This is a genomic window from Brevundimonas huaxiensis, assembly GCF_014218725.1.
GTDB classification, from domain to species: domain Bacteria; phylum Pseudomonadota; class Alphaproteobacteria; order Caulobacterales; family Caulobacteraceae; genus Brevundimonas; species Brevundimonas huaxiensis.
This window is the reverse complement of sequence record NZ_JABBJE010000003.1, coordinates 57,672-113,686: the sequence shown is the minus strand read 5'-3', so window position 1 is coordinate 113,686 and position 56,015 is coordinate 57,672. Positions and strand designations below refer to the sequence as shown.

General features: G+C 67.1%; 57 protein-coding genes and 1 tRNA gene (2 of these 58 cut by a window edge). 20 read left to right on the top strand and 38 right to left on the bottom strand.

The window, feature by feature from the left end; translation table 11 throughout:
- Positions 1-668, top strand: the 3' portion of a protein-coding gene (locus HF680_RS07850) for a CoA transferase subunit A (RefSeq protein ID WP_017504088.1). Its footprint begins 58 nt before the window's first position; 668 of the gene's 726 nt are visible here — the last part of the coding sequence; the start codon falls outside the window, past its left edge; it ends in the stop codon at positions 666-668.
- A 2-nt stretch (positions 669-670) separates the two neighbouring features.
- Positions 671-1,327 (top strand): 3-oxoacid CoA-transferase subunit B, encoded by a 657-nt coding sequence (locus HF680_RS07845; RefSeq protein ID WP_185224655.1) that lies wholly within the window; start codon positions 671-673, stop codon positions 1,325-1,327.
- A 20-nt stretch (positions 1,328-1,347) separates the two neighbouring features.
- Here HF680_RS07845 and HF680_RS07840 read toward each other — a convergent pair whose 3' ends face one another.
- Positions 1,348-2,127, bottom strand: coding sequence for a hypothetical protein (locus HF680_RS07840; protein WP_185224654.1), 780 nt, complete (start codon positions 2,125-2,127; stop codon positions 1,348-1,350).
- Positions 2,128-2,203: 76 nt separating this feature from the next.
- On the opposite strand from HF680_RS07840, the gene trmFO reads away from it, so the two are divergent.
- Positions 2,204-3,598, top strand: coding sequence for a methylenetetrahydrofolate--tRNA-(uracil(54)-C(5))-methyltransferase (FADH(2)-oxidizing) TrmFO (gene trmFO / locus HF680_RS07835; protein ID WP_185224653.1), 1,395 nt, complete (start codon positions 2,204-2,206; stop codon positions 3,596-3,598).
- 19 nt (positions 3,599-3,617) lie between these two features.
- Here trmFO and HF680_RS07830 read toward each other — a convergent pair whose 3' ends face one another.
- Positions 3,618-4,823: an MFS transporter gene (locus tag HF680_RS07830; protein ID WP_185224652.1), complete on the bottom strand. Its 1,206-nt coding sequence runs from the start codon at positions 4,821-4,823 to the stop codon at positions 3,618-3,620.
- Positions 4,824-4,889: 66 nt separating this feature from the next.
- Here HF680_RS07830 and HF680_RS07825 point away from each other — a divergent pair, with 66 nt between their 5' ends.
- Positions 4,890-5,381: a MarR family winged helix-turn-helix transcriptional regulator gene (locus tag HF680_RS07825; protein WP_039245510.1), complete on the top strand. Its 492-nt coding sequence runs from the start codon at positions 4,890-4,892 to the stop codon at positions 5,379-5,381.
- A gap of 1 nt (position 5,382) precedes the next feature.
- Here HF680_RS07825 and HF680_RS07820 read toward each other — a convergent pair whose 3' ends face one another.
- Together HF680_RS07820 and HF680_RS07815 are read right to left on the bottom strand one after the other, a co-directional pair.
- Positions 5,383-6,018: a squalene/phytoene synthase family protein gene (locus HF680_RS07820; RefSeq protein ID WP_185224651.1), complete on the bottom strand. Its 636-nt coding sequence runs from the start codon at positions 6,016-6,018 to the stop codon at positions 5,383-5,385.
- Entirely contained in the window at positions 6,015-6,956 is a 942-nt protein-coding gene (locus HF680_RS07815) for a polyprenyl synthetase family protein (RefSeq protein WP_235968906.1), read from the bottom strand. Before HF680_RS07815 ends, HF680_RS07820 begins: the two co-directional genes overlap by 4 nt.
- Before the next feature lie 198 nt (positions 6,957-7,154).
- Here HF680_RS07815 and HF680_RS07810 point away from each other — a divergent pair, with 198 nt between their 5' ends.
- The 3 genes from HF680_RS07810 (at position 7,155) to tgt (ending at position 9,563) form a co-directional block, all read left to right on the top strand.
- The gene (locus HF680_RS07810) at positions 7,155-7,913 is read left to right on the top strand and encodes a tRNA1(Val) (adenine(37)-N6)-methyltransferase (RefSeq protein WP_185224649.1); all 759 of its coding nucleotides are present in this window, start codon (positions 7,155-7,157) and stop codon (positions 7,911-7,913) included.
- Between the two features lie 63 nt (positions 7,914-7,976).
- Positions 7,977-8,450, top strand: coding sequence for a hypothetical protein (locus HF680_RS07805; RefSeq protein WP_185224648.1), 474 nt, complete (start codon positions 7,977-7,979; stop codon positions 8,448-8,450).
- Entirely contained in the window at positions 8,451-9,563 is a 1,113-nt protein-coding gene (gene tgt, locus HF680_RS07800) for a tRNA guanosine(34) transglycosylase Tgt (protein ID WP_045810185.1), read from the top strand.
- Positions 9,564-9,566: 3 nt separating this feature from the next.
- On the opposite strand, the gene HF680_RS07795 is transcribed toward tgt, so the two are convergent.
- Positions 9,567-10,106, bottom strand: coding sequence for a hypothetical protein (locus HF680_RS07795; protein ID WP_091745976.1), 540 nt, complete (start codon positions 10,104-10,106; stop codon positions 9,567-9,569).
- A gap of 112 nt (positions 10,107-10,218) precedes the next feature.
- Between HF680_RS07795 and HF680_RS07790 the strand changes: the two genes are divergently transcribed.
- Positions 10,219-12,645, top strand: a complete 2,427-nt coding sequence (locus HF680_RS07790; protein WP_185224647.1) for a PAS domain-containing protein — start codon at positions 10,219-10,221, stop codon at positions 12,643-12,645.
- Positions 12,646-12,690: 45 nt separating this feature from the next.
- Here the strand turns inward: HF680_RS07790 and HF680_RS07785 are convergent.
- Positions 12,691-12,767, bottom strand: a tRNA-Lys gene (locus HF680_RS07785).
- 88 nt (positions 12,768-12,855) lie between these two features.
- Between HF680_RS07785 and HF680_RS07780 the strand changes: the two genes are divergently transcribed.
- The 4 genes from HF680_RS07780 (at position 12,856) to HF680_RS07765 (ending at position 20,351) form a co-directional block, all read left to right on the top strand.
- Entirely contained in the window at positions 12,856-13,944 is a 1,089-nt protein-coding gene (locus HF680_RS07780) for a CaiB/BaiF CoA transferase family protein (RefSeq protein ID WP_205196142.1), read from the top strand.
- A gap of 73 nt (positions 13,945-14,017) precedes the next feature.
- Entirely contained in the window at positions 14,018-14,281 is a 264-nt protein-coding gene (locus tag HF680_RS07775) for a hypothetical protein (RefSeq protein ID WP_066626126.1), read from the top strand.
- A 44-nt stretch (positions 14,282-14,325) separates the two neighbouring features.
- Positions 14,326-16,116 (top strand): autotransporter assembly complex protein TamA, encoded by a 1,791-nt coding sequence (locus HF680_RS07770; RefSeq protein ID WP_185224645.1) that lies wholly within the window; start codon positions 14,326-14,328, stop codon positions 16,114-16,116.
- Positions 16,113-20,351, top strand: coding sequence for a translocation/assembly module TamB domain-containing protein (locus HF680_RS07765; protein ID WP_185224644.1), 4,239 nt, complete (start codon positions 16,113-16,115; stop codon positions 20,349-20,351). The genes HF680_RS07770 and HF680_RS07765 overlap by 4 nt, the downstream gene beginning before the upstream one ends.
- Before the next feature lie 346 nt (positions 20,352-20,697).
- Here HF680_RS07765 and arsC read toward each other — a convergent pair whose 3' ends face one another.
- Positions 20,698-21,039: an arsenate reductase (glutaredoxin) gene (gene arsC / locus HF680_RS07760; protein ID WP_045810191.1), complete on the bottom strand. Its 342-nt coding sequence runs from the start codon at positions 21,037-21,039 to the stop codon at positions 20,698-20,700.
- On the bottom strand, positions 21,039-21,581 hold the full coding sequence (locus HF680_RS07755; RefSeq protein WP_045810192.1) for a hypothetical protein: 543 nt from the start codon (positions 21,579-21,581) through the stop codon (positions 21,039-21,041). The genes arsC and HF680_RS07755 overlap by 1 nt, the downstream gene beginning before the upstream one ends.
- Before the next feature lie 97 nt (positions 21,582-21,678).
- Between HF680_RS07755 and HF680_RS07750 the strand changes: the two genes are divergently transcribed.
- The 5 genes from HF680_RS07750 to HF680_RS07730 are packed head-to-tail and all read left to right on the top strand — an operon-like array spanning position 21,679 to position 27,978.
- Positions 21,679-22,929, top strand: coding sequence for a hydrolase (locus HF680_RS07750; protein ID WP_045810487.1), 1,251 nt, complete (start codon positions 21,679-21,681; stop codon positions 22,927-22,929).
- A 1-nt stretch (position 22,930) separates the two neighbouring features.
- Complete coding sequence (locus HF680_RS07745; protein WP_045810193.1) at positions 22,931-23,938, top strand: arginine N-succinyltransferase; 1,008 nt, start codon at positions 22,931-22,933, stop codon at positions 23,936-23,938.
- Positions 23,935-25,350, top strand: a complete 1,416-nt coding sequence (astD, locus tag HF680_RS07740) for a succinylglutamate-semialdehyde dehydrogenase (protein WP_045810194.1) — start codon at positions 23,935-23,937, stop codon at positions 25,348-25,350. Before HF680_RS07745 ends, astD begins: the two co-directional genes overlap by 4 nt.
- Positions 25,347-26,684, top strand: coding sequence for an N-succinylarginine dihydrolase (gene astB, locus HF680_RS07735; RefSeq protein ID WP_045810195.1), 1,338 nt, complete (start codon positions 25,347-25,349; stop codon positions 26,682-26,684). The genes astD and astB overlap by 4 nt, the downstream gene beginning before the upstream one ends.
- A gap of 7 nt (positions 26,685-26,691) precedes the next feature.
- Positions 26,692-27,978, top strand: coding sequence for an MFS transporter (locus HF680_RS07730; RefSeq protein ID WP_185224643.1), 1,287 nt, complete (start codon positions 26,692-26,694; stop codon positions 27,976-27,978).
- Between the two features lie 6 nt (positions 27,979-27,984).
- Here HF680_RS07730 and phhA read toward each other — a convergent pair whose 3' ends face one another.
- Together phhA and hspQ are read right to left on the bottom strand one after the other, a co-directional pair.
- Complete coding sequence (gene phhA, locus HF680_RS07725) at positions 27,985-28,860, bottom strand: phenylalanine 4-monooxygenase (RefSeq protein WP_185224642.1); 876 nt, start codon at positions 28,858-28,860, stop codon at positions 27,985-27,987.
- Positions 28,861-28,915: 55 nt separating this feature from the next.
- Positions 28,916-29,224, bottom strand: a complete 309-nt coding sequence (gene hspQ, locus HF680_RS07720) for a heat shock protein HspQ (RefSeq protein WP_185224641.1) — start codon at positions 29,222-29,224, stop codon at positions 28,916-28,918.
- 145 nt (positions 29,225-29,369) lie between these two features.
- On the opposite strand from hspQ, the gene HF680_RS07715 reads away from it, so the two are divergent.
- A complete protein-coding gene (locus HF680_RS07715; protein WP_185224640.1) occupies positions 29,370-30,470 on the top strand; it encodes a Ppx/GppA phosphatase family protein in 1,101 nt (366 codons plus the stop codon).
- Here the strand turns inward: HF680_RS07715 and HF680_RS07710 are convergent, their stop codons facing one another.
- From HF680_RS07710 to gyrA, 5 genes are read right to left on the bottom strand one after another with little or no spacing between them, the layout of a single operon-like run.
- Positions 30,471-31,349, bottom strand: a complete 879-nt coding sequence (locus tag HF680_RS07710; RefSeq protein ID WP_205196140.1) for a peptidylprolyl isomerase — start codon at positions 31,347-31,349, stop codon at positions 30,471-30,473.
- Positions 31,350-31,374: 25 nt separating this feature from the next.
- Positions 31,375-32,238 carry a peptidylprolyl isomerase gene (locus tag HF680_RS07705; protein ID WP_185224639.1) on the bottom strand — a complete coding sequence of 288 codons (864 nt, stop codon included), beginning with the start codon at positions 32,236-32,238 and terminating at the stop codon, positions 31,375-31,377.
- Positions 32,239-32,251: 13 nt separating this feature from the next.
- Positions 32,252-32,737 carry a pantetheine-phosphate adenylyltransferase gene (gene coaD / locus HF680_RS07700; RefSeq protein WP_185224638.1) on the bottom strand — a complete coding sequence of 162 codons (486 nt, stop codon included), beginning with the start codon at positions 32,735-32,737 and terminating at the stop codon, positions 32,252-32,254.
- A 53-nt stretch (positions 32,738-32,790) separates the two neighbouring features.
- Positions 32,791-33,630 carry an aminotransferase class IV gene (locus HF680_RS07695; RefSeq protein WP_185224637.1) on the bottom strand — a complete coding sequence of 280 codons (840 nt, stop codon included), beginning with the start codon at positions 33,628-33,630 and terminating at the stop codon, positions 32,791-32,793.
- Between the two features lie 34 nt (positions 33,631-33,664).
- Positions 33,665-36,442 carry a DNA gyrase subunit A gene (gene gyrA / locus HF680_RS07690; protein ID WP_185224636.1) on the bottom strand — a complete coding sequence of 926 codons (2,778 nt, stop codon included), beginning with the start codon at positions 36,440-36,442 and terminating at the stop codon, positions 33,665-33,667.
- Positions 36,443-36,564: 122 nt separating this feature from the next.
- On the opposite strand from gyrA, the gene HF680_RS07685 reads away from it, so the two are divergent.
- On the top strand, positions 36,565-37,140 hold the full coding sequence (locus HF680_RS07685) for a superoxide dismutase family protein (protein WP_045810201.1): 576 nt from the start codon (positions 36,565-36,567) through the stop codon (positions 37,138-37,140).
- Positions 37,141-37,225: 85 nt separating this feature from the next.
- Here the strand turns inward: HF680_RS07685 and HF680_RS07680 are convergent, their stop codons facing one another.
- From HF680_RS07680 to HF680_RS07600, 17 genes are all read right to left on the bottom strand, one after another.
- Positions 37,226-38,164 carry a DMT family transporter gene (locus HF680_RS07680; protein WP_045810202.1) on the bottom strand — a complete coding sequence of 313 codons (939 nt, stop codon included), beginning with the start codon at positions 38,162-38,164 and terminating at the stop codon, positions 37,226-37,228.
- Between the two features lie 114 nt (positions 38,165-38,278).
- The gene (gene ssb, locus HF680_RS07675) at positions 38,279-38,791 is read right to left on the bottom strand and encodes a single-stranded DNA-binding protein (RefSeq protein WP_185224635.1); all 513 of its coding nucleotides are present in this window, start codon (positions 38,789-38,791) and stop codon (positions 38,279-38,281) included.
- Between the two features lie 168 nt (positions 38,792-38,959).
- Complete coding sequence (locus HF680_RS07670) at positions 38,960-39,382, bottom strand: hypothetical protein (protein WP_185224634.1); 423 nt, start codon at positions 39,380-39,382, stop codon at positions 38,960-38,962.
- Positions 39,382-40,053, bottom strand: a complete 672-nt coding sequence (locus tag HF680_RS07665; protein WP_185224633.1) for a hypothetical protein — start codon at positions 40,051-40,053, stop codon at positions 39,382-39,384. The genes HF680_RS07670 and HF680_RS07665 overlap by 1 nt, the downstream gene beginning before the upstream one ends.
- 81 nt (positions 40,054-40,134) lie before the next feature.
- On the bottom strand, positions 40,135-42,843 hold the full coding sequence (locus tag HF680_RS07660) for a glycoside hydrolase family protein (protein WP_185224632.1): 2,709 nt from the start codon (positions 42,841-42,843) through the stop codon (positions 40,135-40,137).
- Between the two features lie 60 nt (positions 42,844-42,903).
- Positions 42,904-43,770 carry a flagellin gene (locus tag HF680_RS07655; RefSeq protein WP_185224631.1) on the bottom strand — a complete coding sequence of 289 codons (867 nt, stop codon included), beginning with the start codon at positions 43,768-43,770 and terminating at the stop codon, positions 42,904-42,906.
- 135 nt (positions 43,771-43,905) lie between these two features.
- A complete protein-coding gene (locus HF680_RS07650; RefSeq protein WP_205196138.1) occupies positions 43,906-44,187 on the bottom strand; it encodes a hypothetical protein in 282 nt (93 codons plus the stop codon).
- Between the two features lie 84 nt (positions 44,188-44,271).
- Positions 44,272-45,174, bottom strand: coding sequence for a flagellin N-terminal helical domain-containing protein (locus tag HF680_RS07645; RefSeq protein ID WP_185224630.1), 903 nt, complete (start codon positions 45,172-45,174; stop codon positions 44,272-44,274).
- A gap of 106 nt (positions 45,175-45,280) precedes the next feature.
- A complete protein-coding gene (locus HF680_RS07640; RefSeq protein WP_185224629.1) occupies positions 45,281-46,180 on the bottom strand; it encodes a flagellin in 900 nt (299 codons plus the stop codon).
- A 236-nt stretch (positions 46,181-46,416) separates the two neighbouring features.
- Entirely contained in the window at positions 46,417-47,352 is a 936-nt protein-coding gene (locus tag HF680_RS07635; protein ID WP_185224628.1) for a flagellin, read from the bottom strand.
- Positions 47,353-47,570: 218 nt separating this feature from the next.
- Positions 47,571-47,762 (bottom strand): hypothetical protein, encoded by a 192-nt coding sequence (locus tag HF680_RS07630; protein WP_185224627.1) that lies wholly within the window; start codon positions 47,760-47,762, stop codon positions 47,571-47,573.
- Complete coding sequence (locus HF680_RS07625; protein WP_185224626.1) at positions 47,713-48,192, bottom strand: hypothetical protein; 480 nt, start codon at positions 48,190-48,192, stop codon at positions 47,713-47,715. Before HF680_RS07625 ends, HF680_RS07630 begins: the two co-directional genes overlap by 50 nt.
- Entirely contained in the window at positions 48,162-48,467 is a 306-nt protein-coding gene (locus HF680_RS07620; RefSeq protein WP_235968892.1) for a M15 family metallopeptidase, read from the bottom strand. Before HF680_RS07620 ends, HF680_RS07625 begins: the two co-directional genes overlap by 31 nt.
- Before the next feature lie 100 nt (positions 48,468-48,567).
- On the bottom strand, positions 48,568-48,837 hold the full coding sequence (locus tag HF680_RS07615) for a hypothetical protein (RefSeq protein ID WP_185224625.1): 270 nt from the start codon (positions 48,835-48,837) through the stop codon (positions 48,568-48,570).
- Complete coding sequence (locus HF680_RS07610; RefSeq protein WP_185224624.1) at positions 48,834-48,989, bottom strand: hypothetical protein; 156 nt, start codon at positions 48,987-48,989, stop codon at positions 48,834-48,836. Before HF680_RS07610 ends, HF680_RS07615 begins: the two co-directional genes overlap by 4 nt.
- Positions 48,986-50,422 carry a DUF2793 domain-containing protein gene (locus tag HF680_RS16160; protein WP_185224623.1) on the bottom strand — a complete coding sequence of 479 codons (1,437 nt, stop codon included), beginning with the start codon at positions 50,420-50,422 and terminating at the stop codon, positions 48,986-48,988. Before HF680_RS16160 ends, HF680_RS07610 begins: the two co-directional genes overlap by 4 nt.
- Positions 50,423-50,565: 143 nt before the next feature.
- A complete protein-coding gene (locus tag HF680_RS07600) occupies positions 50,566-51,027 on the bottom strand; it encodes a DUF4112 domain-containing protein (RefSeq protein ID WP_045810151.1) in 462 nt (153 codons plus the stop codon).
- A 68-nt stretch (positions 51,028-51,095) separates the two neighbouring features.
- On the opposite strand from HF680_RS07600, the gene HF680_RS07595 reads away from it, so the two are divergent.
- The gene (locus HF680_RS07595) at positions 51,096-52,052 is read left to right on the top strand and encodes an endonuclease/exonuclease/phosphatase family protein (RefSeq protein WP_185224622.1); all 957 of its coding nucleotides are present in this window, start codon (positions 51,096-51,098) and stop codon (positions 52,050-52,052) included.
- Here the strand turns inward: HF680_RS07595 and HF680_RS07590 are convergent.
- The 6 genes in view from HF680_RS07590 to HF680_RS07565 are tightly spaced (at most 60 nt apart) and all read right to left on the bottom strand, a layout consistent with a single transcriptional unit that may run on beyond the window.
- A complete protein-coding gene (locus HF680_RS07590) occupies positions 52,027-53,241 on the bottom strand; it encodes a CCA tRNA nucleotidyltransferase (protein WP_185224621.1) in 1,215 nt (404 codons plus the stop codon). The genes HF680_RS07595 and HF680_RS07590 overlap by 26 nt on opposite strands.
- A complete protein-coding gene (locus HF680_RS07585; protein ID WP_185224620.1) occupies positions 53,238-53,900 on the bottom strand; it encodes a CoA pyrophosphatase in 663 nt (220 codons plus the stop codon). Before HF680_RS07585 ends, HF680_RS07590 begins: the two co-directional genes overlap by 4 nt.
- Positions 53,897-54,442 carry a DUF1285 domain-containing protein gene (locus HF680_RS07580; RefSeq protein WP_185224619.1) on the bottom strand — a complete coding sequence of 182 codons (546 nt, stop codon included), beginning with the start codon at positions 54,440-54,442 and terminating at the stop codon, positions 53,897-53,899. Before HF680_RS07580 ends, HF680_RS07585 begins: the two co-directional genes overlap by 4 nt.
- A 38-nt stretch (positions 54,443-54,480) precedes the next feature.
- Positions 54,481-54,975, bottom strand: a complete 495-nt coding sequence (locus HF680_RS07575; protein WP_185224618.1) for a GNAT family N-acetyltransferase — start codon at positions 54,973-54,975, stop codon at positions 54,481-54,483.
- Positions 54,976-55,035: 60 nt separating this feature from the next.
- A complete protein-coding gene (locus HF680_RS07570) occupies positions 55,036-55,809 on the bottom strand; it encodes an enoyl-CoA hydratase (RefSeq protein WP_185224617.1) in 774 nt (257 codons plus the stop codon).
- A protein-coding gene (locus HF680_RS07565; protein WP_185224616.1) for an MBL fold metallo-hydrolase crosses the window boundary here: on the bottom strand, positions 55,806-56,015 show its 3' portion. 876 nt of this gene lie beyond the right edge of the window; only the last 210 of its 1,086 coding nucleotides appear in the window; its start codon lies beyond the right edge, outside the window; it ends in the stop codon at positions 55,806-55,808. Before HF680_RS07565 ends, HF680_RS07570 begins: the two co-directional genes overlap by 4 nt.

The window sequence follows — 56,015 nt, the reverse complement described above, 5'->3', positions numbered from 1 at the left end:
TGACGGTCATGTCCGGCGGCTTCGGCCTGTGCGGCATCCCCGAGAACCTGATCGCCGCCCTGCGCGACAGCGGCGTCAAGGGCCTGACGGTCATCTCCAACAACGCCGGCGTCGACGGCTTCGGCCTGGGCCAGCTGCTGGGCACCCGCCAGATCGCCAAGATGATCAGTTCCTACGTCGGTGAGAACAAGGAGTTCGAGCGCCAGTATCTGGCCGGCGAGCTGGAGCTGGAGTTCAACCCGCAAGGGACCCTGGCCGAGCGCATCCGCGCTGGCGGCGCGGGCATCCCCGCCTTCTTCACCGCCACCGGCGTCGGCACCCTGGTCGCCGAGGGCAAGGAGGTTCGCAACTTCAACGGCCGCGACTATGTCATGGAAACGGGCCTCGTGGCCGACCTGTCCATCGTCAAGGCCTGGAAGGCCGACGAGCGCGGCAACCTGGTGTTCCGCAAGACCGCCCGCAACTTCAACCCGATGATGGCCACCGCCGGCAAGGTCACGGTCGTCGAGGTCGAAGAGATCGTCCCCGTCGGTTCGCTGGATCCCGACCACATCCACACGCCGGGCGTCTACGTCGACCGCCTGGTCCAGACCGTGTCCGAAAAGCGCATCGAACAGCGCACCGTCCGTCAACGTGCCGCCGGCGCCGCCGCCGGATCGGAGGTCTGATCATGCCCCGCACCCGCGAACAACTCGCCGAACGCGCCGCCCAGGAACTGCAGGACGGCTTCTATGTGAACCTGGGCATCGGCATCCCGACCCTGGTCGCCAACTACATCCCCGCCGGCATGACCGTGACCCTGCAATCCGAGAACGGCATGCTGGGCATGGGCCCCTTCCCCTATGAGGGCGATGAGGACCCCGACCTGATCAACGCCGGCAAGCAGACGATCACCGAGATCCCGGAGTCGTCCTACTTCTCCAGCGCCGACAGCTTCGCCATGATCCGTGGCGGCCATATCAACCTGTCGATCTTGGGTGCGATGGAAGTGGCCCAGGACGGCGACATCGCCAACTGGATGATCCCTGGTAAGCTGGTGAAGGGCATGGGCGGCGCCATGGACCTGGTCGCGGGCGTCAAGCGCGTGGTCGTGGTCATGGAACACGCCAACAAGCACGGCCAGTCCAAGGTCCTGAAGGCCTGCACCCTGCCCCTGACCGGAACCGGCGTCGTCAGCCGCATCATCACCGACCTCGCCACCTTCGACCTCAAGCCGGACGGCGCAGGCCTCGAGCTGATCGAACTGGCCGACGGCGTCACCCTCGACGAAGTCGCCGCCAAGACCGAGGCGGCCTACACCGTCGCACCGGGCATGCAGGCCGCCTGATAGACCTGCGTCGCCTCGGCTTACCGGGGCGGCGCGGGCTCCAGCCGGCGATAGGCCGCGCCGACAAAAGCCATCGTCAGCGGAGCCTGCAAGGCCGTCAGCACGACGGCGAAGACGATCCAGCCCGCCGTGCCAGACATCAGGCCCGCGCCCCACAGCAACACCAGCGCGATCTTCAGCGCCGCCGTAACGACAAGCCCGACCAGCAGGGACCAGAAGCCGCCGCGCGCGATGCTCATGCTCTGCAGCGACACCATCTGCCCGCGCCCGATTGTCGCCGGCGCGAACAGGGACAGGCGCACCGCGAAGGCGATGACGGCGAACAGGGCGAAGGCCGTGACGACCGCCAGCAGGGTCAACTTCCATGCCGGCCCCACCGCGCTCCACTGGCGCATCTCGATGGCCTGGGCGTTCAACTCGGCCATGCCGAACACGGCCAGCAAGACCAGGGCCACGACCGACAAGATCATGGCGAGAAAGATCGCGCACAGCAGACCGGCGCCCAGCAGCCGCACCTCTGGCCGTCCGCACTGCAACCCGACCGGCCCCAGGCCCAGGCGTCGCGCGGCGGCCAGATCGTCAGTGATGGCGATCCGCCCCAGCGCGCCCGCCAGCACCAGGGTCGAGGCCAGAGCGCACGCCGCCCAGATCAGGCCCGCTGGGCCCGCCGCCAGCGGCTTGAGGCTCCAGACCACGGCCGCCAGCACAATCGCGCCGCAAGCCCCGCGCCACAGGCGAGGCAGGGCGCGGGCCGCCGCCGACAGCGTCTCGCCCAACCGCAAAATCCGATGCTTGCTCAAGCCACGCCCCCGATGACCGGCGGCGGATATAGCAGGGGGCCATGACACCGCGCCACCCGCCCGCTAGAAGGCCGCGATGAGCGCTTCCCCCTCTCCTTCCCCCATCCACGTCATCGGCGGCGGCCTGGCCGGCTCCGAGGCCGCCTGGCAGATCGCCCAGGCCGGCGTGCCCGTCATCCTGCACGAGATGCGCGGCGTGCCCGGCGTCAAGACCGACGCCCACCACACCGATGGCCTGGCCGAGCTGGTCTGCTCCAACTCCTTCCGCTCGGACGACTGGCAGTTCAATGCGGTCGGCCTGCTGCACGCCGAGATGCGGGCGCTGGATTCGGTCATCATGGCCTGCGGCGACATCAACCAGGTGCCAGCCGGCGGCGCCCTGGCCGTGGACCGGGACGCCTTTTCCCAGGCGGTGACCGCCAGACTGACCGCCCACCCCCTGGTCACGATCGTGCGCGAAGAGATCGCCGGCCTGCCGCCGCAGGAGTGGGACAATGTTATCGTCGCCACCGGCCCCCTGACCTCCCCTGCATTGGCCGACGCCATCCTGAAGGCGACGGGCGAGGAGTCCTTGAGCTTCTTCGACGCCATCGCCCCCATCGTTCACGCCGATTCGATCGACTTCGACATCGCCTGGCGCCAGTCGCGTTACGACAAGGAAGGTCCGGGCGGCGACGCCGCCGCCTACGTCAACTGCCCGATGGACAAGGCCCAGTACGAGGCCTTTATCGACGCCCTGCTGAGCGGCCCGAAAGCTGAGTTCAAGGATTGGGAACACGTCCCCTATTTCGACGGCTGCTTGCCCATCGAGGTCATGGCCGAGCGGGGGCGCGAGACCCTGCGGCACGGCCCGATGAAGCCGGTCGGCCTGACCAATCCGCGCGACCCGCTGGTCAAGGCCTATGCCATCGTCCAGCTGCGCCAGGACAATGCGCTGGGAACCCTGTTCAACATGGTCGGCTTCCAGACCAAGCTGAAGCACGGGGCGCAGGCCGAGATCTTCCGCATGATACCGGGGCTTCAGAACGCCCAGTTCGCGCGCCTGGGCGGTCTGCACCGCAACACCTATTTGAATAGTCCCCAGCTGCTGGACAAGCAGTTGCGCCTGAAGGCCCTGCCGCGCCTGCGTTTCGCCGGTCAGGTGACGGGGGTCGAAGGCTATGTCGAGAGCGCAGCCATGGGCCTGCTGACCGGCCGTCTGGCCGCTGCGCAAGCGCTGGGCCGCGACCTGGCCCCGCCGCCGCCCGAGACCGCCATGGGCGCTTTGGTCGAGCACATCACCGGCGGACACCTGGCAGGGTCGAAGTTCCAGCCGATGAACATCAACTATGGCCTGTTGCCGCCGCTCGAGGCGCCCAAGGTCGACGAGGCCGGCGTCAAGATCCCGCTGAAGGAACGCGGCCGGGCGAAAAAGCGCCTGATGAGCCTCCGGGCGATGGAGAGCCTGAAAGCCTGGCGCGACGCGGGCTGATTTCCCGAGGCCGAGCCGCTCAGCGCAGCTTGGGCAGGCCCGGCCGGAACTCCAGCGTCATTGCGCCCAGCAGGATGACGCCGATGCCCATCAGCACCCAGGCCTGGGTCAGGTCGGCCATGTGGTCGCGCAGCAGGCCGGCGCCCAGCGGTGACAGGCTGGCGATGATGTAGCCGCCGCCCTGCACGAAGGCGAGCAGATCGCCCGAGCGCGCGGGGTCGTCGATCTGGTCCATCGCCAGGATCAGGCTGAGCGGGAAGATCGCGCCGATGCCGAGGCCCAGGAGGATCACGATCGGCACCGCCATGCCGAGGGGCGCGACTACGAGACCGGCCAGACCCGCCAAGGCCAGAATCAAGGCCGTCAGGATCGGTCCGCGCCGATCCGGGAAGCGCCCGATGGTCAGCGACACCAGCAGGCCGGCCGTCACCTCCGCCGCCGTCATGCCGCTGAGCAGATAGCCGGCCGTGGCCCTCGGCTCGCCCAGGTCGATGTAGAAGGGCGGCAGCCAGGCCAGCATCAATGTATAGGCCGAGGTCCCCAGGCCCATGATCAGGATCAGTCGCCACGCCCGCCCCTGACGCCAGAACGGCAGCTCGGGGTCCGTCGCCTCGATGACCGCGGCACTATCCGGCTCTTCGGATGCGGGGTCGCGCGACGCCGCCAGCCAGACCGATGCAGCGGCAAAGGCCGGCGCGCTCCATAAGGCCAGCGTCCCGGCCCAGCCGATCGTCGCGGCCAGACCGGCCGCCGTGGCCGCCGCGACAGCGGCGCCGCCCATGATGCCGGTGGTGTAGAGCGCCATGACCGTGCCGAACTGCGCCGGAAAGGCCCGTTTGATGACGACCGGCGCCAAGGCCTGGATCAAGGCGACGCCCACGCCGACGACTACGGCGCTGGCGATCAGGCCGGTCGCGCCCTTCAGCACCACCCGCACCAGGCAGGCCCCGCCGATCAGAAGCGCGCCCAACAAGATGCCGCGCCGCTCGCCCAACCGCCGGCGCAGCGGGCGGATCGACAGGGCGCCCAGACCGATCATCAACACGGGCAGAGTGGTCAGCAGGCTGGCGGCGGTCGAACCCATGCCTGTCGCGCCCTCGATCAGATCCAGCAGCGGCCCCACCGCCGCCATCGCTGGCCGCAGATTCAGCGCCAAGGCGACGATGGCCGCCAGCAACAGCAGCGAAGCGCCGAGCGCGGGCGTGGCGTCAGATCGTGCGCTCATGGTGGGGACTCCGACTGAAAATCGCGCTAGTCTCTCGACCTCAAGTATCTCGATGTCAAGATAACCATGCCCGATAGAGCTTCTCGCGCCGCCGCCCAATGGGCCGTGCAACGCCCCGACCTGGACATGCTGCCGATGGAAGTGCTGGGACGCCTGAACGAGGCGTCGCAACTGGTGATCCGCGAGCGCCAGACGCCGCTGTTCGCGCGCTATGGTTTGCAGCACGGCGAGTTCGACGTGCTGGCGACGCTGCGCCGATCGGGCGAACGCGAGGGCCTGACGCCGACCGCGCTGTTCGAGGCGGCCATGATGTCGTCCGGCGGCATGACCGCGCGGATCGACCGGCTGGAAAAGGCGGGCTGGGTCGAGCGGCGCCCGCATCCCAGCGACCGACGGGCGACCCTGGTCCGCTTGACGGACAAGGGTTTCGACCTGATCGAGACGATCATGCCCAGCCATCAGGAGACGGCCAAAGAGGCTTTGAGCGGCCTGTCGCGAGAGGATCAGAAAACGCTGAACGCCCTGCTGACCCGCTTGATCGCCGGCCTGAACGGCTAGGTCAGATCCGGCCGCGCAGCACGGCCCAGAGCAGGCGCAGCCGCTTCAGCGGCTCCGGCTGGTCCGGATCGGTAAGGGTCGCGTGAGCCACGGCCGCGAATCCTTCGGGCGGAAGGCGTTTCAGCGCCCCATTGGCGGCGGATTTCAGGGACGCCGCCTCCTGGCGCCGGCCGGTTTGCGTCAGCCCCCAGACGCGGGCCGCGTCGGCCACGGCGGCGTCATGCCCCTGCCCTGCCAGCACGCGCGTCGCGACCTGCATCGGGCCGACGTAGAAGGCGTCGAGATCGTGCGGCTGTTCGCGCACCCGGCCGATGTGGGCGTCGATCAAGGCGTCGAACGGCGCACGGTCCAGGCCGTGGCGCGCGACAAGATCGGTCAGCGCCTCCAGCACCGGATGGCCCTTGCGCGGCACGCCGGCGAAGACGCCGTCCATCTGTTCCGCCCACCAGGTGTAGCGCATCTCGGCCAGCAGCGGCTGGGTCACGCGCGTGGGGATGGTCATCAGCTCGGCTTCGAAGGCGTAGAGCTTAATCAGGTCGGCGCGGGCGCGGTCATCCGCGACTAGGCGGCTGGACAGCCAGCGGTCGAGGTCGGCGGTGCGGACCTGTTGGTCGAGCGTATCCGCAGCCTCGGTCAAGCGGCGCGCGACACCGCGAAATCGGCGAGGTCTTCCAGCGCGGCGCGCCAGTCGCTGGACGGCAGGATCGACAGGGCCGCCTTGGCCTGATCGGCATAGTCGCCGGCGAGGTCCAGGGTCGCGCCGATGGCACCCGAGCCGATGATCAGTTCGCGCGCGCGGGTGAAGTCTTCGGGCGTCCGCTCGCCCTTGGTCACGGTGCGCTCCCAGAAGGCTTCCTCGCGGCCGCGCGTGCGGGCGACCGCCAGAAGCAGCGGCAGTGTCGCCTTGCCCTCGTTGAAATCGTCGCCGGCGTTCTTGCCCAGAGCCTCGGCCGTCGCACCGTAGTCCAGCGCGTCGTCGGCCAGTTGGAAGGCGATGCCCAACGCCATACCGTAATCGCGCAGAGCCTTAATCGCAGAAGGATCGGCGCCGGCGCCCACCGCGCCCGCCTCGGCGGCGGCGGCAAACAGTTCGGCGGTCTTGGCCGAGATGATCTGCAGATAGGTGGCCTGGTCCAGATTCAGGTCGTGGGCACGCGTCAGCTGCAGCACCTCGCCCTCGGAGATCACCCGCGAGGCCTCCGCCAGAATGCCCAGGGCGCGCATCGAATCCGTCTCGACCATCAGTTCGAAGGCGCGGGCGAACAGGAAGTCGCCGACCAGGACGCTGGTCGGAGCCCCCCAGATCAGGTGGGCCGCGACCTTGCCCCGACGCAGTTCGGACGCATCGACGATGTCGTCGTGCAACAGGGTGGCGGTGTGGATGAACTCAACCGCAGCGGCCAGCTTGCGCGGCGCGACGATGTCGTCCGTCGCGCCCACGGCGCGCGCGGCAGCGACGGTCATCAGGGGGCGCAGACGCTTTCCGCCCGCCGACACCAGATGCTCGGCCAGTTTCGGGATGATCGGCACGTCCGACTGCATCCGATCCAGGATCAGGGCGTCCACGGCCGCCATATCGATCTCAGCCAGCCGGACAAGGGCGTTGACATCCCCCTTCGGGCGGTGAGCGGCGGCGATGGCGACGTCCAAACGAATACTCTTTCACTGGCGCGGCGGGCCGCGGGAATGGCTTATTGCGGCCGGGCCGGCTTGCCCCCGCGAGTTGCGGCGCACAATGATGTTCGACCCCTTGAGGGTCAAGGAGATTGAGGCTTGGAGCCGGTCGAAACCCTGCCGACGACGATCGTCGAGAACGGCCTGTTGAACGGCCGGGTGCGCTTGCGTCAACCCGCGCGCGGCTATCGCGCCGGGATGGATGCGGCTTTGCTGGCGGCGGCGGTCCCGGCCGAGGCAGGCCAGAGCGTGATCGAGGCGGGCTGCGGGGCGGGCGCGGTCCTGATGCAGATCGCGGCGCGACGACCGGGCGTGACCCTGACGGGCGTGGAGCGCGATCCGGCGATGGCGGCGCTGGCGACTGAGAATGCGGCGCTGAACAACGCAACCGGATCCGCCGTGATTCGTCTGGGCGACGTGGCGGCGGGGTTCCGGGCCCTGGGCGTAGCGCCGGCCGACTGGGCCATATCCAATCCGCCCTTCTTCGATGACGCCACGGCGTTGCGCGCGCCTGCCGAAGGCAAGCGGGGCGCCTGGATGGCCGACGACGGGCTGAAGGCGTGGACCGATTTCCTGTTGAAGGCGGTGAAGGAAGGCGGGCGCATCGTGGTCGTTCACCGCGCCGACCGACTGGCCGATCTGCTGGCTCTGTTGGGCGAAAAGGCGGGGTCGTTCGCTGTGCGGCCCATCCATCCCTTCGCGGACGAGCCGGCCAAGCGGGTGCTGGTGCACGCCATAAAGACCGGGCGCGCGCCGCTGCGTCTGCTGCCTCCGCTGATCCTGCACGACCGCGAGGGCGGCAAATACACCCCCCAGGCCGAGGCGATCCTGCGCGGCGAGGCGTCGCTGGGATGGTGATCGGGTGGTCAATCGCGACCGGAACGCCTAAATGCCGCCTCCTGACGAAATCGAGCCCGCCCCGTGTCACCCGACGACCTTCCGCATGATCTTCAAGACGGCCTGATCGCCGTTGGCGAGGCCGCGCGCGACCTGCGCGAGCCGTGGTGGATCTTCGGCGGGGCGGCCATGGCGCTCTATGGCCTGACCGACATCCATGTGCCCGACATCGACGTCCTGTGCGCGCCGCGTGATGCGCGCAGCCTGCTGGGCACGCTGGGCGGCGTGGTGATACCCGATCCGGGCGAAGGTCTGTTCCGCTCCGCCGTCTTCGGGCGCGCGCCGGATCAGCCGATCCTGGTCGAGGTCATGGCCGATCTGGAGACCCGCGACGGCGGCGACTGGACCCCGGTCGCCTTCGGCTCGCGCCGCCGTGTCTTCGTCGAGGACACGCCCCTGTTCGTCCCGGACATCCGGGACCACATCGCCCTGTATCGCCTGTTCGGCCGCCCCAAGGATCTGGCGCGCGTCGAACAGCTTGAACGACTGATCGCCTGAATGCCTTTCCCCTTCCAGATTTCCGCCACCGAGGGCCGCGCCCGCACCGGGGTGCTGAAGACCGCGCGCGGCGACATCCGCACCCCTGCCTTCATGCCGGTCGGCACTGCCGCCACGGTTAAGGCGATGACGGTGGATCAGGTCAAGGCGACCGGCGCCGACATCTTGCTGGGCAACACCTATCACCTGATGCTGCGCCCCGGCCCCGAGCGGATGGAGCGTCTGGGCGGCCTTCACAAGTTCATGGGCTGGGACAAGCCGATCCTGACCGACAGCGGCGGGTTCCAGGTCATGTCCCTGGCCGGCATCTCCAAGGTGAAGGAGGAGGCCGTGACCTTCTCCAGCCACATCGACGGCTCCAAACACGTTCTGACGCCCGAGCGGTCGATCGAAATCCAGGCCGACCGGATCGGCGCCGACATCTCGATGCAGTTGGACCAGTGCGTCGCCTATCCGGCCGAGAAGGATGCAGCCAGAAAGGCGATGGAGCTGTCGATCCGCTGGGGCGCGCGGTCCAAGGCCCGTTTCGGCGAGCGTGAGAACCAAGCCCTGTTCGGCATCCAGCAGGGATCCACCTTCGAGGACCTGCGCCGCCAGTCGTCGGAACAGCTTCAAGAGATCGGCTTCGACGGCTACGCCATCGGCGGTCTGGCGGTCGGCGAGGGCCATAAGGCGATGTGCGAGGTGCTGGACTACGCGCCCGAAATGCTGCCCGCCGACCGTCCGCGCTATCTGATGGGGGTGGGCAAGCCGGCGGATCTGGTCGAGGCGGTGTATCGCGGTGTGGACATGTTCGACTGCGTCCTGCCGACCCGCGCCGGCCGTCACGGTCAGGCCTGGACCTGGGACGGGCCGCTGAACCTGAAGAACGCCCGCTTCGCCGAGGACCAGGACCCGCTGGACCCGACAATCGACGGCCCATCATCGTCGTATTCGAAGGCTTATCTACACCACCTGATCCGCGCCGATGAAATCCTCGGCAAGGTGCTGCTGAGTTGGCACAACATCGCCTTCTATCAGGCGCTGACGGCGGCCATGCGCGCGGCGATTTCCGAGGGTCGTTTCGAGCAGTTCAGGCGCGACTTCCACGCCCGCCACACTGCGAACGGCTGACGCCTAAGGGTGCGGTCTGAACCAGCTGGGCGCCGCCGGCGGCGCGCAGTTCCGCTGCATGCCCATCCCCTTCAGGAAGGCGCGGCGCATCCGGCCGGACTGGATGGCCGATTGAACGTGCTTTGAGTGCTGTTCGGCGCCGCTCAGTCGACGAATCCAGTTTCGGCCAGGAATAAAGTCGGTCGTCGTGTCGCGTATGGCGTTCAACGCCGCCTTGGCCGCCGCGTCCGCCGCCCGCTCGCTGAGATAGGAGCCGTCCTGACGCGGCGGTTCGTCCGTGTCGGGTCCCAGCGCTTCGTCCAACCGTGCGACCTCTGCGCCGATGGTCGTGCACTGATTCAGATTGCGCAGATCGTAGGGATTGGCTTCGGCCTGAAGCAGCACCGTCGGAATCATCTGACGACGCAGGTTGAAGTCCTCCAGCGGCGCCGTCGCCGCCGCCGCGAAGCCCGCCCCGACCTGTTCGGCGCCGCCCATCGCCGACCGACCGGCATTGCAACCGGAAAGCGCAACAAGACTGACTGCGAGAAGAAGGCGTTTCATGGGTTGGCTTAGACCACGCGTGGGCTGGCGATTAAAGCTTGGCGGCGGAAGCGGTCGGTAACGAAGAATTCTCTGATTTCAGGTCACTTTGACCTGTCGTTGGAGTTCGGTCGTGCCTTACATCGCCAAGAGCCTGGAAGCCCTGGACGCCCCTGCCGGTCCGTTCCAACGTCTTACGGAACTGGCCTGCACGATTTTCGATGCGCCCGCCGCCGTCGTCACCCTGGTCAGCGGCGACAACGCCGTCCTCTGGTGCAGCGATCGTGAACTGGTTCGAAGCCTACCGCGCGAACGCACCCTCGGCGACCGTCTGCTGCGCCAGGGCAAAGGGGCCGTCCTGGTGGTCGAAGACGGTCTGGCGGACCCCGCAGCGCGCAATCATTTCCTGGTGGCGCCCCCCTATAATCTGCGTTTCTACGCCGGCGTAACGATCTGCGGCCCGGACGGTCAGCCGCTGGGCGCGTTCGGCGTCATGGATCGCAAAGCCCGCTTTCACCCCTCCGACGCCCAGATCGCGACGCTGCGCACGCTTGGCGCCATGGCCGAAGACATCATCGCGTCGCTGGAAGTCGGTCGCGTCAGCGATGAGCGCCACGGCACGCTGGAGCTGATCGAAAACATGGCCGGGGTCGGTCATTGGCGGTTGGAACTGGCCAGCGGCAAGGTCCACTGGTCCGACGAGGTGTTCCGCATCCACGGTCTGGATCGCAAGACCTTCGATCCGCAGGTCGATTCGGCGATCGACCGCTATCATCCCGACGACAGGCCCGGATTATTGGCGGCGATCGCACACTCGGCCAAAACCGGCGATGGCTACAAAATGCGTCTTCGGCTGATCCGCGCCGATGGCGAGGAGCGTGCGGTTCTGACCCAGGCGCGCGCCGAACGTGACGACGCTGGGATCGTGAAGGTCCTTTACGGCGTGTTTCAGGACATCACGGACCAGCAGGCCCAGATCGCCCGCGCTCAGCGTGACGAGGCGCGCTATCGGCTGCTGGCCGAAAACGTGGGCGATGTGATCACCCGCGTTCGTCCAGACGGCACCAGCAAATATATCTCGCCGGCGATCGAAAGCCTGCTTGGCTGGACCACCGAAGAGATGAACGGCCGGCCCATGGACTATGTCCATCCTGATGATCGGGAGATGGTGACCCGGGCCGTGCTGGGCACCATCCACACCAAGGAGCCCTGCCGCCTGGAGCACCGCGCCCTTCATCGCGACGGTTCGATCGTCTGGGTCGAATGCACCTTCCGCGCGCTGGCCGCCGAGGTGGGCAAGCCGTCGGAGGTGGTTGTGGTCATCCGCGACATGACGGATCGCAAGATTCTAGCCGACGAACTGGTCACCGCACGCGACCGGGCCGAGGCGGCGGCGGCGGCCAAGAGCGAGTTCCTGGCGAACATGAGCCATGAACTGCGTACGCCTCTGACCAGCGTCATCGGCTTTTCCAACCTGCTTAAGGCCAGCGAGGCCTTGCCCGAGGCCGAAAAGGGCTATGTCGCGCGCATCGCCACGGCAAGCGAGGCCCTGCTGTCGGTCATCAACGACGTGCTGGACTATTCCAAACTTGAAGCCGGCATGATCGAGCTGGAGCCCCAGCGTTTCGACCCGGCTGCCCTAGCGCACGAGACGGTCCAGATGATGGAGGCCCAGTGTCTGGCCAAAGGTCTGGCGCTGCACGTCGATCTGGCGCCGGACTTGCCGGATCGCCTGATGGGCGACCAGGCCCGTCTTCGGCAGATTCTGCTGAACCTGCTGGGCAATGCGGTGAAGTTCACCAGCCAGGGCTCGGTCAGTCTTTCGGTCGGCGGAGCCTTGGAGGCAGACGGCGCATGGCGGCTGACGGCGGAGGTGACCGATACCGGCATCGGCATGAGCCCTCAGACCCAGGCCCATCTGTTCGAACGTTTCTCGCAGGCGGATCGGTCGACGACCCGGCTTTACGGCGGCACCGGCCTGGGGCTGGCGATCTCGCGGCGGCTGGCACGGGCGATGGACGGCGATATCGTCGTCACGAGCCAGCCCGGCCTGGGATCGACGTTCACGGTGACCGTCCCGCTGCACGTCGCCGAGGGCGGATCGGAAGACGAAGGGCCGCGCCTCAGCGTCATGCCCGAGGGACGTGTGTTGATCGCCGACGACGCGCCGGCGAACCGCGAGCTGATCAGCGTCATCCTGGTCGGCATGGGACTGGAGGTCGCCACGGCCAGCGATGGGGCCGAGGCGGTGCATGCGGTGCAGTCCGAAGTCTACGACCTCGTCCTGATGGATATGCAGATGCCGGTCATGGACGGCCTGACAGCCACGCGCGAGATTCGCCGGATTGAGCAGGGCAGCGGACGCCGACTGCCGATCATCGCCCTGTCCGCCAATGTTCAGCCGGACCAGATCCAGCTGTGTCGCGACGCCAGCATGGACGATCACCTGGCCAAGCCGCTGCAACTGCCCGCCCTGGTCGCCACCCTATCGAAATATCTCGACAAATCGAACGCCCCGATCGCGGATGCGACTGCACCGGGCCGCTTCGCGACCCACTGAAGGCAAGGCCCGGACAGCAAAAAGCCCGCCGAAGCGGGCTTTAAATGGTACGTCCTCTCGGGCTCGAACCGAGGACCCTCTGATTAAAAGTCAGATGCTCTAACCAACTGAGCTAAGGACGCACCGCGCGACGTCCGGGCTGGCCCGAACCGTCGAAGGGCGCCTTCTGTTGTAATCCGGCCTTCCGGTCAAGACCCGGTCTGCTACTCATTGGGCATGAAACCGTTAAATGGCGTCCGCATCATCGAATTCGACGGCTTGGGGCCGGTGACCTTCGCCGGAATGATGCTGGCGGACCTGGGGGCGGAGGTGGTGCGGCTGACGCGCAAAGCCTCGGCCGAACCGGCGGTCTTCGACGAGGTCGGAGGCGAGGTCCTGCATCGGGGACGAGCGGCCGTTCCGGTCGATCTGAAATCACCGGCGGATCGCGAGCGCATCCTGCAACTGATCGATGGGGCCGACGCGGTGATCGAAGGCTTTCGGCCCGGCGTCATGGAGAGGTTGGGCTATGGTCCCGACGTCCTCCAGGCGCGAAAGCCCGCGCTGGTGTTCGGACGTGTGACGGGATGGGGCCAGACGGGGCCGCTGGCGAATGCGGTCGGACATGACCTGAACTACATCGGCCTGTCCGGCGTGCTGCACGCCATGGGCGAGGCGGATCGTCCGCCCTCCCCGCCGTTGAACCTGGTCGGAGATTACGGCGGCGGGGCCATGTTGCTGGTGGTCGGGGTGCTGGCCGCGCTGGTGGAGGCCAGGACGACGGGCCAGGGACGCGTGGTGGACGCCGCCATGACGGACGGGGCGGCCCTGCTGGGCGGCCTGTTCCAAGCCTTGAGGGGTCGGGGACTGTGGAGCGACCGGCGCGGATCCAACCTGCTGGACGGGGGCGCGCCCTTCTATCGGTGCTACGCCTGTCGCGACGGCGGGTTCGTGGCGGTGGCGGCGCTGGAGCCGCGCTTCTACGCCGCGCTGCTGGCCGGCCTGGAGATTGATCCGGCCGAAGCGGTTCAATACGACATCGCCGCCTGGCCGACTCTGCAGGCGCGGCTTGCGGCCTTGTTCGCGAGCAGGGACCGTGACGACTGGAGCGCCTATTTCGCCGGGACGGAAGCCTGTGTCACGCCCGTGCTGAGCCTGGCCGAGGCGCAGGATAATCCGCACAATAAGGCGCGCGGAACATTCCAAAGCGGCCTGCCGCAACCCGCGCCCCGTTTCGACGGCATGGTTGCTGCGCCCGCCCCCAAGTTCGAACTGACCCTGGATCAAATGGTCACAAAATGGTCCGATCCCGCAGGATGACCGACGCAGATTTCGGCGCTAAGGGAACAGCTTAGCGCGACAGGCGTTTGGTCGGCGGAGACCGGGGACTTTCATGACACGCTCGATTTTTGTCTTGGCCGCCGCCGCTAGCGTGCTTGCGCTGTCGGCCTGCGACGACCGTCCTTCGCGCTCGGACGACGACTATCGCGAGATGTCGGTCGAACCGGCGCCCCCGCCGGTCAAGGAAGAGACGCCCCCGCCCGCGCCAGAGGTTCAGGACCCGACGCCCACACCCCCGCCGTCGACGACGCTTCCGCCTGAGGAACGCACGTCGGAACAGTCGGTCCAGCCCGAGAGCGAGACGCTGTTCTACTGACGAACAGGTTTGCCGGGGGGCGTCCTTTTGACGAAAGATCGAGTTTGACGTTCAGGCCTACCCTGCTGGTCGCCCTCGCGGCGTTTTCGGCCTGCGCCCATGCAGCGGCGGCGGAACCCCGCGCGCAGATTCGGGGCGACATGGATGGCGATCTGCGTCGGGCGCTGGAGCGCGCCGTGGGCGAGGTGGACGGCGCGCCGGCCAGCCGCTTCGAGGCCCGCCGTCGCGCCGAGAGCGCCGTGACCTCGGCGACCGCCCTGCTGCGGTCCGAAGGCTACTATCAGTCGGTCGTCGAAGACATCGTCGAGGGCGAGGAGACGCCGATCGCGGTGGTCTCGGTCGAACCGGGGCGCCGTTTCCTGCTGACCGATCCGACGATCCAGTGGGCCGATCCCGCGCCGGAAGCCGAGGCGGCGGACAAGGCCAAAGACGCCATTGCCCTGAAGGCCGGCGATCCGGGGCGAGCGGCGGACGTCATATCCGGCGAAGGTCGGGCCGTGGCGGCGCTGGTGCGCGACGGCTATGCCGACGCCAAGGCCAATCCGCGCCGTGTCGTGGTGGATCACGCGGCCTTCACCGTCGCGCCCGAATATCGCATCGCCTCCGGCGCCCTGGTGCGTCTGGACGGCGTGCGCCTGACCAGCCAGGGCCGCACCAATCCCGCCTGGGTCGCGGGCCTGGCGCCGTGGAACGAGGGCGATCGCTACGATCCCGAACTGGTCGCGGAGCTGGAACGCCGGCTGCTGGACACCGGCGTCTATGACGGCGTCAGCGTCGCGCTGTCGCCGCTGGATCAGATCACCGCCGATGGTCATCGCCCGGTCGTGGTCAGCCTGCAAGACCGGCCTCGTCGCGTTCTGGAGGCCGGCGCCACCTGGTCGACAGCCGAGGGCGCGGGCGTGGACGTGATCCAGACCCGCTACAATCGCTTCGGCCGCGCGGACACCCTGAGGCTGGAAGCACGACTGGCCGACATTGACAGCCGGATAGGCGCCGACCTGTCCCTGCCCCACTGGCGACGACCCGGCCGGACGCTGAAGCTGGGCGCGGCGGTCGTCAACGAAGACACCGACGCCTATCTGCGCACCGCTGTGGTTCTGTACGCCGACCTGCAACAGCGGATCGGCAAGACCTCCTATTTCAACTATGGAATTGGGCTGGACGCCGGGCGCTACAGCGAGACCCGCTACGACTTCACCACCCTGCCCCCGCAGCGCGTGACCTTTGACCGTGATCTGGCGATCATCACCGCGCGGACCAGCGCCTACATCGACCATTCCAATGATCCGCTGAACCCGACCAAGGGCTGGCGGGTCAATCTGGCGGTGCAGCCGACGGCGGTGACCGGCGAGAGCAACATCCTGTTCCTGCGCACTGAAACGCAGGGCACCGCCTACTTCCCCGTGGCGGGTGATCGCACCATCCTGGCCGGACGGATGAAGATCGGCTCCATCGTCGGCGGCAGCGAGCTGAACGTGCCGGCCGACCGTCTGTTCTATTCCGGCGGCGGGGGTTCGGTACGGGGCTATTCGTACCAGAACGTCAATCCGCAGCTGCCGGACGGCACGCCACGGGGCGGTCTGTCGCTGTTTGAAACCTCGTTCGAGGTGCGCCAGTCGATCGGTCAAAGCTTCCAGGCCGTCGCCTTCGTCGATGCCGGGTCCGTGGGCTTCCAGGAGACGCCGAACCTGACCAACATGCGCTATGGCGCGGGCGTGGGCGTGCGCTACATGCTGCCGTTCGGGCCGATCCGGGCGGATGTCGCCATGCCGCTGAACAAGCGTGAGGGCGACTCGGCCTTCCAGATCTACATCAGCATCGGGCAGGCGTTTTGACCGATACACCGCCCGAAGCCACGCCTGAAGACGCGACAACGCCGGCCAAAGCCACGCGGCCCGCAAAGCCGCGTCGCGGGCTGGTCAGACGCATCACCCTGGGCGTGGGCGTGGTGCTGGCCGGACTGCTGGTGCTGATCGCCGCCGCCCTGGTCGGAGGGCGTTACTACATCGCCTCGGACAGCGGTCGCGACATGGTGCTGCAACGGCTTCAGGACCTGAAGATCAGCCGCTACGGCCGGCTGAAGGTCTATGGGCTGAAGGGCGATCTGCTCAGCGATTTCACCATCGACCGCATCACATTGGCCGACAGTCAGGGCATCTGGCTGGAGGCGAACAACCTCAGCATGGACTGGTCGTATCTGGCCCTGCTTGGCCGCAGCTTCCATGCGAACGACATCAAGGCCGAGACCATTCGCGTCCTGCGTCGGCCCGTGGTCGAGCCGCCCACCGGCGAACCGCCCAGTCCCCAGCCGATCTCGGTCCGGATCGACAAGTTCGCGGCCAACATCGAACTGATGGAAGGGTTCTCCAAGGAATACGGCCGTTGGAGCCTGTCGGGGAACGCCAGTCTGCCGCGCACGGGCGCCAAGAGCGCGACGGTCAACGCCGACAGTCTGAACCGACCGGGCGATTTCCTGCGTCTGGCGGCGACCTTCGGCGGCAGGCTGGAAGACACGCGCCTGAACCTTCGCGCCAATGAGGCCCAGGGCGGACCGCTGGCCGGGGCCTTGGGCTATTCGCCGGATCAGCCCTTCTCGGCGGTCGCGGTTCTGAACGCCGACGTCGTCAATGCGCGGGTTCAGACAGGACAGTTCGTTCCCCTGATCGTCCAGGGCCATTTCGGCGACAAGGGCTCGCGCGTCTCGGGTTTCGCCGACTTCAGCAACTCGGACCTGCTGGCGCCCTTCGTCACCAAGATCGGCCGAACCGCGCGGTTCGGCTTCGCCATGGTCCCGACGCCGGACAAGGCCGGCCAGGGCGTGGCCTGGAAGCTGATTTCCGACAACGTCCAGTCCGAGGCGCGCGGCCTGATTCGCAACTCCGATCGCAGTTCGCCAGACGGGATCACCCTCAACATTCAGACGGCCTCGCTGAGCCGACTGGTCGGGTCCGATGTGGCGGGACCGGCGGCCTATTCCGGCCTGTTCAAGGGTGACGCCCAGACCTGGACGCTGGACGGCCAAGTCACCCTGTTGAACGCCAATGTCGCCAGCTATCGCGCCACGCGCATCGCCGGGCCGCTGAACGTCGCGGTCAAGAACGGGCGCATCGATCTGGACGGCGACATTCGCGCCAACGGTGGATCAGGCGAAGGCATCATCGGCGGCCTCTTGGGTCCCGCCCCGCGCGTGCAGATGAAGGCGGCGCGGATGAAGGACGGCGCCATCCTGCTGACCAAGGTCGATCTGCAGGGCCAGGGCCTGACGCTGAACGGCTCGGGCTCGCGCAATCTGCTGGGCGGGATGAACTTCCGCGGCGAGGCGCAACTGACCGACGCCAGGCGCGTGCTGCCCGACGCGCGCGGCGCCTTCGGCGGTCCGATCCGGGCCTCGTCGGCGCGGGCCGGCGCGCCATGGGTGCTGAACTTCGACGGACGGGGCCGCAACCTGACAGTGGGTCTGGACGAGCTGGATCGCCTGCTCGGCAAGACGCCGCGCCTGCAACTGGCCGGCGAGCTGAACGGCGGACGCATCGAGGTCGAGCGCGGTGAACTGACCGGCGCGGCCGGGCGGGCGGGGGCCAAGGGCATCATTGAAACCGCCGGCAAGCTGAGGCTGGCGCTGGACTGGAACGCGCGCGGTCCGTTCGCGGCCGGGCCGGTCGAGATCGGCGGCGACATGAACGGACGCGGCGCCCTGACCGGCACCCTGGCCCAGCCGCGCGTCGATCTGACCGCCGGCTTCCAGCAGGTGACGGCCGGCGCGCTGACGCTGAACAACGCCGACCTGACGCTGAGCTTCCGCAAGGGCGCGGATGCGTCGGACGGCCGGATTTCGGTGGTCAGCGGCTCGAACTATGGTCCGGCGCGTGCGTCGGGCAACTTCTTCCTGGGCGGCAAACGCATACGGTTGAGCGATCTGGACGTGGACGCCGGCGGCGTGACGGCCAGGGGCGCCATCGCCCTGTCCGACAGCATTCCTTCCAGCGCGGACCTGACCTTCTCGGCGCGGGCCGGGGCCTTCCTGGCTTCGGGCGAAGCCAACGGACGGGTGCGGCTGACCGACGGCGGCGGATCGGACAGCGCCATTCTGGACGTCAGCGGTCGCAATGTCCGGCTGGCGGGCCAGAGCTGGATTATTCGCAAGCTGGATCTGGACGGGCGTGGCACGCTGAACAACCTGCCCTTCACCCTGGCGCTGGACGTGGGCGGCCCCAACCCGGCCCAGTTCAACGGCACCGGCGTCTATTCGCGTCAGAACACGACCCACGGTCTGACGCTGCGCGGCGGCGGACGGGTGCGCGAGGTGGCGTTCACCACCCGCAGCCCGGCCTCGATCACCTTGAACGGCGCCACGCGCACGGCGCATCTGGATCTGGGCGTGGGCGGCGGCGTGCTGCTGGCCGACCTGCGTCAGGATGCGCGCGGCGCCGCCATCCAGGCCGACCTGACGCGGGTCGATCTAGGCTCTATCTCGCCTGAACTGCGCGGCAGCGTGACGGGCCAGGTCGCCCTGCGCGGCGCCGGCAGCGACCTGTCGGGCACGGCCAATATCGCCCTTCAGAACGTGCGCAGCATCGACGCGCCGCGCGGCCTGGCCGTCGACGGACGCGTGGACGCGACCCTGACGGGCGACCGGCTGAGCATCAAGGCGACGGCGGTCGATGAAGGCGCGGTTCAGGCCTCGGCTGACGTCGTCCTGCCGGTCGAGGCCTCGGCCGCGCCGCTGCGGCTGGCCATCGCCCGCACGCGCGAAATGTCGGGCCGGGTGTCGATCAATGGGCAGATCCAGCCGATCTGGGACCTGTTCCTGGGCGGCGACCGCAGCCTGGCGGGTCAGGTGGCGGGTCAGGCGACGATCGGCGGGACGCTGAACGCGCCGCGTCTGAACGGCCGGTTCGATCTGAGCCAAGGCTCCTATCGCGAGAACGCGGTCGGTCTGGTGCTCAGCGACCTGACGCTGCGGACGCGCTTCGACGACACCGCCGCCCAGATCGAGACCTTCACGGCCAACGACGGCAAGGGCGGCACGGTGTCTGGCCAGGGCCGCATCGGCCTGCGCCAAGGCTCGGGATCGAACGCGCAGCTGATGCTGAACCGCTTCCGGGTCATCGATAACGATATCGCCGAGGCGCGCGCCTCGGGCCCGATCACCATCGTGCGCGGCGCCGACGGCAATATCCAGCTGGGCGGCCGCATCGACATCGACGAGGCCAAGATCGAACCGGAGCTGCCCGGCGCGACCGGCATCGTCTCGATGGATGTGGTCGAGATCAATCGTCCCGGCGGCGATCCGGAGGAGACCGAGCAGAAGGCGCGCGGTCCGCAGATCGGCATGGACATCGTCCTGCGTTCCAGCGGCGGCAAGGTGCGGGTCAACGGGCGCGGCCTGAACGTGATCCTGGACGTGAACGCCCGGGTGCGCGGCACCATCGCCCAGCCGCAACTGACCGGCACGGCCAATGTGGTGCGGGGGGATTATGAGTTCGCGGGCAAGCGGTTCGTATTCGACGACACGGGTCGCGTCACCCTGTCGACCGATCCCAAGCAGATCCGTCTGAACCTGGCGGCGACACGTGAGGACGCGGCCCTGACCGCTTCGATCAACGTCACCGGAACGGCCGCCGAACCCAAGATCGCCCTGACCTCCACCCCGTCCCTTCCCCAGGACGAAATCCTGTCGCAGGTGCTGTTCGGACGCTCGGCGTCGCAGTTGTCGGCCTTTGAGGCGGCTCAGCTGGCGGCCGGGGTCGCGGCCCTGGCGGGCGGCGGCGGGTTCGACGTGATCGGCAACCTGCGCGAATTGGCGGGGCTGGACCGGCTGTCGTTCGGCGGCGATGCGTCTGCGGTGACGGTCGCGGGCGGTCGCTACATCACCGACGATGTTTATCTGGAGGTCATCGGCGGCGGGCAGAACGGTGCGGCGGTCAAGGTCGAGTGGCAGCCTCGACGCAACGTCGCCATCGCCTCGCAGTTCGGCGGCCAGGGCCAGACCAGCCTGTCGATCCGCTGGCGTCACGAAAGCCGCGAGGCGGGCGACCGTCGTCCGAACCGGGGCGGCCGCAACCGCTAGGCGCGGCGGCTGCCGCTATCAGGCTTTCCTCAGGCGCAACGGATTAGGCGGCCCAATTGCACGCGGCGAAAATGGTGCAACGGCGTGCAATTCTCCCAGCGCGCCGTTGTTTTTCATAACGAAAAAGACGGGACCGAATTGCACTGTGCGACGAAGTGCAATTTTGAAGGCCCAAAACACACGGCATCTGGTCAAGCATTGGCGACATCAAAGACCGGGCGCCGAATATAAGCCCGTTCGACATCGCGCTTAGATGAAAGCCGATACTAGCCTTCAAGCCACGGAAAAGGCGTAGGTTTGCTTCTGCATATGCGCTGGCTGCGAGGCGCAACCCGTCAGCGGGCGGCTAAAGAATCTTCAGCACCCGCTCGACCGGGCGACCGATCACGGCGCCCTTGTCGGTTTCGACGATCGGACGTTCGATCAGGATCGGCTGGTCGATCGCTGCGGCCAGGATGGCTTCGTCGTCTGCGCCGGCGTCCAGCAGCGCCTTGGCGTCGGCCTCCTTTTTACGCAGCAGGCCGGACAAACCGAAGCCGGTTCTGGACGCCAATCGCTGCAGCGTCTCGCGGTCCCATCCGGTCTTCAGATATTGGACCACCGTCGGCTCGACGCCCTGTTCGCGCAACAGGGCGAGGGCGTTGCGCGACGTGCTGCATTTCGGATTGTGGTAGAGGACGACCGACATCACGCCTCCTGCTTCAGACGATGCAGCAGCATGGCGCCCTGCAGCGACGCGACATAGATCACGCCCGACACGATCATGGCCGGCCAGGTCGTCAGGTTGATCCACAGCGGAAGATCCGGCGACGGCAGGGTCCCCAGCAGCCGCATCCCCAGATTGGCCACTACGCTGTAAGCGATCACCGCCAGCATGATGATCGGTATGGCGCGCGTCGTCGTGCGCCACTGCACCACCGCCAAGACGCTGTAGAGCAGGACGGAGAAGATGGCGCTCGAGGCGATCAAGTATGGCCACATGACCTTCATGAACTCGCGTTGAATCGCAGCCTGATCCGCCGACAGACCCATCTTGGCGTATTCCGCGCTCATCGCCGTCTCGAACCAGCCCGAGGTGAGCATCCACCAGGTCGGGATCAGGCCGACGATCAGGGCGATGACCAGCCCGATCACCATGGCGCGCGCCGAACGCTGAGCCTCGGCCATGCCGCGCGGCAGCTTCAGCGGGTTCATGGCGCGGAGCCAGAGGTCGATCGTCTTGCGTGTCATTTTGCGGCCCTGTTCGCGCCGGAACCTAGCGGTGATCGGCGATGACTTACAGGCCCCGACCTTCACCTTTGAGGTCGAGGCGTCTAGGGTCCGGCCGATGCGGATTCTGACCTCGGACCAGGCCGTCCTCGACCACGTCGCCGCGCGACGCGAGACGATCATCGGCCGCACCATCGATTGGGCGAACATCAACTCCGGCAGCCGCAACGCCGCCGGGCTGAAGGCTGTGCTGGATGTTCTGCAAGCAGCGGCGAGCGCCCTGCCCGCCCGTGTCGAACGCCTCCCGACGCAGGGCTCGACCACCGTCGCCGACGACGGGTCGGTGCGGACAGAGGCCCATGCCGACGCGCTGAAGATCACCGCCCGGCCGGATGCGCCGATCCAGGTCGTTCTGACCGGCCACTATGACACCGTCTTCCCCGCCGACAGCCGGTTCCAGACCGTGACCACGCGGGCTGACGGCGCCCTGAACGGGCCGGGCGTCGCCGACATGAAGGGCGGGATCAGCGTGCTGCTGGCCGCACTGGAGGCGTTCGAAACCCATCCAGACAGACACGGCGTCGGCTGGACGGTGCTGCTGAGCCCCGATGAGGAAATCGGCTCGCCGGCGTCCGCACCGCTGCTGGCCGAACTGGGCGCGCGCGGCCATGTCGGCCTGACCTACGAGCCGGCGCTGGCGGACGGCACGCTGGCCGGCGCCCGCAAGGGCAGCGGCAACTATCATCTGATCGTGACGGGTCGCGCCGCTCACGCCGGCCGCGCCTTCGACGAAGGCCGCAATGCGGTAGCCGGCGCCGCCATCATCGCCGCCGCCCTTCACGGACTGAACGGTCAGCACGAGGGCGTCACCGTCAATGTCGCCAAGATTTCGGGCGGGGGCGCGCTGAACGTCGTCGCCGACAACGCCGTGGTGCGCTTCAACGTCCGGGTGCCGGACAAGGCGGCGGCCGACTGGATCGACGCGTCGGTGCGGGCCATCGCCGCGACGCCGCCGTTCGAGGGTCTGACGCTGGATCTGCACGGCGGCTTCACCCGTGCGCCCAAGCCGATGGACGCCGCCCAGACCGCCCTGTTCGAGGCAGTTGCGGAGGCGGGCGCCCTGCTGGGCCAGCCCATCGCCTGGAAACCGTCGGGCGGAGTGTGCGAGGGCAACAATCTGCACGCCGCCGGCCTGCCGAACATCGACACGCTTGGGGTGCGGGGCGGCGACATCCATTCGGATCAGGAGTTCGCCTGGCCCGACAGCTTCGTCGAGCGCGCCCAGCTGAGCGCCCTGATCCTGTGCAAGATCGCATCGGGCGAAATCGATGCGGCCAAACTGAAATCCCTGCGGATGGAAACTCTGTAGAATGCTCGTCGTCCGTCCCGCCGGCCCAGCCGATCTCGATCATCTCCTGGAACTGGCCATCCTGTCCGGCCCCGGCTTCACCAGCCTGCCTGAAGACCCTGATGCGCTGGCCGATCGTCTGGAGCTAAGCCAGGCGAGCTTCGAAGGTCGCGTGCCGTGGCAAGAGGCCTGGTACACCCTGATGCTGGAAGACGGCGACACGGGCGACATCGACGGCGTCGGCTCGGTCAAGGCGACGGTGGGACTCAAACGACCCTTCTTCTCGTTCCGCGTCGTCAACAACACCGTCCAGTCGCCCTCGCTGGGGGTGAAGCTGGACCACCAGACGTTGGTTCTGGTCAACGAATGCACGGGCTGGACCGAGGTCGGTTCGCTGTTCCTGAAGGCGGATCGGCGAAAGGGCGGCGCGGGCCGTCTGCTCAGCCAGTCGCGATACATGCTGATCGGCGCCCAGCCCGAGCTGTTCGCCGACAATGTGCTGGCCGAGTTGCGTGGCGTCTTCACGCCCGACGGCGCCTGCCCGTTCTGGGACCATGTGGCGCACAAATTCTTTCCGATGGAGTTCGACCACGCCGACCGGATGACCGGCTCGACGGACAAGCAGTTCATCCTGGACCTGGCGCCGCGGCACCCGATCTATGTCGAACTGCTGCCTGAACCGGCGCGCGCGGTGATCGGCAAGGTCCATCCGCAAGGCGTGCCGGCCATGGCCCTGCTGGAAAGCGAAGGCTTTAGGCCCAATGGTCTGGTCGACATCTTCGACGCCGGTCCGACCGTCGCCTGCGGCCGCGACAATATCCGGACCGTGCGCGACGCCCGGCGCCTGACGGTTCAGATCGTCGAGGGCGTCGAGGCCGAACTACCGGCCCTTATCTCGACCGACAGCGTCGCCGCCTTCCGCGCCGTTCGCGCCAAGGCCGACATCGATGGCGACGTCGTTCGCCTGACCGCCGAAACCGCCGCCGCGCTCAAGGTGCGCAGCGGAGACTCTGTGCGAGTAAAATCATGACCCGTTTCACCTCCACCGATCCCGCCACCGAAGCGACCAACTGGGAGGGCGATGCCGCCAGCCCGGCCCAGGTTCAGGCCGCCGTCGACGCCGCCCGCACCGCCTTCCCCGCCTGGGCCGATGCGCCGCGCGCCGAACGGATTGAGGGCGTCAAACGCTATCAGGCCGTCCTGAAAGACCGCGCGCCCCAGATCGCCGAGGCCATCGCGCGCGAAACCGGCAAGCCGCTGTGGGAGACCAAGACCGAGGCCGCCGCCATGATCGGCAAGGTGGACATCTCGATCCGCGCCTATGACGAGCGCACCGGCGAACGGACCAGCGACACGGCGTTTGGCCGCGCGACCCTGCGGCACCGTCCGCACGGCGTCGCGGCGGTGCTTGGCCCGTTCAACTTCCCCGGCCATCTGCCGAACGGCCATATCGTCCCGGCCCTGCTGGCCGGCGATACCGTCGTCTTCAAGCCGTCGGAAGAAACGCCCCTGGTCGGTCAGGTGATGACCGAAGCCTTCGCCGCCGCCGACCTGCCGACCGGCGTGGTCAATGTGGTCCAAGGCGGGCGCGAGACGGGCGCGGCCCTGCTGGACGCCGGCATCGACGCCCTGATGTTCACCGGCTCGGGCGCGGCGGGCGCGCATTTCCGCAGGAAGTTCGCCGACGATCCGCATGTCATCCTGGCGCTGGAGCTGGGCGGCAATAACCCGCTGGTCGTGTGGGACGCGGCCGACGCCGAAGCCGTCGCGGGCATCGCGGTTCAATCCGCCTTCATCACCACCGGCCAGCGCTGCTCGTGCGCGCGTCGCCTGATCGTGCCGGAAGGCCCGCAGGGGGATGCGATCATCGAAGCCATCGCCGCCCTGTCCGACAGGCTGATCTTCGCCCCGTGGGACAGCGATCCCGAACCCTATGCCGGCCCGCTGATCTCGGCGCATGCGGCCGAAGCGGCGCTGAAGGCGTTGCAGGAACGGATCGACATGGGGGCCAAGGTCATCCGCGCCTCGGGGCCGGTCGCCAACCTTCCGGGCGCCTTCGTCAAGCCGGCCATCATCGACGTGACCGGGATCGACGTGCCGGACGAAGAGATGTTCGCCCCCTTCCTGTCGGTGACCCGCGTCGGGTCGTTCGACGCGGCGATCCAGGCGGCGAATGCGACCCGCTACGGCCTGTCCGCCGGTCTGGTCAGCGATGATCCGAAAAACTGGGACCACTTCATCCGCCGCATCCGCGCCGGCGTGGTCAACTTCAACCGGCCGACGACGGGCGCCGCCGGCGACATGCCGTTCGGCGGCCTGGGGGCCAGCGGCAACCACCGGCCCAGCGCCTATTACGCCGCCGACTATTGCGCCTATCCGGTCGCCAGTTTCGAGGCGGATGCGGTCGCCAACATCGAAGGCGAGATCAAGGGATTGCGATGATCAGCGCTGTCGAGGCCAACGCCGACGGTCTGATCGGACCGACCCATTCCTACGCGGGCCTATCGCCGGGCAATCTGGCGTCCAGCCTGAACAAGGGCGAGGCGTCCAACCCGCGCGCGGCCGTGCTTCAGGGCCTCGACAAGATGAAGACCCTGGCGGACCTAGGCCTGCCCCAGTTCGTCCTGCCGCCGCATGAGCGGCCGAACATTCCCTTCCTGCGGACCCTGGGCTTTGCTGGATCGGACGCCCAGGTGCTGGAGCGGGCCTGGCGGAGCGCGCCCTCGTTCGCCGCCGCCGCCTGTTCGGCCTCGCCCATGTGGGCCGCCAACGCCGCGACCGTGACGCCCAGCGCCGACGCCGCCGACGGCCGGGTGCATTTCACGCCGGCCAATCTGCACACCAATCTGCACCGCAGCCTGGAGCACCGGCAAACGAAGCGCGCGCTGGACGCCCTGTTTCCTGACGCCAGCCGGTTCGCCGTCCATGATGCCCTGCCCGCGGTCGCGCATCTGGCCGACGAAGGCGCCGCAAACCACGTTCGCCTGTGCGCCGAACATGGCGGCCGCGGCGTCAATCTGCTGGTCTGGGGTCGCGAGGCGTTCGAGCCTTGGGACGGCCCCTTCCCCGCCCGCCAGACACGCGAAGCGTCGGAAGCCATCGTGCGCCGCCACGAAGCCGGACGGCCGGTGCTGGCCCAGCAATCCCGCGCCGCCATCGCCGGCGGCACCTTCCATAACGACGTGGTCTGCGTCGGGGCGCTGGACACCCTGTTCTTCCACGATCTGGCGTTCGAGGACACGGCCGCAACCCAGGCCGCCATTCGCCGCGCGGCCGATGGTCTGTTCGAGCCGATCTTCGTCGAGGTCTCGTCCGCCGACCTGCCGCTGGCCGATGCGATTTCGAGCTATCTGTTCAACTCCATGCTGATCCAGGCGCCGGGCGAGGATCGCCTGACCCTGATCTGTCCGACCGAGACCCGCGACAACCCGCGCAGCCATGCAGTGGCGCAAGCGCTGGCCGCCTCCAACGGTCCGATCGGCCGGGTGCAGTATGTCGATGTGCGCCAATCGATGCGCAACGGCGGCGGACCGGCCTGCCTGCGGCTGCGTGTCGTGCTGACCGAGGCCGAGTTGGCGGCGACCAACCCGGCCATGCGCCTGACGGACGACCTGCATGCGCGTCTGTCGGATTGGGCCGGGCGCTGGTACCGGGACGAACTGCGCCCCGGCGATCTGGCCGACCCTGACCTGCTCACGGAAAGCCGCAGCGCGCTGGACGAACTGACGACGATCCTGAACCTCGGAACCGACTTCTACCCCTTCCAGAGAGGCTGATCCGGCCATGACGACCGCAGCACCCATGAGCCCCGCCCGCCGATTGAGAAATATCGTCGGCGGATCGGCCGGCAATCTGGTGGAGTGGTTCGACTGGTACGCCTATGCGGCTTTCACCCTGTATTTCGCGCCCGTCTTCTTTCCCAGCGAAGACCCGACGGCGCAACTGCTGAGCGCCGCCGCCGTGTTTGCGGTGGGCTTCTTGATGCGGCCCATCGGGGCATGGGTCATGGGCGTCTATGCCGACCGCAAAGGTCGTAAGGCGGGGTTGACCCTCTCGGTGACCCTGATGTGCACGGGTTCGCTGATCATCGGCGTGACACCCGGCTATGCCACCATCGGACTGGCGGCGCCGGCGCTGCTGCTGTTCGCGCGGCTGTTGCAGGGCCTCAGCGTCGGCGGAGAATACGGATCCAGCGCCACCTATCTGTCCGAAATGGCCGAGCCGCATCGCCGAGGCTTCTGGTCCAGCTTCCAGTACGTCACCCTGATCTCGGGTCAGTTGATCGCCCTGCTGCTGTTGATCGTGTTGCAAAATACGTTGAGTGAGACGGCGCTGGCCTCGTGGGGCTGGCGCATTCCCTTCTTCGTCGGCGCGGGCCTGGCGGTCGTCGTCTTCTGGCTGCGTCGCCGTCTGGACGAGACCCATAAGGCGACCGAGGCCAAGGACGCCCCGAAATCCAGCGCCGTGCAGCTGATCCTGAAACACCCGAAAGAGGCGTTCATGGTGCTGGGCCTGACGGCCGGCGGCACCTTGGCCTTCTACACCTACACGACCTATCTGCAGAAGTTCCTGGTCAATACGAGCGGGTTTTCCAAGAACACGGCGACCGAAATCAGCGCGGCGGCCCTGTTCGTCTTCATGCTGCTTCAGCCGGCGGTCGGCGCGCTTTCGGACAGGGTGGGACGGCGTCCCGTGATGATCGCTTTCGGCGTACTGGGGGTGTTGTGCACCGTGCCGATCATGACGACCCTATCGACGGTCGAGAGCCCTTTCGTCGCCTTCCTTTTGGCGCTGGCCGGTCTGGTGATCGTGTCGGGCTACACCGCGATCAATGCGGTGGTGAAGGCGGAGCTGTTCCCCGCCCACATCCGCGCCCTCGGCGTCGCTCTGCCTTACGCCATCGCCAATGCGGTGTTCGGAGGCACGGCGGAATACGTGGCGCTCTGGCTTAAGGGCGCGGGCGTCGAGAGCGTCTTCTTCTGGTACGTGACCGGCATGATCGGACTGTCGCTGCTGACCTTCATCCGTATGCGCGACACCAAGCACAACAGCCTGATCACGCACACCTGACGCCGATCAGGCCGCGAACCGCCCGCCGCGCTGGGCGTAGGCCTGGGTGCCGCGGGTGAACACCTGGTCGGTCGGCAGGACGGTTTCGATGGCGAGGTCGTCCTTGCCTTTCAGCGCCGCATAGACCGGCCCGAAGTCCTTGAGCGTCTCGTCCTTCAGGGCTTCCAGGCTGTCGATGACGAAATAGACCTGCTGGAAATCGTCGATCCGGTACAGGGTGCGCATCACCCGCTCCAGGTCGAACCCCAGGCGGTTGGGCGACGGATCGTCCAGAGCAAAGACGCTCTCGGTCGCCGAGGAGACGATGCCGGCGCCGTAGATGCGAAGGCCGTCCACCTCCGTCATCAGGCCGAACTCCACCGTATACCAGTACAGGCGCGCCAGGTTCGGCAGCATGCCCAGGCTGGCCGCCCGCTGCCCGCCCTTGCCATAGGCCTCCATATAGGCGGCGAAATCGGGGTCGGTGAGCATCGGCACGTGACCGAAGACGTCGTGGAAGATGTCGGGTTCCTGCAGGTAATCCAGTTGGTCCGGCTTGCGGATAAACTGGCCCGAGACGAAGCGGCGATTGGCCAGATGGTCGAAGAAGACCTCGTCCGGAACCAGACCCGGCACGCAGACGACTGTCCAGCCTGTCAGGGCCTGAAGCTTGGGATTGATCACGTCGAAGTCGGGAATGCCGCCGGCGTTCAGATCCAGTGCGTCCAGTCCCCGCATAAAGGCGTCGCAGGCGCGACCGGGCAGGATCTTCATCTGCCGGGCGTAAAGCGTGTCCCAGGTCTGGTGCTCGACCTCGGTGTAGGCGGCCCAGTTCTGCAGAATGGTCCAGTCGGCGGCCGCGCCCTCGGGCGGCTTTTCGAAGACGTGTTCGAAGTCGGACATGGCGTATTCCTCTTTTGCCGCCATCCTAGCCCGGAGCCGCCACGGCTTCCAATCGTCAGTGCAGACGTTCGTCCAGCGGGGCGTGGTGGCCCATGCCGTCGGTGGTGAACCACCGCTCGGCGTCGTCGGGCAGCAGGACAGTATCGCCGTCTTCAAGAGCGCCCTCGGCGGCGTAGGCGACGAAGCCGCCATCCTCGCCCAAGGCGAAGACGCGGTAGAAGGGCTGGTCCGGTCTGACCAGGCCGCATTCACCGGCCGGTCCCTCATAGGCGTGATCGACATCCATCACGACGCCACGAAAGGCGTCGTCGCGGTGGCGGACAATCTGGCCGATAGCGAAACGTGCGGTCTGAATGCGGGTCATCGCACTTCATACGATTCAGCGCATGACCCCAATGCCGACAGGGCTGTTCATCTTCCTGACAGAATGGCTTGGCGCGGACGATCTTGACGGGTTAGGCTGATCAGGACGGGCGCCGCTTTGGACCGCCCACAACGGATGACGGCCCATGCCGGAGACCCACGGCGCGCCTCGACGGCGCGACGAGCGGTCCCAGCCTTCCCGTTCGAGGGATGCGTCGGGTCGAGATGCGCCGCTGTATGGCGCGCTCGATCTGGGGACCAACAATTGCCGGCTGCTGATCGCGCGGCCGTCACGCGAAGGCTTTCGCGTGGTCGACAGCTTCAGCCGCATCGTGCGGCTGGGCGAAGGGCTGTCTCGGACGGGCCTTCTGGACCCGCGCGCCATGGACCGGGCCTATGACGCCCTGGCCCTGTGCGCCGAGCGGATCGTGCGCAAGGGCGTCGATTCTGCGCGATTGAGCGCCGTCGCCACCCAAGCCTGCCGGGCGGCCGAGAACGGCGCCGACTTCATCGACCGTGTGCGCAAGGGCACGGGGGTGCGCTTGCGGATCATTGATCCCGCCGAAGAAGCGCGTCTGGCGGTCGAGGGATGCCTGAATCTGATCGACCCGAAGGCCGAGGCCGTGCTGGTCATCGATGTCGGCGGCGGCTCAACCGAGATGTCGTGGCTGAAGCGCAGCGGCACCGACTGGACGACCACCGCCTGGATGTCGGCGCCAGTGGGGGTCGTGACCCTGGCCGAGCGGCATCCCGAGCCGTCGAACTCCGGCGAGGCCTGGTACGAGGCCATGGTCGCCGACATGGGCGCGGCCATCGCAGCGGGCGGGATCGTCGACGAACCGATGCTGGACCTGTTCCGGCAGAACCGGGCGCATCTGGTCGGCACCTCGGGCGCGATCACCAGCCTGGCGGGCATTCACCTGAATCTGCCACGCTACAATCGCGACCGCGTCGATGGCTTGTGGATGACGCGCGCCGACTGCGAGGCGGCGGCGGATCGGCTGAAGGCGCTGGGGCCGGACGGCCGGGCGCGCGAGGCCTGCATCGGTCCCGATCGGGCGGACTTGGTGCTTGCGGGCGCTGCGATCCTGGAAGCTGTCCAACGGGCCTGGCCGTCGGAACGCGTGCGGGTCGCGGATCGCGGCCTGCGCGAAGGCCTGCTGCTGCAAAGGATGCGCGAAGACAAGAAGCCGCCGAGGGGACGGCGTCGGCGGCGCGGACGATGGCGGCCGGCCTCCGCCGCCTGATCAGGCGGCGGGCGTGACGCGCACCGGCAGTTCGATATCGCACACCGAGAAATCCGCGCCACGCGCCTGACGCGCCTGCTGCGCCAGGGTCTGGAATGTGGCGGAGTTGGTGTTCAGGACGGCCGCCGTCGGACGCTCGGCTGTGGGCAGATCCGATGCCACGCGAACGCAAGTCATCTGATCCGGTCCCTGGACCAGACCGTCCGGCGTGTCGCTAGCCTTCAGCGATCGCACGACATCCAGACCGGACACGACCCGACCCCAGACGGTGTAGCGCTTGTCCAGCGCCGGATAGGCCTGACGCATCAGGAAGAACTGGCTGTTGGCGGTGTCGTTACCTTCGTCACGCGCCATACCCGCGACGCCCGGGCAATATAGCGCCCAACCGTGGACCTTCTTGTCGCTGGTGCCGGACATCAGGGCGTCGGGCTGGGTCTGGACCGGGATGGAATCGACGAAGCCGACCAGGGCGCCGACCGGGGCCGCGACCGGGGTGAAGGCCATGTCCGCGCCACGGCGGAAGGTGAACTCGGCCTTCAGGTCGGGGTACCAGCTCTGGCCCTCGCCCGTGCCCAGCGGATCGCCGGTCTGGGCCATGAACCAGTCGATCACCCGGTGCCAGACCAGGTTGTCGAAGAAGCCGCGCGACGCCAGCAGCTTGATGCGTTCGACATGGGCGGGCGCGATCTGGGGCGCCAGTTCGACCAGAACCCGCCCCTTGTTGGTGTCGATGACCAGCAGGTTGTCAGGCGCGATCGTGCGCCATTCGCCGGGCGGCGGCGGGGGCGCGGGAACGGCGGTCGCGTCCTGCGCCAGGGCGGCGCCCGCCGTCGCGGCCAGCACGGCCGCCGCCATCGCCATCGTTCGTATTATCGTCATCGTCCCCTCCCCCTTTGCAAATGCGTCAGCCGCCCGTCACTTCGGCGACCGGCTGAATGTCACAGACGCTGAAGGCCGCGCCGCGCGCGGCGCGCGCCGTGGCGATCCGTTCGGCGAAGGCGGCGCTGCCGGCGTTCAGCACGCGCACCGTCGGACGTTCGGCTTCGGGCAGGGCCGAGGCCATGCGGACACGGGTCATGACGTCGGGATCGGTCACCTTGCCGTCCTCGGCGTCCGAACCCTTCTTCAGCTTGCCGACCACGTCCAGGCCGGACACCACGCGTCCGAAGGCGGTGTAGATGCCGTCCAGCTGTTCGCGCGCGCCCATCATCAGGAAGAACTGGCTGTTGGCGCTGTCGGGCGAACCCGAACGGGCCATGCCCAGCACGCCGGGACAGAACAGGCCGTGGGCGTCGACCTTGAAGTCGGCGGTGACCATCATTTGGGCGTCGGGTTGGGTCTGGACCGGCAGATCGCCGACCAGGCCGCGCACGCCCGCGCCGACGCTGGGCACGGCGACAAAGCCGGCGTCGCGTCCACGACGGAAGCTGAACTCGGCCTTCAGGTCCGGCAGCTCGCTGCCGCCCTCGCCCGTGCCCTTTGGGTCGCCGGTTTGCGCCATGAAATCAGGGATGACGCGGTGGAACTTCAGACCGTCGTAGAAGCCCTGGTTAGCCAAGGTGCGGATGCGTTCCGCATGATTGGGCGCGGCGACGGGGATCAGTTCGACCAGCACCCGGCCCTTCGACGTATCGATAACCAACAGGTTTTCCGGCGCGATGGCGCGCCAGTCGGACGCCGCCGGCGCCGTTTGCGCCACAGCCGGCGCCTGGGCCGCGCCAGCCGCGAGAAGAGCGGCGACGGTCGCTGCGATGATGGCCTTACGCATGGTCTTGTCTACCCTAACCGTTCTTGACCTTGGCCCGCACGCGCTCGGCGATGGCGGGGCTGACGAAACTGTCGATCGCGCCGTCCAGTCGGGCGATCTCCTTGACGAGCCGCGAGGCGATCGCCTGATGGCGCGGATCGGCCATCAGGAATACGGTCTCGATGTCCTGATTGAGGCGCTGGTTCATGGCCGTCATCTGGAACTCGTATTCAAAGTCGGCGACGGCGCGCAGACCCCGGATGATGACGCTGGCGTCCAGCTCTTCGGCGAAATGCATCAGCAGGGTCGAAAACGGCTGGACCACGATGTCGCCGACGAGGGGCGCCATCTCGGCCTTCAGCATCTCGACCCGTTCGGCGGTGGAGAACAGCGGCCCCTTGTCGTCGTTCTGGGCGACGCCGATGACCAGCCGGTCCACCAGCTTCAGCGCACGCTTGATGATGTCGGTATGCCCGTTCGTCACCGGGTCGAAGGTGCCCGGATAAAGTCCGATGCGCATGCGTGTCTCCCCGGCCTGTCGCGTGGCGTCAGCGTCGTTTAGCAGGTGCGAAATCAGCGGCCTAGCCGGCTGACGCCTTCGTCATCGTCATGATCCGCGATGCGTTGGGGCGCCTGGGCGGTCCAGGCCGCTTCGACCTTGGCGAGCAGGGCCGGGTCATTGGCGAACGAGACGTCATCGATGGCGATGATCGGACAGACGGGCGTGGCGCTGTTGCACAGAAACGCGGCGTCAAAGGCGTTGATCGCGTCGAGACGGATCGGCCGCGTTTCACTGGTCAGCCCGACCTGGGGCAACCCGCGCTTTATCAAGGTCTGAGTCACGCCGGCCAGCATTGGGGCCTGGGGCCAGACGATCCGGTCGCCCTGGACAAAGCCGATGTTCCACAGCGTGCCCTCGGCGACCCGCCCCGCCCCATCGACAAACAGGGCGTCGTCAAACCCGGCGGCGCGCGCGGCGCGGCGGGCGCGTATCAAGCCGAAGGTGGCGAGATGCTTCAGATGCGGCGCCTCGCGCTCATAGGGCATGGCGGTAACCCGCACTTGGGTCGCCAGCGGCGGCGGCGCAGGGGAGACGCTGGTCATCACCTTCGGTCGGCCGACGTAGGTCGGGTTGCGATGGCCGATCTCGGGCGAGAACAGGCTGACGCGCAGCCAGCAGGCCTCACGGCCGGCGACGGCCAGCGCCATCAGACGCCGAAACTCAACCTCGCCCGGGCTTTCGCCGAACAGTTCGACGGCGGCCTGCTCCAGACGGGCCAGGTGGAGATCGAGGCCGCGCGCGGCGCCGTTCTCGACGCGGAAGGAGGTGTAGGCGCCGTAGTTGACCAAGGCTTGGTGGGCCAGATCATCAGGCGTGGCGGGAAGGCCGTCGATCAGAATCGTCGCGCTCAAACGACCCTCCCCATGCCCGCTTGGCGGAGGCGGATCAGGCCTCGCCGCCCTCGTCGCCGGCGACATCGGCGTCATCCGCGCCGCCGCTTTCCGGCAGGCGTTCGACCGAGACGACCTTCTCGTCCTTGCCGGTGCGGAAGATAGTGACGCCCTGGCTGGAGCGGCCGACGATGCGGACCTGGTCGATGCGCGTGCGGATCATCTGACCGCCCGAGGTGACCAGCAACAGATCGTCCGTCTCCTCGACCGGGAAGGCCGCCGCCAGACGCGTGCCGGCGCGACCGCCCAGGCCGTGGGCCGTCAGACCCTGGCCGCCGCGCCCCGTACGACGATACTCATAGGCCGAGGACCGCTTGCCGAAGCCGGTTTCAGTGACCGTCAGGATGAACTGTTCGGCGGCGCCCAGTTCGGCGATCCGCTCGACCGAGAGAACGGCGTCGCCGGCGGCCTCGTCATCGGCCTCGACAACAGGCGCATCCTCTTCCGCATCCGCGCCAGCCAGGGCCTTGCGCATGGCGTTGGCGTGTTTGACGTAGGCGGCGCGTTCTTCCGGCGTGGCGTCGACGCGGCCCAGGATGGCCATGGAGATGACTTCGTCGCCGTCCTGCAGGCGCACGCCCCGGACGCCGGTCGAATCCCGGCCTTTGAAGACGCGCACATCGTCGGCCTTGAACCGGATCGCGCGGCCCAGCGCCGTCGTCAGCAGCACATCGTCGTCCGCCGTGCACAGGCCGACGCCGACCATACGGTCAGAGCCTTCCAACTTCATGGCGATCTTGCCGGCGCGGTTCACGGTGGCGAAGTCCGACAGCTTGTTGCGCCGCACGTCGCCGCTCGAGGTGGCGAACATGATGTCGTAGTCGCCCCAGGTCGTCTCGTCCTCGGGCAGAGGCAGGACGTTCATGATGCTGTCGCCCGGCTCGATGGGCAGCAGATTGACGAAGGCCTTGCCCCGCGACTGCGGATTGCCCAGCGGCAGGCGCCAGGTCTTCAGCTTGTAGGCCTTGCCGTTGGTGGCGAAGAACAGGACCGGCGTGTGGGTCGAGGCGCTGAAGACGCCGGTGATGGCGTCCTCGTCCTTCATCGCCATGCCCGAACGACCCTTGCCGCCGCGATGCTGGGTCCGATAGGCGTTCAAGGCCACACGCTTGACGTAGCCGCCGTGGGTGACGGTGACGACCATGTCCTCGCGCGGGATCAGGTCCTCGTCCTCCATCTCGCCATCGCCTTCCCCGATCAGGGTGCGGCGCGGCACGGCGAACCGATCCTTAACGTCGATCAGGTCGTCGCGGATGATGGCCAGGACGTTCTTGCGGTCCGACAGGATGGTCAGGTGGCCCTGGATGGTGTCGGCCAGGCCATGCGCCTCGCCAAAAATGTCGTCGCGGCCCAGGCCGGTCAGACGCGACAGGGTAAGGGCCAGGATGGCGCGGGCCTGTTCGTCGGTCAGGCGTATCTTGTCGCCCTCGACGATGACGGTGCGCGGATCGGCGATCAGCTCGACCAGGGCCATCATGTCGCCGACGGGCCAGGCCTTGGCCTGCAGACGCTCGCGCGCCTCGGTCGGATCGGCCGAGGAGCGGATGATGTGGATCACCTCGTCGATATTGGCGACGGCGACGGCCAGACCGACCAGGACGTGGCCGCGGTCGCGGGCCTTGTTCAGCTCGAACTTGACGCGCCGGACGACGACCTCCTCGCGGAAGTCGAGGAAGATCTGCAGCAGTTGGCGCAGACCCATCTGCTCGGGCCGGCCGTGGTTCAGCGCCAGCATGTTGACGCCAAACGAGCTCTGCATGGCGGTATAGCGCCACAGCTGGTTCAGGATGACGTCGCCGGACGCGTCGCGCTTCAGCTCGATCACGATCCGCATGCCCTGGCGGTCGGATTCGTCGCGAACGTCGGAAATGCCTTCCAGCCGCTTCTCTCGCACCATTTCGGCAATGCGCTCGATCAGGGTCTGTTTGTTGACTTGATAGGGCAGTTCGGTGACGACGATGGCCTCGCGGTCCTTGCGGATCTCCTCCACCGAGGCGCGGCCGCGCACGACGACCGAGCCGCGGCCGTCGCGCAAGGCGTTGCGCGGGGCGGTGCGGCCCATGATCTCGCCGCCGGTCGGGAAGTCTGGACCGGGCACGATGTCCAGCAGGGCGTCGTCGGTGACGTTCGGATCATCCAGCAGGGCCAAGGCCGCATCCACGACCTCGCCCAGATTGTGCGGCGGGATGTTGGTCGCCATGCCGACGGCGATGCCGCCCGCGCCGTTGACCAGCAGGTTCGGAATCCGGCTCGGCAGGACGACCGGCTCCAGCTCCTTCTCGTCGTAGTTCGGCTGGAAATCGACCGTGTCCTTGTCGATGTCGGCCATCAGGGCGACGGCGGCCGGGGCCATCCGGGCCTCGGTGTAACGCATCGAGGCGGGCATATCGCCATCGACCGAACCGAAGTTGCCCTGGCCGTCGACCAGCATCAGCCCCATCGAGAACGGCTGCGCCATCCGCACCAGGGCCATATAGACCGAGGCGTCGCCGTGGGGGTGGAACCGGCCCAGCACGTCACCGACGACGCGGGCGCATTTCGAATAGCTGCGCTCGGGCGTCATGTTCAGGTCGTGCATCGAGTACAGGATGCGACGGTGAACCGGCTTCAGCCCGTCACGGGCGTCGGGAAGCGCGCGCGAGACGATCACGCTCATGGCGTAATCGAGGTACGAACGCTTCAGTTCGTCCTCGATCGTGATCGTGGAAATGTCGGAGCCGCCGCCTCCCGGAACGATCGGAGATGCGGCGTTTTCGTAGCTGTCGTCGGTCAATGAAGCGTGGCTTTATGCGGCCGGAATCGGAACGTGATCCGCTGTGACGATTTCTAGCATTCCAGGGCCTCGGTGGCAAAGCGACGTCGCCGTGAAAGCCCGTCTCTGAAAGGACTTTCGACATGCGCGCCACCCGCCTCGCCGCCGCCCTTCTCCTCGCCTCCCCCTTGGCCCTGACAACCGCCTGCGCCGCGACCGGAAACGCGCCCCAGGCGGCCGTTGAACGCGCGCCCGTCGGCGCAACGGGACAGGCCGTTCTGATCAACGCCTCCGGCGCCAATATCGGCCGCGTCGACCTGCGCCAGGGACCGACCGGCCTGCTGATGAAGATCGAGGCCTCGGGCCTGACGCCCGGCTGGCACGGCATCCACATCCATGCGACCGGCGAATGCGCCGCCCCCTTCACCTCGTCCGGGGCCCACATCAACCACGGCGAGCCCAAGGCCCCGCACGGCCTGCTGAACGCCGCCGGGCCGGACGACGGCGACCTTCCCAACGTCTGGGCCGGTGCGGACGGCAAGGTGAACGCCGAACTGTTCACGACCCGCGCGAGGATCTCGTCCGAAGGCCCCGGCCAATGGCTGTGGGACGCCGACGGCTCGGCCATCATCATCCACGCCAACCCCGACGACCATTCGACCCAGCCCATCGGCGGCGCCGGCGACCGGGTGGCCTGCGCGGCGCTCAGCGCTAGCTAAGTCTTTCTGCGGTACGGAAGATGGCCCGCTGGACAGCGTTCAGCGAGCTTTTTTCATGTGACATCAGCCAACGATCAGGAACAGATCAAGCCTTGGCGGCGCCGGCGCGCAAGCCCCGTTCCGCCAGGGCCACAAGGGCGACCCCGCCCATGGTGATGGCCGATCCCGTCAGAATCTGCGGCGTCAGGATGTCGCCCATGAAGCTCCAGCCGATGAACATCGACACCACGGGCGTGACCAGCAGATAGGGCGTCACCCGCCCCGCCTCGCGCCGCTGGACCAGCCAGAACAGCAGGGTGGTGGCCAGCACGGACGACACCACGCCCGCCCACAGCAACGAGGCCCAGACCATGGGCGTGGCGTTCTTCACCGCCTCCCACTGGCCATGCTCGAATACCGCCGAGCCGAAGGCCATGACGGGAAAGGCCCCCAGCGCCAGCAGACCCTGCATCTTCAACGGCGGGATGGAGGTGGTGCGACGCGCGACCACCGTCGTCACGCCCCAGGCCGCGCCGGCCGCGATGGCGACCAGAATGGCCTTCCAGTCCTGCAGCGCATGGGCGTCCAGCGTCATCCAGGCCACCCCGACGAAGGCCACGCCCATGCCGACCAGGGCCGCCTTGGACAGCCGCTCGCCCAGGATCAGGAAGGCGAACAGGGTGGTGAAGGGGATCCACAACTGGTTGGCCACGGTCACCGGGCTGACGTCGGTCGCCAGCCAGTAGGCCGTGTAGGCCAGGCCGTACTGGATGGGCCCGCCGATGATGACGATCAGCATCAGGCTCTTCCAGTCCGGGAAAGGCGGCCGTACAAAGGCGATCAGACAGGCGGTGGCGATGCCGAAACGGATGGCCCCGACCAGCAGCGGCGACAGCTCCTGCGTCGCCAGTTTGGCCCCGGCGTTGTTGACGCCCCACACCACGATGATCGCCACAATAGCGGCGATCTCCAGCCCCGTCAGGGCGTGAGGCCTCTTGGGCAGGGGTGCGGGCGCATGCGCAACTTCGGAATGCACGTCGGTCATAACCGCCCTATGGCACGACCCGACCGCCGCGTCGGCTCAATTTGGATGACCTCAGGTTTCCGCTCAGAAATCCGGCTTGGCGACCGCCTGCAGCGATCGCCAAGTCAGACTGCCTCAGAACGGGATGTCGTCGTTCAGGTCGTAGCTTTCCTTGGGGCCGCTCGGCTTGTTGGCGCCGCCAGTGGAAAAGCCCGAGGAATAGTCGTCATCGCCGCGACCACCGCCGTAGCCGCCACCGCCGCCGCCGTAATCGCCGACCGACGAGCCGCCTTCCGAACGGCCGCCCAGCATCGTCAATTCACCCTTGAAGCGGCTGACCACGATCTCGGTCGAATATTTCTCGACGCCCTGCTGGTCGGTCCATTTGCGGGTCTGGAGCGCGCCCTCGATATAGACGGTCGAGCCCTTCTTCACATAGTTCTCGACCACCTTGACGATGTTGTCGTTGAAGATGACGACCCGGTGCCATTCGGTCTTTTCCTTGCGCTCGCCCGAGGACTTGTCGCGCCAGGTTTCCGAGGTGGCGATGGACAGGTTGGCGATGCGGTCGCCATTGGGCATGGAGCGGATCTCGGGGTCGCGCCCAAGATTGCCGACCAAAATGACCTTGTTGACGCTGCCCGCCATGGAAACTTCCTTCTCGTGTGAGGCGGCGACGACTTCGCCCGCCCCCGTCAATTCAGTCCGATGTCTGACCGGGGCGACGGCTCATCGCCAGCCCTTTCGACAGCAAACCCGCTAAATCAGTGGATAAGCGTCAACCAATGTTCCACTTTCGTTCTGGTCGCGCAAGCCTTACTTGGCGGCGGGATCGGCTGCGATGGCGATGGGACGGCCCGTATCGTCGCGCTGGATGGCGCCGGGGATGGCAAGACGGCCGTCGCCGGTGCGGGCCATGGCGAAGAAGCGGCTGCCGTTCAGGCTCTTGCCGATCTTGACCCCCTCGCGGTCCACGAAGATGAAACGGCCCTGATAGGCGCCGGCGATTTCCTGGTTCGATCCACCCATGCGCAGGAAGCGCAGACGCATCTCCTCCAGCCGCGCGGCGCATTGTTCGAGCTGGGGCTGGTTGTCGGCGATTTTCTGCAGGCGTGGCGGCGCATTGTCCGGCGTCGCCACGAAGTAGCATGCGCCCTCGGCGAACTCATATTTGGGTTCGTTGGAGCAGGCGCCCAGCAGAGCGGTCCCGGCGATGGCGGCGAGAGCGACGAAACGCATCAGTTCATTCCCGTGAATTGGCAGTTGCGATCCTGCTCGGCCAGGGTCCTGAAACGGTTGTTGTCATTGGACTGTTCCACCCGGCGCGGCACCAGACGCAGGGTCGTGTCGCCCCAACGGCCGTATTGGGCGTCGCCCGGCCCGACGCAGGTTCCGGCGTAGAGCGCCTGAACACAGGCATTCAGGCTCATGTTCGGCGACAGGGTGCGCCAGTCGGAGCCGGTGTGGCGCAGGCACGGGCTACCGCTGGCCACGGGCATGGCGCGCGGCGCAGGCGTCTGTTCGACGGAGGCCGGCGGCGGGGTTTCGGCCATCTCGACCTTAGGCAGTTCGGGCGGCGGAGCGAAGGCGGCCGTCGGGGCGGCGGCCAAGGCGCCCGTGGCGTCCAGCCCGACGTCCAGAGCGTCCGTCGCCAGGCCATTGCGCTGAGCGCAGACCGCCAGGGTCGCCATGCCGACGAACTGCCCGTCGACGAAGCAGCGCAGTTCCCGCGTCGGCTCCAGCGTGGGCGCCTCGGCCAGATTGACGACCAAGCCGCCCTTGGACGCCGGCGGCGCTTCCGTCGTCTTGTCGTCGCCGCCCGTAAAGATCAGGGCGAGCACGACGGCGATGACGATCGCCACGCCGGCGCCGACCAACAGGATGACGCGGTTGTCTTTCGGAAGGGCCATGAACGGGCTTTCGCGGATGAGGAGGTCAATAACTCCGACCCGGCCTCGGGCGTCAACCGCCTTGACCGGTCACGACCCCAATCAGGCCGTCAGGCGGCTCAGCGCAGCCTGATAGTTGGCCAGTTGCGTCTGCTGGTAGGCGGTCGAAGAGCCGTTGCCGGTCTGGGTGTTGGTTATGCCGCCGGTCGACGGCGCCAAGGCGCGGTAGGAGGACCGGACCGCTGTCATCGCCTGGGCCAGCGAATCGATGGCCGCCTTGATCGAGGCCGGATCGTTCAGGTTCAGCTTGTTCGACAGGTTCAGCCCATAGGTCTTGATCGCGTCCTTGTCCGGCTTCACCGGACCGACGAAGCCGGGCGTCAGGCCCAGCGCGCTCAGGGCGTCCTTGCCGATCGCCCCGGCGGTTATGACGGCGCCGTCCTTGTTGGCCGCCGTCTTGATTTCCAGCCGCTGGACGATGGGCTTGGCCTTCAGATCGGTGATGACCTTGGCTTCCAACTGACGGCCAGAGGCGGCGTTGATCTTCTTGGCCAGGCTTTCCAGCGTGTCCTTGGCGTCGATGGTCACGGTCACGGCGCGGCCGCCGGCTGCAGGGCTGATCGAAAACTGATCGCCGACGCGAGCCGAGGTGGCGACGGTCAGCAGCTTGGAGTCCGCCTGCATGATCTGCCCCTGAGGCAGGCCGAGGCGGTCGAGAACGCTGGCGCCGCCCGCTGCGAAGCTCAGGCTGGTCGGCCTGGCCTGATCGCCGTCCGCGCGCCAGGTTCGGTTCGATTGAACCTGGCCGGTGGCGAGATCGATCTTGGCCAGATAGCCGGATGTGGGGTCGTCCTTGCCGGCGCCTTCTGCCCGGTTCGTGCCGGTAATCCAGACCTTTCCGTCCTTGATGGCGACGTCGGCGGCGGTGTCCGCGCCCGCCCCGCCGAAATAGGTCAGTTGGTCGCTTCCCGACGCCTGAAGGTTCGTCGACAAGGTGGCGATGAAGACGTCGCTGCCGCCGGCATGGGCGTTGGTCACCGTGGCGATATCGAGGGCGGTGTTCTCGGTATGGCCGGTCACGACGACCTTGCCGTTCTCGACCGATATGCCGGCGATCGCGCCGCTGGCGTAGCCAAGGTCACGCGTCGAAGCCAGGCTCGGTACGCCATCGGCGTCCAGGGTGAAGCGTCGCAAGACCGCCTTCCCGTTCTCGACGCCCGCCGTGTAGAGGTCGTTTCCTGACACGGTCATGGCCTGAACGGAATCGTCGCCGCTGGTGCCGAACTGCACGGTCGCGACGTTTACGCCCACGTCCGGGCCGTTGATCTTGATCGGCTTTTCCTGGAAGGCCTGAAGATAGGAATCCCAGCCGCCCAGGGCCGCATTGCCCGGCATGGCCGACTTCGACCGTCCGGCGACATAGACCATGCCGTCGGCGCCGAAGCGAACCTCGGTCGCCTCATCGGCCGCCTTGGCCCCGCGCCGCTGGGTCCACAACTCCTGCCCCGAACTGTCGAACACCGAGACGAAACTGTCGGCCACGGACGCGTTGTCGCCGCTCTTGCCCGGTTCCAGCGCCCCGGTCACCGATCCGGCCAGGGCGATCCGGCCGTCGTCGTCGATAGCGATGGAGAAGCCATTGGCGCTGGAGGCGGCGCCGAGCAGCTTGGTCTGCATCAGATTGCCGGCGGAATCGTATTTCATCAGGGCGACATCGCGCGCGCCCTTGATCGGTTGACTGGCGTCGCCCGCCGTCAGTTCGGCGACGACCCAGACGGAGCCGTCCGGGGCCACGGCGCTAGCCTTAACCGCAGCCACGCCATTGGGCAGGTCGGCGTGCCCCACCCTGCCCTCGACCCAGAACGGATCGTCGACGCCCTGCTGGGCGGCCGGCGCCGCGCCGCCGTCGGCCTGGAACTTCAGCAGTTGGCCCGCCGTGCCGGTCTTGCCGACCCCTTGCGTCACATAGACGGCGTCGGAGGTGTCGACGGCCTGGAAGCTGATGGCTTCGCCGGTCCCGCCATTGACCTTCAACGCCCACTGATCCGGTCCGGCAGGCAGGGTGATGGTCTTGGTCCCGCTTTTGACCGTCTTGGGCTCGGCGGGGATCAACTGAGCGCTGATGCGCGTCGCGACACCCGCGTCCTCCAGCTTGCCGTTCATATAGGCGGTGACATTGGCCAACGACCGATCGGTCGCACCCATCTCGGACAAGTCCATGGCGATCGCCTGCTCCCCGGCCGCCGTCTTGACGGTCACGGAGAACTTCACGTCGCCCTCGAACGCCTTAACCGAGGCGGTGGGGTCGCCGTCGTGGATGGGGGCGGTGACGAAACTGGTCGGCGCCCGTTCCAGCGCATAGGTGCTCTTGACCGAGGTCTGGGCCACGCCCTGCACCAACCGCATGTCTTCGAAACTGGCGGTGCTCAGATAGGTCGATAATTCGGCCAGGCCTTCGCCGAAGCGCTTGGACACCAAGGCCGCTTCCGACGCGCTCAGCCCCTTGACGCCAGCACGGTCGGCCAAAGCGCCCAGCGTGTTCAGGCCCTGATACAGGGCGAACATCTTGCGGTAGTCGGTGGAAGCGCCGGCCAGATCCAGGCTGACATTGCCCTCGTCGATCAGGCGACGGCCGCCCAGGGCCGCACGGACCAGATCGCTGGCCTTCGCCGGTGTCGCCGTGGACGACCAGGGGGCCGTCGGTTGGGTCTTCTTGGTTTTGACGGCCGGGCTGGCGGTCGTGGCGGCGCCTGACGACGACGTCCCCGTCGTCGTTCCGAAAAGACCCAGCAGATAGCTGTTGTTGATCATTCAGACGGCTCCGACTCTATCGTGCGGCGGGCGTCGATAAGGAACCGTTAAGCTGTCCGATCAGCCCTTGAACAGCGACAGGATGACCTGCGGCGCCTGGTTGGCGATCGACAAGGCCTGAACGCCGAGTTGCTGCTGGACCTGCAGGGCCTGAAGGCGGGCGCTTTCCTTGGCCAGGTCCGCGTCGACCAGATTGCCGATGCCGGCTTCCAGCGCGTCCGACAGCTTGCCGACATAGGTGGTGTGGCGCTCGATCTGCTTGGACTGGGCGCCCAGTTCGGAAAGACGGGAATTTGAGGTCGCGATCGCCGTGTCAATCCGAGTCAGCGCAGCCTTGGCGTCGGCCTCAATCAGTAGACTCGGCGCGGCGGCGGAGGGGGTGGCCGCAAGCCCCAAGCCTGAAAGTGTCAGGTTCTGACGCTTCAGCTGAATATTTTCCTGGCCGTCCGCACTAGCGATAAAGTTCAGGTCCCCGAGCGGCGCAGGAGGTGTCGCGCCATCAGTGCGCCCCGCAAGAATGTTCTCACCATCGAAAATAGCGTTGTCTGCAAAAGACTGAATCGACAACAGAAGCGATTGGAACTCCTGGTCATACGATTTGCGCGTCGCATCGCTGGCGCTCGGGTCCGCCGCTGCGGTCGCCTTCTGCTTCAACTCGAGCAGGATGTCCGAGATTTGCTCGCCGGCCGCCAGCGACACGTCGGCGATGGACGTCGCGCGCTTCAGGCTGGTGGTGACAGCTTCGAGCGATCCCCGGTCGGCGCGCTGCCCCTGAGCCACCGCCCAGACCGCAGCGTTGTCGCGCGCGCCCTGAACCTTCAGCCCCGTGTTCACCCGGCTCTGCGTCGCCGCCAACTGGTCGTTGGTGCGATTTAGATTCTGCAAGGCGATCATCGCCGAGGTGTTGGTGTGGATGCTGGTGGTCATGGCTTCAAGCCCCCGGACGTTCTGTGGGCTACAGGATTAACCATGAGTCGTAATCACATGGTTAACGCGCCGGAAACCATGATCGCGCCGCCCGGCAAGCCGGCGGCGTCAAGGAGTGTGAGCCCTCGCCTGTCGTCAGACGGCGGTATCGACCAGACGGCCTCCGCGATAGGTCGGATCGCGATACAGTTTTTCGACATCCTCACGCGGCAACTGGCGGACCACCTCCCCCGTCACCCGATCCAGGACCTTATAGACGAAGCGGTTGTCGCCCACGGCCTCGATGGTCAGTCGAAAGCGGCTGGCGTCGTGGTTGTCGTTCTTGGCGGCCGGTGGCGGCGCTGGCGGCTCAACTGCGACAGCAACGACGGAAGGAATTTGGGGTAAGCTTACTGATCTGGCGACATGGTCTGTCATGGCTCCCCGCGCAGGTCGTCCTGCGCCCTCTAGAGAAACGAACGATCAGCCGGAGCGGTCGCGAAACCGCTCCGGCTGCGCGTCTTAGCGGAACAGGCCCAGCAGGATCTGGCTGGACGAGTTGGCGATCGACAACGCCTGCACGCCAAGCTGTTGCTTGGTTTGCAGGGCGGTCAGCTTGGCGCTTTCCTTGGCCAGGTCGGCGTCCACCAGATTGCCCACGCCGGATTCCAGCGAGTCTTGCAGCTTGTTGACAAAGGTCAGCTGGCGATCTAGCGACTTCGACTTCGTACCGAGATCGGCAAGGGTCGAAGCGAAGCTGTTGATGGCCGTCTCGACGTTGGACGCCGTGTAGGCAGTCTTTTTGTCGTCGTAGGCCGCCGCAGCTGTCCAAGCGCTGCCCGTTACGGTGCCGCCGAACAACAGGCTTGAACCGGCCGATGCTACAGGGTTGGCTGTTCCCCCCGCCGCTTCACCTCTCAGGAAGAACTTGCCGCTGGACGTGTTCGTCGTAACCGAAACGCCGGCTGCACCTGCTGCGATGGCGTCGAACAGATTGACGCCATCGAACTTCGCCCCACCCAGAGCCGAGTGAATTTCCTTCACGACAGCTTCGAAGTCCGCGACCAGCTTTTTGCCGGTTTCGCTGAAGTCGTTTGGCGGCGTAGTAGAGTTGCCTCGGTCGTCTTGGATTGCAACAGCGAGGCTCTTCAGTTCGTTCAGGGCGCTGGTCACCGTATCGCCGGCTGCCAGAGCGACGTCGACGATGGATTGACCGCGTTGAAGCGACTGACGCACCGCATCCTGAGCGCCCATTTCTGCACGCTGGGAGGTGGCGATGGCGAAGATGGCGCCATTGTCCTTGGCCGAAGAGACTTTCAGGCCGGTGTTTACGCGGCTTTGAGTGGTCTCCAGCGCCTTATTGGTCGCATTCAGAGTTTGCAGCGCGACCAGGGCGCCGCCGTTGGTATTGATGCTGTTAGCCATTTTGGCTGTCCTTCTTCATTTCATAAAGGGCCGACGGCGTTTTGCCGAAGGGAGCATTTTGCTCGGGGATAGAAATATGGGCGGGGCCGGAACCCCGCCGGTTTTACTAGCGGAACAGGCTCAACAGGATGGAGCTGGACGAGTTGGCGATCGACAGCGCCTGCACGCCAAGCTGTTGCTTGGTTTGCAGGGCGGTCAGCTTGGCGCTTTCCTTGGCCAGGTCGGCGTCCACCAGATTGCCCACGCCGGATTCCAGCGAGTCTTGCAGCTTGTTGACGAAGGTCATCTGACGATCCAGCGACTTCGACTTCGTACCGAGATCGGCAAGGGTCGAAGCGAAGCTGTTGATGGCTGTCTCGACGTTGGACGCCGTGTAGGCCGTCTTTTTGCCGCTGTAGGCCGCCGCAGCTGTCCAAGCGCTGCCCGTTACGGTGCCGCCGAACACCAGGCTTGAACCAGCCGACGCCACGGCAGGTGCCCCCGTCGCTGCTTGACCTCTCAGGAAGAACTTGCCCCCGGCCGTATTCGTCGTGACCGAAACGCCGGCTGTGTCTGCTGCGATGGCGTCGAACAGATTGACGCCATCGAACTTCGCCCCACCCAGAGCCGAGTGAATTTCCTTCACGACAGCTTCGAAGTCCGCGACCAGCTTTTTGCCGGTTTCGCTGAAGTCGTCTGGCGGCGTAGCAGAGTTGCCTCGGTCGTCTTGGATAGCAACAGCGAGGCTCTTCAGTTCGTTCAGGGCGCTGGTCACCGTATCGCCGGCCGCCAGAGCGACGTCGACGATGGATTGACCGCGTTGAAGCGACTGACGCACCGCATCCTGAGCGCCCATTTCTGCACGCTGGGAGGTGGCGATGGCGAAGATGGCGCCATTGTCCTTGGCCGAAGAGACTTTAAGGCCGGTGTTCACGCGGCTTTGAGTGGTCTCCAGCGCCTTATTGGTCGCATTCAGAGTTTGCAGCGCGACCAGGGCGCCGCCGTTGGTATTGATGCTGTTAGCCATTTTGGCTGTCCTTCTTCATTTCATAAAGGGCCGACGGCGTTTTGCCGAAGGGAGCATTTTGCTCGGTCTGATCGGAAAATTTTTCCGAGTGTCATGTTTGGACCCTAGGGGTGTCCAAATCGTTGTTCTGCATGGTTAATCGTCGATAAACCTCCTGTGCGGCTCGGCGTGGTCCGCCGACGTTTCGAAGCAAGGTCTGGATTGTTGCGGGACACCCGGCAAAATCGACCCAGCGATCAGTTGCGGAACAGGCTCATCAGGATTTGGCTGGACGAGTTGGCGATCGACAAGGCCTGAACCCCCAGCTGCTGCTTGGTTTGCAACGCAGTCAGCTTGGCGCTTTCCTTGGCCAGATCGGCGTCGACCAGATTGCCGATGCCGGTTTCCAAGGAATCTTGAAGCTTGTTGACGAACGTCAACTGGCGATCCAGCGACTTCGACTTGGTGCCGAGATCCGCAAGCGTGGACGAGAAGGACGTTATCGCCGCCTCGACATTAGTCACAGAATAATCGGCGAGAGCAGAGGGCGTAGCGCCGGTCGTCGCGTTCGCCTTGGCCGCCCAAGCCCCCGTGGCCTGGTTGAAGGTTCCCGCCGCGCCGGCGGTGCCGGCGGTTGCGCCGAAAGCGAGGCCGTCGGCGGCCGCCGTATCCACCGCCAACTTCAGGGTGAAAGTGTTATTGGCCGCGCCCGTGTTGGTCGTGACCTTCAGATCATTGGTCTGCTTCTTGAAAGCATTCGCCCCGTCGAAATTGGCGTTGGCCAAGGCGGAGTGGATTTCCTTCACGATAGCTTCGAAATCGGCGACCAACTTCTTGCCGCTCTCGCCCAAGCCCGTGACGGCGCCGGCGGCGTCATAGGTTTTCGGAGCATCAGCCAAGGCGACGGCGATGCTCTTGAGTTCGTTCAACCCGGCCGTCACTGTATCGCCGGCTGCCAAGGCGACATCGACGATGGACTGGCCACGTTGCAGCGACTGACGCACAGCGTCTTGAGCGCCCATCTCGGCGCGTTGGCTCGTTGCGATGGCGTAGATCGCGCCGTTGTCCTTGGCCGAGCCCACCTTCAGGCCCGTCGAGACACGGTTTTGCGTGCGCTCCAACATAGCGTTGGTCGCATTGAGGTTTTGCAGGGCGACAGCTGCGCCGTAGTTCGTATTGATGCTCGTAGCCATTTTGGCTTTCCTGTTCACTTCGTGTGATGTCCGACGCCATTTTGGCGTCAGGAGCGTTTTGCTCGGTCTTCAGGAGAGCAAGGGCGGGGCCAGTCCGAAAGGCGATGTCAGCCAGACGTCGACACTGATTTCATTGAACTTATCTCGACGGTTTGCGAAACGACCCGGCAAGCCTGCACACCAGGCGGCAGAAGTTGCCGAGTCGTTTTTGCAGGGCGTCAGTCGCGGCGTCGCACCTGCGCGTCCTGCATCGCGCGTTCGGCCAACAGGGTCTCGATCGCCAGCCGCCGCGCCCCGTCGCAGGCGACGATCTGGGCGCCGCACAGCACATAGGCCGCGTCCAGATCGCCGGCCGTGGGTTCAGCCGGCAGGGTCGCCAGCGTGCACGGGCGTATCGCCGCCTCCGGCAAGACCAGCCGCGCCGGCGCAACCGTCGAGAGCGGGGGCGATGCGGCACAGTTGGCCGTCATGGTCGCGCAGGCGATCAGCGCGGCGCGTCTCCAAGGATTGATCGGCATCGACGGCGCTCCTGGCCTGGGCGACGGCGGCCGTGGTCGCCCGGTCCGCCGTCCCCGTCATGTGGTGATAGTGGTCGACGCGCTGGGCCTGAGCCGCCGCGCCTTCGGTTTCAATCCGCCGGGCGTCGGCCTGCGCCGCCGCCACGGCGGTCGCATCTTGCGCCTGGGTGCGGGCGGCCTCCAGACGCTTGTGCTGCAAGTTCAGCGGATCCCAGCGAAAGCCGAGCCCGCCCAGCAGCATGACCCCCAGCGCCAACGCTGCAGCAGCGGCCGCCAACCAGCCGAGCGGCGTCACCGCCCGCAGTATTGATCCGGCGCACATGGAAAGGCCTTTCGATCCAGCTCGAAATGCGGACCGTCCCGCAGCGTCTTCCAGTCGCCGCCCCAGATCAGCGGCGTCTTCAGATCCAGCGCCGCCGCCTTGAACGCCTGGGCGATCCGGCCATACAGCGGCCAGTCCCATCGCACCTGGCCTTCGACCAAGGCGGCGACATCGACGGCGTGGCCCGTCAGATGGCGCGAGCGCGTCGTGCGGCTGGCCCCGGCCTTGATCAGGGCGTTCTGACGTTCAGCCGTGCGCAGTCCCTCGGTGATCATGAAATCCACCGGCGTGCGGGTGATGGCCCCCTCAACCACCGCAGTCAGGGCCGGAGCACGCCGATCAGCCGCGCACGCGACCGAGTAGACAGACGAAAGCTCATGGTCGGCCTCCGCTGATCCGCAGCCGCGTTGTGGCGATCAGGGTGATCAACTGCTGAGCGGTCGGCGCCACCAGATAGAGCACCAGGATCAAGGCCAGCAGGCCCATCAGCCCGTCCGTGATCCGGGGCAGCATCTCAGGCGGCATCCGCCCGACCGTGCGCATCAACAGCACCCACAACCCCGTGCTGACGGCGAAGACGTAGAGGCGACGAAACAGCCACCGCCCCTCCGCCAAGGGGATCGCACCCTGTTTGTGTCGGGTCATCGTTCGTCCTCCTCGTCATAGGTTTCGACGGCGCAGCGGCCGTCCCAGCCGAACTGGGCGCGCCATTCCCCGTCGCTGAGGCTGTCGGGCGCTTCCCACGCCTCGGCCTCCAGCACTTCGACCGGCTCAACCGGATATCCGCGCCGGCTCATCCGACGACCGTGATCAGAACCGCCCCCGAAGCGCCCGAACCGCCTTGGCCGCCGAAGGTCAGGCCCGCGCCGCCTCCCCCGCCCCCGGCCCCGAACAGCGCGCCTGAGCCGCCGGGGCCGCCCGCGCCGCTCGCTAATGCGTCGCCGCCCCCGCCGCCTCCTCCGACGATCGACAACAGCGGCTTGGGCGAGGCCTGTCCCGCAACGCCCGCGACGCCGCCGGCCGCGCGAAGGCCCGACCAGCCGCCCACACCGCCCGCGCCTCCGGCATAGGCGACATCCGCTGCACTCAGACCGCCCCCTGCCCCGCCGCCGCCCGGCCCGTCCGAGCAAAGGGTTTCTGAGCCCATTGTCGCCGTTGCGGTTGTCGAAGAGCTGCCGCCGGAGTTGGCGAGCCGTTGGCCGATACCGCCTGCTCCACCGACGCCAGAACCGCCTGCGGCCCCGCCCGTCGCGCGCAGCAACACCGTGCCCCCCATCGCGACCTCGCTATCGCCGCCCGAAACGCCGCTGATCCCGCCGGCGCCGACCGTGACCGACAGGACGCCCTCCAGATCGTCCGCCGACCATCGCGCGAGGCTCAGCCCGCCGGCGCCGCCTCCGCCGCCACCGAGGCGTGGGGCGCCAGCCGGACCCGCCAATCCTGCGGCCCCGCCGCCGCCGCCGCCCACGCAGGTCGCCTCGACCCAACGCGCCCAAGCCGGCAGGGCATAGTCGTCATCGCTGGTGAACAGCGTCGTCTCGCGCCGGATCGCGCCTTGATCGAAGCCGATACGCCCCGTCGCGCGATCCACGCGCCACACCGAGCGCCATGTCCCGGCGTCATCGCAGGCCTTGAGGCTCAGATCATCGTCGCCGATCAGACCCAACTCTGCGCGAGCGGCGTATCCGCTCTGAAACAGCAGCGACAGGACATCGCCCGCCTTCGCCTTGTTCAGGGTCAGGCGAAGATCGCCGTCGCCGCCTTCCTCCTCGCCGCGCGCCGTGAACAGGGCGGCGTTGATCTTGGCCGCCAAGGGATTGGCTTCGTCGGCGGACGTCCCGAGACCCAGCCGCGTCAGGCCCTGCACCTCGCCCAGTCGCTGCCCCAGCGCGACCCAGCCATCATCGGCCCGCACCACCACGACGCCTTCGTCCAGAACACAGGCGATCATGCCGTCCGGCGTCGTCACGGTGGTCCAGCCGCCGCCCTCGAACCGCACTAGGGCGCCGGCCGGCCGCCCGGCCCAGGCCGCGCCTTCGGCCTCTTCCAGTAGGATATAAAGATCGCCGTCCGACGCATCGGCCGGCTGGATCGCCGTCGTGCGACTGACCACCGCCGTCTGCAACAGGGCGTCCAGCCGGGTCAGGGCCGTATTCAGGGTCACATGCTTCTGCATCTGTCCCGCCGCTAGATAAGGCAGGTTCAGACGCGCGCTGAAATCGTCGCTCATTCTTCTCTCCGTTGTCGTGGAGATCAGTCTGGGCGCAGCGCTTCCTCAGGCCGGGAGACGGTCGGTCATTTGGATCAGGTCCTTGATTTCAGGCAGATTTGTTGCGGAGAAAACGCTGGCTAAGCCGCCTCAGCCAGCGCATCTCAATCGTGCAGATAGATGATCCGCTTCAGCGTCTTGTCGTTCTGCACGCGGGCCTCGTGCATCTCGTGGTCGCCAGTGGCGCGCGCATTGGCCTCGGTGTCCTCGACCCAGTGGGTGCTTTCGATGTGCTTTTGCAGCGCCCGCGCCGCCATCAACTGTCCGGGAAAGAAGGTGTCGACGATGTCGCCTGCGATCGGCACCGTCCCGGTGGCGGTGTCGATGGCCATATAGGCCCCCATGCGCGCCAGGGTCGCCGGCGTCGCCTTGGCCCGCACGGCCTGAAGCATCAGCCAGCCGCCCGTCCCGACCGTATAGGCCGTGCCGACGATCGGCACCCAGGTCAGCATGGCGTCCAGTCCCATGCCGAACGGGCCGATGCCGATGACCCGGTCCGAGAGTTTCTTGACGCCCTCGACATTGGACCAGATGTTCTCGATATCCCGGATCGACCGTCTGGCCATGTCGCCCTCCAAAGCGTCGCCTTAACGCTGGGCGAGGCGTCCTGTTCAATCCGAGAGATACGTCTTCGATGACCCTGATAAAGCTGGCGGCGAATGTGACGGCGAGCGCCCTGCTGCTGGGCTTGGCGGCATTCGGCATGGCGGCGCTCAGCGGCATCGGCCATCGCTGGGTGGATATCCTGGCGCAGTTCACATCGCCGGTGTTGCTGGCGGCCGTGGGCGTGACCGTGGGCTGTCTGCTCTTTCGCCTATGGCCGGCCTCAATCGTCGGTGGATTGGCGTGCGTGGTGCTGACCCTGTCGGTCTGGCCGCAATGGACGCCGATGAAGGGCGTGCCCGTTCCAGACCAGCCGATCGTGCGGGTCTATTCGGCCAATCTCTATGTGTTCAACACCGATGTCGCAGCCATGCGCCGGTCCATCGCGGCGGCCGACGCCGACATCCTGGTGCTGGTCGAGTTGGGGCAGGCGCCGGCGTCGCGGCTGGACCAGTTGCTGCCGGACTATCCTCACCGCGTCCTGATCGGCCAGGCGCGCGCCGGCGACCACGCGCGCTCGATCATCGCTTCGCGCTATCCGATCCTGCAAGGCCTGCCCGAGCGTCCCGACGGCCTTAGCGCCGTGGGCGCGACGGTCCAGACGCCCATCGGCCCGATCAACGTCTTCGGCGTCCACCTGACGCGGCCCTGGCCCTATCAATATCAGTGGGGTCAGATCAGCCAGGTCATGGCCTTGGCCGAGCGGATGAAGGCCGCGCCAGAGCATCCCGTCATCGCCGCCGGGGATTTCAACAGCGTCTTCAGCGCCCGCATCGGCAAACAAATCCAGTCCGACCTGGGCCTGATCCCTGCGCCCGGCTGGCCCGGCACCTGGCCCAGTCAGATCCCCGCCCTCGCCGGCATCACCATCGACCAGGTCTATCGTTCGCCGGATCTGGCCCTGATCACGCGCCGCCTGGGCGAGCCGACGGGATCCGATCACCGCCCCGTCGTCACCGAGTTCACCCGCGCTCAGCCGCCGCGATAAGGGTCTTCAGCCGCCCCTCATGCCCCTCGCCAGGGAAGTCGTCAGCGACCCAACCGTCCTCGAACGCCTTCAACACCCGCCCTGTCTCCGGCCCTGGCTTCAGGCCCAGACGCGCCAGATCGCGCCCCCCGACCGGCATCTTGGGCGGCGTCCAGTCGGCAGCCAGCGCCCGCAGCCGCGCGCCATCGCCCCCTCCAGCAGCCTCGGCGCGCATAAGCCGATCCTCGAACGTCCTGCGCCCCAGCCTATAGATCGCCGCGCGCGCCTCGGCGTCGCTCATGGTCGGCCAAACGGCAGGCCTATCCGCGACCGCCGCCGCCAACCGATCTCGCACCGCGTTCGACAATCTCAAACCACCTGCGAGCTCTGTCACCCCCGCCGCATCTGCGGGCAGCAAGGCCGACAACCGCATTACCGGATCGTCAGTCAGGTCACACATCGCCTCGAACAGCGCCAGCGGCTGGGCCTGCGGCAGCACCTGGGCCAGCGCGCCGGTCTCGGCCATCGCCCGCACCGCCGCACGCGGGTCGGGCGCCGCCAGCAGTTTCAACACCTCTTTGGACACCCGCTCGGCCGACAACTGCGCCATGCCGCCCTTCAGCGCCGCGCACGCCGCCAGCCCGGCCGCGTCTGGCTCACCCCGCCCGTACCAGGCGTAGAACCGGAAGAAGCGCAGGATACGTAAATAGTCCTCGCGGATGCGCGTCTCCGCCTCGCCGACGAAAACGATGCGCCCCGCCGCCGCATCCTCCAGCCCGCCGCCGGTCGGATCGAACACCGTCCCTGCCGCATCGGCGTAAAGGGCGTTCAGACGAAAATCCCGCCGCGCCGCATCCTCGGCCCAGTCCTCGGTGAAGGCGACCACTGCGCGGCGTCCATCCGTCTCCACATCGCGACGCAGGGTCGTGATCTCATAGGGACGCCGCTCCGACACGCCCGTCACCGTGCCGTGCTCGACGCCCGTCGGCACGGCTTTCAACCCCGCCGCCTTCAGCGCCGCCATGGTCTGTTCGGGCCGCAAGCGCGTGGCGATGTCGATGTCGTCGACCTGCTGACCCAACAGACTGTTCCTCACGCAGCCGCCCACGAACCGCGCGCAGCCCGCACCGCCCGCCGTTTCCAGCGCCCGCATCACCGCCCGCGTCGCCTGGCTTTCCAGCCAGGGCTGTCCCTTCACAGAGACGCTCATGCCGCATCCTCGTCGGCCGCCGCGTCTGGCGCAGCCTCGTCGCCATAAAGCCGCACGTGCAACGCCTTTAAAATCCCCGCCGTCACGCCCCAGATGTAGCGCTCACCCCAAGGCATGGCCCAGAACCAGCGCCGCAAGCCTTCATCCAGATCGTAAAAGTCGCGACGATGGTTGGCGGCGTCCATCAGAAAATCCCACGGCGTCTCGAACACCTCGGCGACCTCGTCCGGCGACGGCGTGGTGACCGGCGCCTCGCGCAACCAACCGATCACCGGCGTGACAAGAAATCCGGTCCCCGTCTCATAGGCGTCCGACAGGCCCAGCACCTCGACCGCCGACGGGTCCAGCGCCACCTCTTCGTCCGCTTCGCGCAGCGCCGCCTGAACTGCGGTCTCGCCGGGGTCGAGCCGACCGCCCGGGAAGGCGATCTGCCCCGTGTGCCGCGCCAGGGTGTCCGCGCGCCGCGTGAGCAGCACCGTCGCCCCCTCGGGCCGCGCCACGATGGGGATCAGCACCGCCGCCGGCCGAAGCTCCTTGGCCGTCCGTGCCGCTTGCGGGTTCAGGTCGAAATCGGACCGCGCCGCGACCAGTTCAGGCCGCCACGTCTCGACCGGCGCCAGCCGATCGACCAGCCGGGCCTTCAAGGTCTCCAGTCTCACGTCACCGCGCCCAAGGAGAAGATCTGGCCGCCCGACCGAACGACCAGTCGTCCATCGACCTCTTGGGCCATCTCGACCATTTCATAGAAGACCGACCGCGCGATGCGCGCCCACAGATCGCGGCGCACATGGATGCGCGGCGCCGGCTCGCCCGTCGTCGGATCGGTTTCAACGACGATGGGATCGTCTTCGCCGGCCCTCACCTCATCACCGACATCGGTGGTGAAAATCAGGGCGTCGCCTTCCCTGCGCATCGCGACAGCCTGGAACGGCAAGTCCTCGACGGCGATCTTCAGCTTTTCGACCGGCGTGACCAGGTGATAGCCGTCCGGGTCCTTCCTCAGCACCGTCGAGAACAGTCGCACCAGTTCCTTGCGGCCAATGGGCGAGCCTTCATGCATCCAGACACCGTCCGCCCGGATAACGATATCGATGTCGCCGCAATGCTCGGGATGCCACAGGTGGACCGGCGGCAGCCCCTTGCCGGGCGCCTGTTTGGCCGCCTCGGCGACGGCGTTCAGTCCTGACTTGGGATTGTCCATCCCTCTGACTTAGGCCCCGCGAACCGCGCAGGAAAGGGTCAGCCGATGCGAACCGAACCCGAAACCTGATCCACCCCGCTCGCCAGCCACAGGACGCGGCGGTGATCCACGGGTCCGGGCAGGATCGCCTCGGGCGCAGGGACGAATCCGAACCGCTCGAAATAGGCCGCGTCCCCGACCAGCAGCACGCCGCCGACGTCCAGCGCCCGTGTGTGATCCACGCACGCCTGAATCAGTTCGGCGCCCAGGCCGTCGCTCCGGCGACTGGCGTCCACGGCAATCGGCCCCAAAAACAGAGCCGGGCTGTCTCCAACCACGACAGGCCACAGTCGCACCGAGCCCACCACGTCCCCGTCGCGCTTCACGACAAAGCCCGCGCTTGGCTTCGAACCTTCACGCAGGCGCTCGGCCGTCTTGGCGAACCGCCCCGGCCCGAAGGCGGCCATGACCAGAGCCTCCACGCCTTCGGCATCGGCCGGGGTCTCGGCTTCGATACGGCTTACGGCCGGAGGTATGGAAAGGGCGTGCGACATCGGCGCGCGCACCTAGAAGCAAAGCTGCGCCAAATCAAGGCAAGGCCTTGTGACGTCCGCTCAACCCGCCTTCGAAAAGTCCGGCGCCCGCTTCTGCGTAAAGGCCATAAAGGCCTCCATCGCCTCGGGACTGCGCATCTGCGAGCCGAAGGCTTCGCCCTCGCGCTGCATCAGTCCCCACAGACCTTCGGCGTCACGCATCAGCCGCTTGGTCTTGCGGATCGAGTTGGGCGCTCGGGCCGCCACCTTGGCCGCCAGCTCCGCCGCCGTCGCCTCGACCCGATCGGCCGGCACCGCGCGATTGGCGATGCCCCAGGCCAGGGCCGTCCGGCCATCGAGCGGCTCGCCCAGCGCGAACAGTTCGAAAGCCCGCTGATGACCGATCACGGCCGGCAACAACAGGCTGGACGCCGCCTCGGGCGCGAGGGCCAGATTGACGAACGGCACGGACAGCAGCGCATCCTCGGCGACCACCACCAGATCGCAGTGCAGCAGCATGGTCAGGCCGATCCCGACCGCCCGCCCTTTCACGGCGGCCACAGCCGGCTTGTCCAGATCCGCCAGCGCCTTCAGGAAACGGAACACCGGCATGTCGCCCGGCCCCGCCCCTTGCGAGCCCAGGGCGATGAAGTCCTGAATGTCGTTGCCGGCCGAGAAACTGTCGCCCTCGGCGCGCAGCAGCAGCACGCGCACAGCATCGTCGTTGCGCGCCCGCTCCGTCGCCTCGGCCAGGGTCGAATACATGGCCTGGGTGATGGCGTTCTTCTTGTCGGCCCGATCCAGGGTGACGGTCAGGACGCCGTCGGCCAGTTCGCTGCGGATATGTTCGCTCACGTCGTTTCCTCGTCCTGTGCGACGGCGCTCCACCAGTCGACGCCGCTCTCGTCCCGCGTCCGCTGGGCGCGGCCGCGTCGTTTCAGATAGTTCAGGTGCGCCTGGGCCTCGCCTGTGGCCATGCCCAGCACCCCGTCCCCGACCGATCGACCAAAGACGGCGGGGAAGCCGTCGATCACCCTAGACGGTTGACGCAACGTCCGCTC

Excerpts from the sequence above, each read along its gene's own strand:
- HF680_RS07715 (WP_185224640.1), top strand. The coding sequence starts at position 29,370 with ATGCCGGAGACCCACGGCGCGCCTCGACGGCGCGACGAGCGGTCCCAG.
- HF680_RS07610 (WP_185224624.1), bottom strand. The coding sequence starts at position 48,989 with ATGAGCCGGCGCGGATATCCGGTTGAGCCGGTCGAAGTGCTGGAGGCC.
- HF680_RS07680 (WP_045810202.1), bottom strand. The coding sequence starts at position 38,164 with ATGACCGACGTGCATTCCGAAGTTGCGCATGCGCCCGCACCCCTGCCC.
- HF680_RS07575 (WP_185224618.1), bottom strand. The coding sequence starts at position 54,975 with ATGTCGCACGCCCTTTCCATACCTCCGGCCGTAAGCCGTATCGAAGCC.
- ssb (WP_185224635.1), bottom strand. The coding sequence starts at position 38,791 with ATGGCGGGCAGCGTCAACAAGGTCATTTTGGTCGGCAATCTTGGGCGC.
- HF680_RS07775 (WP_066626126.1), top strand. The coding sequence starts at position 14,018 with ATGACACGCTCGATTTTTGTCTTGGCCGCCGCCGCTAGCGTGCTTGCG.
- astB (WP_045810195.1), top strand. The coding sequence starts at position 25,347 with ATGATCAGCGCTGTCGAGGCCAACGCCGACGGTCTGATCGGACCGACC.
- HF680_RS07600 (WP_045810151.1), bottom strand. The coding sequence starts at position 51,027 with ATGGCCAGACGGTCGATCCGGGATATCGAGAACATCTGGTCCAATGTC.
- HF680_RS07655 (WP_185224631.1), bottom strand. The coding sequence starts at position 43,770 with ATGACCACCAGCATCCACACCAACACCTCGGCGATGATCGCCTTGCAG.
- HF680_RS07845 (WP_185224655.1), top strand. The coding sequence starts at position 671 with ATGCCCCGCACCCGCGAACAACTCGCCGAACGCGCCGCCCAGGAACTG.
- HF680_RS07640 (WP_185224629.1), bottom strand. The coding sequence starts at position 46,180 with ATGGCTAACAGCATCAATACCAACGGCGGCGCCCTGGTCGCGCTGCAA.
- phhA (WP_185224642.1), bottom strand. The coding sequence starts at position 28,860 with ATGTCCGACTTCGAACACGTCTTCGAAAAGCCGCCCGAGGGCGCGGCC.
- HF680_RS07745 (WP_045810193.1), top strand. The coding sequence starts at position 22,931 with ATGCTCGTCGTCCGTCCCGCCGGCCCAGCCGATCTCGATCATCTCCTG.
- HF680_RS07730 (WP_185224643.1), top strand. The coding sequence starts at position 26,692 with ATGACGACCGCAGCACCCATGAGCCCCGCCCGCCGATTGAGAAATATC.
- HF680_RS07635 (WP_185224628.1), bottom strand. The coding sequence starts at position 47,352 with ATGGCTACGAGCATCAATACGAACTACGGCGCAGCTGTCGCCCTGCAA.
- HF680_RS07825 (WP_039245510.1), top strand. The coding sequence starts at position 4,890 with ATGCCCGATAGAGCTTCTCGCGCCGCCGCCCAATGGGCCGTGCAACGC.
- HF680_RS07660 (WP_185224632.1), bottom strand. The coding sequence starts at position 42,843 with ATGATCAACAACAGCTATCTGCTGGGTCTTTTCGGAACGACGACGGGG.
- HF680_RS07590 (WP_185224621.1), bottom strand. The coding sequence starts at position 53,241 with ATGAGCGTCTCTGTGAAGGGACAGCCCTGGCTGGAAAGCCAGGCGACG.
- HF680_RS07670 (WP_185224634.1), bottom strand. The coding sequence starts at position 39,382 with ATGCGTTTCGTCGCTCTCGCCGCCATCGCCGGGACCGCTCTGCTGGGC.
- trmFO (WP_185224653.1), top strand. The coding sequence starts at position 2,204 with ATGAGCGCTTCCCCCTCTCCTTCCCCCATCCACGTCATCGGCGGCGGC.
- HF680_RS07755 (WP_045810192.1), bottom strand. The coding sequence starts at position 21,581 with ATGACACGCAAGACGATCGACCTCTGGCTCCGCGCCATGAACCCGCTG.
- HF680_RS07830 (WP_185224652.1), bottom strand. The coding sequence starts at position 4,823 with ATGAGCGCACGATCTGACGCCACGCCCGCGCTCGGCGCTTCGCTGCTG.
- HF680_RS07650 (WP_205196138.1), bottom strand. The coding sequence starts at position 44,187 with ATGACAGACCATGTCGCCAGATCAGTAAGCTTACCCCAAATTCCTTCC.
- HF680_RS07795 (WP_091745976.1), bottom strand. The coding sequence starts at position 10,106 with ATGAAACGCCTTCTTCTCGCAGTCAGTCTTGTTGCGCTTTCCGGTTGC.
- tgt (WP_045810185.1), top strand. The coding sequence starts at position 8,451 with ATGCCTTTCCCCTTCCAGATTTCCGCCACCGAGGGCCGCGCCCGCACC.
- HF680_RS07750 (WP_045810487.1), top strand. The coding sequence starts at position 21,679 with ATGCGGATTCTGACCTCGGACCAGGCCGTCCTCGACCACGTCGCCGCG.
- HF680_RS16160 (WP_185224623.1), bottom strand. The coding sequence starts at position 50,422 with ATGAGCGACGATTTCAGCGCGCGTCTGAACCTGCCTTATCTAGCGGCG.
- astD (WP_045810194.1), top strand. The coding sequence starts at position 23,935 with ATGACCCGTTTCACCTCCACCGATCCCGCCACCGAAGCGACCAACTGG.
- HF680_RS07580 (WP_185224619.1), bottom strand. The coding sequence starts at position 54,442 with ATGGACAATCCCAAGTCAGGACTGAACGCCGTCGCCGAGGCGGCCAAA.
- HF680_RS07815 (WP_235968906.1), bottom strand. The coding sequence starts at position 6,956 with ATGGCGGCCGTGGACGCCCTGATCCTGGATCGGATGCAGTCGGACGTG.
- arsC (WP_045810191.1), bottom strand. The coding sequence starts at position 21,039 with ATGTCGGTCGTCCTCTACCACAATCCGAAATGCAGCACGTCGCGCAAC.
- HF680_RS07625 (WP_185224626.1), bottom strand. The coding sequence starts at position 48,192 with ATGTGCGCCGGATCAATACTGCGGGCGGTGACGCCGCTCGGCTGGTTG.
- hspQ (WP_185224641.1), bottom strand. The coding sequence starts at position 29,224 with ATGACCCGCATTCAGACCGCACGTTTCGCTATCGGCCAGATTGTCCGC.
- HF680_RS07595 (WP_185224622.1), top strand. The coding sequence starts at position 51,096 with ATGACCCTGATAAAGCTGGCGGCGAATGTGACGGCGAGCGCCCTGCTG.
- HF680_RS07665 (WP_185224633.1), bottom strand. The coding sequence starts at position 40,053 with ATGGCCCTTCCGAAAGACAACCGCGTCATCCTGTTGGTCGGCGCCGGC.
- HF680_RS07705 (WP_185224639.1), bottom strand. The coding sequence starts at position 32,238 with ATGCGTAAGGCCATCATCGCAGCGACCGTCGCCGCTCTTCTCGCGGCT.
- HF680_RS07645 (WP_185224630.1), bottom strand. The coding sequence starts at position 45,174 with ATGGCTAACAGCATCAATACCAACGGCGGCGCCCTGGTCGCGCTGCAA.
- HF680_RS07710 (WP_205196140.1), bottom strand. The coding sequence starts at position 31,349 with ATGACGATAATACGAACGATGGCGATGGCGGCGGCCGTGCTGGCCGCG.
- HF680_RS07685 (WP_045810201.1), top strand. The coding sequence starts at position 36,565 with ATGCGCGCCACCCGCCTCGCCGCCGCCCTTCTCCTCGCCTCCCCCTTG.
- HF680_RS07620 (WP_235968892.1), bottom strand. The coding sequence starts at position 48,467 with ATGATCACCGAGGGACTGCGCACGGCTGAACGTCAGAACGCCCTGATC.
- HF680_RS07615 (WP_185224625.1), bottom strand. The coding sequence starts at position 48,837 with ATGACCCGACACAAACAGGGTGCGATCCCCTTGGCGGAGGGGCGGTGG.
- coaD (WP_185224638.1), bottom strand. The coding sequence starts at position 32,737 with ATGCGCATCGGACTTTATCCGGGCACCTTCGACCCGGTGACGAACGGG.